The following is a 57,671-nucleotide window of genomic DNA, read 5'->3' as shown; positions in this document are numbered from 1 at the left end:
ACCCAACGACCGCAACGACAAGGTGAAGGGCAACCTCCCCAAGGACATCGCCAAGTCGCGCGAGGATTTTCGTGAACTTCGCTGGAAGTTGAAGGCTGAACAGGCCCGATACAGGCAGCAGGGCCTCGCAGTACCCGAGGGCACAGATGCACGGTTGAACCATCTTGCGGCCTCGCGTGAGCTGGACGCGATGAAATCCCACTTGGCGGACGCGCAGGCCGGCAAAGGCGAACTGCCCATGTCTCAGATACTCAACACCAAGATCTCGGACCTCAAAGGAGTCGGCAGCCTCTCAGAGAAACTGCCGGGCAAACTGAAATTCCTCAAAGACATTCCGGTGATCGATGTCGCGGCGACAGGTGCCGTGGCAGAACTGCAAGCGATCGACGACCACCAAAAGGGTTGGAGCAACACCACCGCGCATGTGAACGACTACGCCGCGGGAGCGGTCGGTTTGGCAGGTGGGGCGTTGGTGGTTGCCGCAGCACCCGTGGAGGCGCCAGTGCTTGCCGTGGGCGCAACCGCCGGTCTCGTGGGCGTCGCAGTGGGAGGAGTGGGGTACAACGCTTTCCACGAGCACTGGTCCGAGGATATTCACGATCACGGAGTTGTGGCCGGGGTCCTGCATGGCACGAGCAACACCTTCTCGAACACCGGGGACGACATGGCAGACATGGGTAAAGGTGCCTGGAACTCGACCAAATCCGTGTGGAAGTCGGTCTTCGGGTGACGCAAACAGCCGTGGACCCGATCCCCTCGATCAGGCTGCTCGGAAAGACGTGGCAGCGGCGCGGGTTTCACTACTGGTGGCTGCGGACCTGGTTGTTTCTCCTGTGGTTCGCTCTCTTCGGCTTGTCTGCATGGGTCGTCGGACTCCTCTTCGACATTGTGATCACCGACCCCGGGACACCGACATCACTCCGCGCGGTCGCCCTGACCGTCATGTCTGTAGCGGTGCTCTCGAGCTTCGTATGGGGCTTCTCACTGATGCGGCGTTCGGAGACCGAGAAGAGGCTCGGACTTCCGATGATCGTTCGGTCCGGAACCACGGCCGAGCAACAGCAGAAGGCCGGGTGGCGAGGGTACGGACTCGGATTGGTCGCGGGCCCGCTCGTCCTGCTGGGTCAGTTGTTCGTCGTAGGTGTCCTTGCCGCAATGGTGATTTCGCTGGTGCAGAAGTACATCTCTGTCGAAGAGTTCGAGGCTGCGACCGGGCAGAAGGCTCCACCTAGATTCAAACGATCGCGCCGTTGGAGAGGCCGACCAGAACCAGACCTCTCCACCGCAGCGGGAAGGACCCGCAACGCGGGGTAGCGGAACTCAGCCCGATGTTCCAACGCGATGTCCCGACCTCTGCACCCATTTCGGGCCCGAATGCAGCTCGCCTGACGTGCTTCGATAACCGACCAGTGGCCACAGACCAACAGTTGACGACAGGTCAGGTCAGGAGAACCTCGGGCGTCCACGCGGGCCACGTCGCCTCGCCGACCATGCGGCCTCGGTCGAATCGCGCGACGACACGAAACGGATTCTTCGCGGTGGTGTTGTCGTAGGCGTACGCGTGGTCGACGAGGCCGATCGCCTCACGAACAAGCATCCACAATCGTGCGTGGCGCTCTCGGATCTTGCTCTCGGGCACCGAGCGCCCTCCCTGCTCGACCCCGTTGAGCACTCGGGCCACGGTGAGCTCGACGGGAACGATCACGACATGCATCGTGATCAGGTAACCGGCCGACGCCGCCGATCGGATCAGCTCGAGCTTCGACGGGTGCGAGAACACCGTCTCGAGGACGAGCGATCGGCGCTCGGCGAGCGACTCGATGGGCTCGTCGGCCGCGGTCCCATCGGCGTTGACGAGCGGCAGGTGCGTGATCGGCTCGAGCACCAATTCGTAGAGCGTCGACGTGCCGGCCCCGTTCGGGCCGACGACAACATGAAGAACTGGGTCGGCGGCCACTCGTTCGGTCAGGGCCGCCGCTCGACCACGTCGCCCTGTTCATCGAGTTCCACGAACGGTCGACCCTCTGCGGTGAACCGCGCTTCGAGGTCGAGTTCGTCGATACGGCTACCGATGCGCTCGGACCATGCGGCCCGCACCACTGCCTGCTCGCGGACCGAAAGGGAGTCGTAGTCGGCGCGGCCGGTGAGAACGGCATCGACATCGCGCACACCGATATGACCGGACGCCTCAAGCTCTCGACCGATCAGCGCCCAGTGGGCGACCTGCTGCGCCGCGCTGCGACTCGCAACCTCGCCCACGAGCTTCGCCGACGCGTACAAGTCGTCGTCGATCCGAAGAGATGACGTGGTTCCCATGGCGCCCTCCTGTTCAGGCTGCCCAGTGTAGCAATCTGCCACACGACCGCTGGAGCTCCTGTACGCCCGATAGGATGGCCAACCACCAACACCAGCGGGAGGACATGCGATGCCTGACAATCTGGAGGTCGAACCCGCTTCGCTGCACCGTGTGGGGCGGGCGTTGAATCAGGGCGCAGCGGACGGCCGCGAGGAGTTCGGCAAGCGTCACGCACAGCTCACCGCGGTAGCGGCTGGCCTCTTCGACCGTTCGCGGTCCGCCCTCGGCGGTCCCGCCCGTCTTGCAGGGGTATCCGTGAACGGTGATCTCGCGTTCACTCCGACCGCGCAGGGAGCGCGGATTGATGGCAGTCGCACCGATTTTCCGTGGTTCGAGGCCTATCAGTCGTTCCCTGACGGCCGACAAGCTGTGTTGTCCCAAGACGCTCCCGAGGGAATCGGAAGAGGGTCCAGTCTAGGTCCGACGCTCAATCTCCTCGGGCATCACGATCTGGGCGACGGGGCAGACTCGCTCAAGGGCGGCAAGTGGGCGAATCCGGATCCGATCGTGCCGCAGCCCATCGACATGTTTCCCTCGCCCGGGCACGGGCCCCAATGATGAAGAAACTCACGACCGATCTCGTCGGCAGTGCCCTGCACCGATGCAACTGCGATAGCAATCGTCGCTTTGACGACGTTGCCCGGAGCGCTAGGGCATGACGGACCCCGAGCCCCGCGTGTACGGCGTCGCGTTTTGGTTGGTGTCAGCCGTGCGCGGTGTCGGCGCGCTGTTCTTCGGCACCGTGATCGCGCTGTGGTGCATCTTCAGCATCACGGTGATTCGCTCCGACGGGTTCTCAGTCCACGCGATCGTCGGCACCTTCCCGCCGGCACTGTTCTGGTCACTCGCCGGGATTGCCCTGACCTGCTTGGTCTCGGTCCCCACTGCGACTCTCGTGGCCGGCATCATTCGAATTGCCTATGGCAGAAGGACAAGACGTGCAGTTGTTGTCGAGGACGGTGAGGCAGTTGATTGAGTCAGTCGTCGGACGAGCTCGGCCCTCTGTTCTTCCGGCAGCATTAGATTTGGTCCGCAGCCGGAGCATGTCTGACGCAACTTTCTCCGGCCAGCCAATCCTCGTGAACCCAGGCGTGCTGGACCACCGGTGAGCGAGCCAATTCTCGACGGCTTGGTGCCGTCCCGCCGCTGATGTCGACCCGAACAGTGGATCGCGCGATTGCGCCGACTCTGCTGGGGGCCGTGGGACTGACGGCCCTCGTGGCGATCGGCGGGGCCGACGGAACCTTACTGGGCCGACTGCTGGGCCTGTCTCTGATCTGGACGCCGTTCGGCGTCACTCTGGCGACACGCGGTCTCCGCGATCGGGAAGTCGCAAGTCGAGGCAACCCATTCCAGCGAGCAGGCGCGGTGCTCGCCACGTGGTACGGCTGGGTCGGTCTGACCGTCTCAGCGGTGCTGGTGACCATCCTCGTCATCACAGCGCCGAACACCTGGATGACACACACCGTCTGCGTCGGCGTGGCTGCTGTCGCTCTGATCATGTTGTTCGTTCGCGGCCGGGTGCGACAGGTCGGGGCCGGCCTTCTGGTCGCCTGCTCTGCACCTGGATGGGTCTTCGTGCCCATCGTCATCGTGGCGCTCAGCGTCCCGATCCTCGTGACACTGTTGGCGGCAGCAGCAAGCACTCTCATCGAGCGGCGGCGCAAACGCGGCGGGCTGCAGACCAGCAGAACGGATCGTTCCCGTGCCGGATGATGCCGCGAACGACGCTCAGACCAATTCGCCATCACCACCACAAGGCGCCACGGAAGATCGGGCGGGTGGCCGAACGATGTTCTGGCTCAGCTCGATCGGCTGGGGGACTGTGCTGCTGATCGTCGGCGTCTTCGGAACGCTGTTCGTCACATTCCTCTATGGTGAGATTCAGGCTGGCGACCACTCGTTCGACACATTTTTCAGGTCCTTCCTCTCTGCGATTTTCTGGACGCTTCTCGGCGTCGTCGGGACATGCTACTTCTCGATCCCCCTGGCGACCCTCGCGGTCGCGCTCGTACGTTTCGCCGCCCGCGTCATCCGGCGAGCCATCGCGCGAAGGCGGTCACAGCTTCAGTCGTGACGCCAATTCGGGACCCCCGACCTGACGGACGAACTCGGGGTCACCGCAGACGACGAGCTGCTCGCGCGCTCGCGAGAGACCGACGTAGAGGCGTTCCCTTGATCGTTCACGTGGCGTCGATTCGTTCAGCGCGAGGATGATGACGCTGCGTTCGAGTCCTTTGAAGCCGAGGACGTGTCCGTAGAAGATGTCGTCGTTGTCCCAGAACGTCTTCCAGTAGGCCTGCGCGCCCTCCTCCTGTCGTTCGACCTGGATCGGGTGCCGACTCCCCGTCGACAGCAACGCGATGTCCTCGTACCGCCACCCCTCTTCGAGCAGACCGTCGACCTGATCGTCGGCGACGCTCAGCGCATCCTCGGCCGAGCAGGCGACGAGGTGACCTCGGGCCCCTCGCCGCCGCGCAGCTGCATCCGCTGGCCGACCAACGGGTGGAACGCTTTCGCGATCTGCCGGGTGTTGCGGAGGTTGTGGTCGAGCACCAGCGGCACCAACGGCACCGGCGGCGATCCCTCGCGGTCGAACACGCGCTGCGCCTCGTCGCTGAACACGTAGATGCCGCTGGTCTCGGGGTCGGTCAGGCAGGCCAGCATCGGCTTCCACCACTCGTCGGCGAAATCCTGGGCCTCGTCGATGACGATCGCGTCGAACCGTTTCCCGGGCGGCAGCGCTTCGGCGAGCTCGGTCATCTGCAGCGGTAGGTCGTGCTCCCAGAACTGCATAGGGGCAGGCAGCAAAAGTTTCGCGCCGGCGGCGGTGCAGCCAACAGGTCGACTGCCTGGTCAAGGGTCGGCGAGCGAGCGCATTCCGCCCCGCCGTGGCTCGCGAGCACGCGTATGACGTCCGGACGACCACTGAAACCGGAGACGATGACAATCACCAACCGCTGTCGGACGCCCCGCGCGTGAGGCGAGACGCTGACACGATCTCGGCGATCGATGGACTGCTCACAGACGGCGAGCCTCGCCTACGAGTCCCGCCATCGAGACGGCTGATCTTCGCGAACCGATGGCGCGCTCTAACTATCTGCGATACAACCGTGCTGATGAGCAACGGAACTCGGAACGGAACGCTGCTCGTTGAGCAGGCTGTGCAGTCCAACAGGCCCAGCAGCATGTCCGAGGTAGTTTCTTTCCGAACACGTTCAGTAAATCGCGACTGCGGATTTTTTCGTCGACTAGGGCTTCGTTAAACATGGCAAGAATTCATAATGCATCGCCCATCGATCTAATACGCACGCAAATAGCGCGCCCCTTATTGGGGATAGCGCAGTCTGATCCACACATTCATTCTCCAGAAAGGAACTAGATTTTGGTGTTGCGTGCCGGTAACATGGTCACTTTTCCCTCATCGCCAGGGATTGGTCGGATTGCAGAGGTAAACGGAGGCGAAGCGAAAATAGAGTACTTCGAGTCATCGGCTGAACCTGTCGCCGACTTTATCTGGCGCAATGTGGCAGACATAAGGCGCGTGCGACTCGGCAAGCAAACTCGCGTGTTCTTCGAAGACCACGACGGCCGATGGCGAGCAGGACGAGTGGTCGGCGACGACAACCTCGCGGTCTACTACGTGCGAGTGCCGAATCGGCAGTGGGACATAGACCTTCCCGAGAGCAAGCTAAGGGTGCGATGGGAGACAGTACCCCGCGATCCTCTTCAGGTTTTGTTGACTGGAGCAAATGAGACCCCACTGTTCAGAGACGCACGCGAACCAGTGCGCAGGATGCTGCTGGCGGAGCGTGCAGCAACCGACTCAGCGACCGGGATCATGTCATCGGGCGTGGAGATACATGCCCATCAGATCAGCGCCGCCCTACGAATCATTCGGGACCCTGTCCAGCGCTACCTTCTGGCCGACGAGGTTGGCATGGGTAAAACCATTCAGGCGGGTCTGGTGATGCGTCAATTGCTCATCGATAAACCTCAGCGACGGATCGGCATCATTGTGCCGGATGCGCTGGTTTCGCAATGGCGTACGGAGTTGCTCGAAAAGTTATACCTCGACGATTTCGTGAACGAAGTCGGGGAACTGCCGTTTGAGCTTCTACCTCACAGTGCACCGCACCAATGGAGACAATTCCAACGTGTAGACATGCTGGTCGTTGATGAGGCGCACCTACTTGCCCAAGCGAGGGTGCGAACTGATTCGCCATACGCCGAACTCGCTCACGTTGCCCATGCATCTTCTCGTGTCTTGATGCTGTCGGCGACACCATTTTCCCGAGGGGCCACCACGCAGCTCGCACTGCTACACTTGCTGGAGCCAAACTTGTTTCGGTGGGAGGATTCGGAAGGTTTCTCGAAACTGCTCAATACCCGGCATGAGTTAGCATTGGCGGTCTTCGGCCTTGACGAGGACCCGGACGCCGACAACCTGGAACTGCTGGAGTTGCAGTTTGCTGAACTTGCGCGACTTCTTCCGTCAGACGAGGTCATTCGCGGTGCCATGGAGGCCACCGCAAACGTGATTAGGGTGGGCGGCGGCGATCCCGACGCCGTCGACCTGGGGGCGTTGCGGGGGGCCATTGCCTCCGTCCGCACGCACGTCTCCGAGACGTACCGACTGCATCACCGCGTCATAAGGAACCGGAGACACGCCATCGAGATGCAGAGACTGGATGACGAGGGCATGCTGACTCCCTTTGAATTTACTGGGCGCACTCGTCCCAAGGTCTTACGCCTAAGTAGCGAGGAAGCGGATGCCGGCGCTTATGCAGTTGCTGATTGGGTAAATCGCTGCGCGGCAGCCATCCTCGATGATGGACTCGACCCAACGCCTTACGGCAGGGTGCTGAGCGTGTTGGCGTCCCGTCTCGGAGGTCCTGTGCAGGATCTTCAGAGCGCATTGAGATACCGAATTGACGGGACAGGTGTCGGTAGCCTCCTACCTGAGGAGAAAGCACTGCTTGATTCGGCCGAAATTCTGCAATTTGAGGCCCAGGTATTGGTCACGCTTGGGAGCGCATCCCCAGATGGAGTCGAAATACTCGCCCGTACTATCGAACAGCGCTGTCGAACGTACCAGCGAGCCATTGTTTTCTGCGGTCATGGGGCACTTGCGACTGAACTTATCGACCGATTCGGGCAGGGCAACCTAGGCGCGTTCGGGCACCTCGCAGAACAGACCGAGGCGGAGCGAGAGGAAGCGACAGTCTGCTGGCGTTCAACCGGAGGCGTGTTAGTCGTTGATCAGACGGGTGATGTCGGTCGCAATTTTCAAGAAGCCGACTGCGTCTTTCATGTCAGGTTACCCGCGAACCCCAACAGCCTCGAGCAACGCATAGGCCGCGTCGATCGGTACGGCCGAAACAAAACAGCTCACCAGTACATCATTGCCGATCGCGATCCCGAAGGTCTGCAGACCGCTTGGGCGAAAGTTCTCGCCTCCGGGTTCGAGATTTTCAGTTCTTCAATCTCCACATTGCAGGAGGTGATAGACAAACTGGCCGAGGATTTGTGGAGGGACTGTCTCGTGGAGGGATTTGAGGTCTTCGCGAGTCGGGAGAAAGTCATTCCCGAAATATTGCGCCGCGAAAAGCGACGGATCAACGAACTTGATGCGTTGGAGTCTGGTTACGGCACCCACACCGACGGGGAGAAGATGGCCATCAAGATAGGCGCTTATGAGTCGGATTCCAACACTATCGCTGCGGCATTCACGAGATTGATCGTGGGGGCGGACGGGTTCCGTCTCACACAAAGGCCCAATAAAGACGGCAGCACGACTTTCGAGCGTGATGTTCGGGGCACGCCTTTACTGAGCCCCCGCCTGCTAGGGAAAGTCGATACGCCGGCGGCAACTCGCACCGGCTTTTTCGACCGTAGGGATTCAGTAAAAACTCCGACTAGACGACTCTTCCGCCGGGGCAACCCGTTCATCGATGGGCTGGAACAACTGCTGGGTATTGACGACCGTGGCCAAGCAGTGGCGATGTGGCGACTGAACCAAGAATGGCCTAACGAGCCGACAATATTCTTCGGCTTCGACTTCCTAATTGAGGCAAACCTAGGCCCGCTACTAAAAATGCTCGACGGGCAGCACGAGGTCGAACCCATCGCTCGGCGCCGTGCTGATGCAGCATTCTCTCCTCAACGTCGACGCGTGTGGATCCCTGCACACACATTGATCCCGGTCGCCAATCCGAAGCTTGTCGAATATCTCTCGCGACCATACATCAAAGGCCCCGACCAGAACCTGAATCCAGACAAGATTCGGGCCCTGTATTCATTGCTGGGCGGCGAGCAACACTTAGATCCAGTTGCCCAGAGTTGCTTCGCAGTGGCGCGGGACAATTTAGCGGATGTGGCGGCAGTTTCCGAAGTTGCTGGCCGTCGAATTCGTCGGGAAACGGATGTAGTTCTAGCTCAGAGCAGGGCGCGTTCTCGGGCTGGGGGGCTCGTTGCCGATCCCACGAGTCTTGAAAGTGAGGTTGAGATAGGCCGTGCAATCGAAGCTGGCGTAATCGAACCCACGACGAACCTCAGCGGCGTAAGTTGCGTTGTCGTCTCCGCGACGTCGTGGGCTAAGTATGTCTAGAGACGATATGGCCTCCGCCCAGACTGCCCTAACGGTATGGCCCGAAAAGACTGCTCCGGAGCACCGTCGGGTGCTAAGCGACGCATGTCGCCGGTTGTTAGATGCTCTGGCCGGGCTGACTTACCAAACGGCCGGGTGGCGGGACGTCGCGTCTCTGACCCGCCAAGTACTGCTTACCAACAAAGTCACATACGGCGGAGACCCATCCCTCGCGGTCCCGGTCGGCCCCGACTGGCCGAGTCCAGAGCAGTGGGAACAGGTGGGTTGCACATCGACTCCGCTGGCGGACGGAAGGCGGTCAGTCCAGGTGCGAAATTGGGCCCCGCCATCGTCGTCGCAGGCCGCCGGCCATGAAGAGAGTCTGGCCGTGACACAGGTGCTCGACGTATACCGGGATACCGACCCTCACCGCACCGGAATGCTCGACGCTGACCCATTCTGGAAGACAGCACATAATTACAAAAAATACCGAGGTCAAACGCAGCGTCAAGCGGCGCGAGCCGCGGTTCTTAACGACGGAGGCTCAGTTCTTGTGTCCTTGCCGACTGGGCGTGGCAAGACCGCCATCGCCTGGTCGAAAGTCTTGCTGTCGAACTCAGGGGTAACTGTCGTGGTCGTACCCACGGTAGTGCTGGCCCTCGATATGGAGCGCCGCACCTCTGAGACTGCGAAGCACCTTGGCCGGCGGTTCAGTCCAAACGCGCGATACGCCTACATTGGTTCGCTGGACAACGACCCGAAGGAACAACTGCGCGAATCAGTCCGATCAGGCACCCAACGCCTCTTGTATGTCTCGCCCGAGGCGTTCGTTTCGAGCCTTGCTCCAGCCGTCTTGGAATGCGCGCGGAACGGCCACCTGCAGCAGGTCGTCATCGATGAGGCGCACCTCGTAGACCAGTGGGGGTCAGACTTCCGTTCCGAGTTTCAGACCATGCCCGGCCTAATCAGGGACGCATACTCCGCTGCCCCGGAAAACAAGAAACCATCCATCCTGCTGTTGAGCGCCACCCTTGCACAGCGAGCAGTAGACGTCACATCCAATCTATTTCGGGTGGGTGGCACCGACGTCGACCTCGTGTGGGGGTCCGAACTACGCACAGAACCTGCGTACTTCTTTGCCACGCACGCTGATGAGCAGTCACGCCAGGAAGCGGTCCTTGAAGCGGTTAGCCACTTGCCGCGGCCGCTAATTCTCTACACAAGCAAGGTAGCCGACGCTGACGACTGGGCCAATCACCTCCGTAGTCAGGGCAACCTTCGCGTGGCCAGCGTTACAGGCAAAACCGCGGAAGACGCTCGCCGTACCGTCATGGAACGATGGCGCGGCGTTAGTTCGTCAGGTCAGGAAGTAGGTACAAAGGTGGATGTCATTGTCGGAACGTCGGCATTCGGCCTGGGTTTGGACATGTCGAATGTGCGGACCGTAATACATGCTTGCCTGCCGGAGACGATCGACCGCTACTACCAGGAGGTTGGCCGCGGCGGGCGCGACGGGAGACCATCAATTGCGTACCTATGCAGTGGGCCAGGTGACCGTGATATCGCAAGGGCGCTGAACTCCGTAACACTCATAGGAAACGATTTTGGTTGGGCGCGTTGGCAGAGCCTGCTTAGTACGAGCGAGAACCTGAGTGGCTTTCGATACCGCGTTCGCAAGAAAACATTACCAAAGTACATGTTAGAAGGATACGGAAGGAGTGCACGTTGGAATATACGAACGCTTACGCTGATGGCACAAGCAGGGATTATCAGGTTTCAAGTGCCCCAGTGGCTTCCTGACGCCGGAGCTTCCGCAGAGGACGTCGAGCGATCGCGCAAAAACTTTTACGATGAGGTCGAGGATTTCATAGAGTTTGAACTCGTCAACGGAAAATACCTCTCGCATGACGCTTGGATAAGGGAACTAGCGAAAGTCCGGAGCAACGTGCAAGCGGCACAGCAACGCGCATTAAGGTCAGCAATCGACCTAGTCGATGGAAACCAGTGCGTAGGACGGATGATCGCACAGCATTACCAAATCTCCTATGGTGGCGGGGTGCTGCGAACCTTGGCCGCTTGTCGCGGTTGCCCGTCCTGTCGTCGAACTCCGGAGACATCCCCGGGTATTCAGCCGATCGAGATCAGTCCACTGCTGCCGTCGCCACGGTTCCTGGACGATCCGCTATCTGGGTGGCGGGGGGACTATAAGTCGCTATTTATCTGGTTCGAAGAAGGGTCGGACGTCGATTCGCTCCTCGTGCGCTTGGCTCAGAGGAAGGTTCGAGTGTTTGCTGGTTTGAGCACAGAGGCTGCTGATAGACTGCAAAAGGCAGTACCACAAAATCCAATTATTCTCGATGACCCTATAGCGGAGCCTAGTCTCGCCGAGAACTACGAGGGCCCAATTGCATTCTTGTTACTCGACGGAGCTCTTCATAATGCGATCCGCAATCGTATGGAATCCGCTCTGATTTCCTACATTATTGGGCCATCCTCGATCGAGACCCCTGGCAGACCAGGTCACCTGTTACGTGACGCGGGTGTCCCCAGTATCTCAGCGAATGCCCTACTAGGAAGTTTGTGACATGGACGTACTGAACCCTTCTCCGGCACTATGCCTGCCGCAGGCCATGTGGATCGTGTACAGGGTCGTAATGGCAAAACCAGACCTCACGCAGGACGGCATCCTCGATCTCGTGACGCCGATATCGATGCGCAGCAATTCGCCCGGCAATGGGGCGCACGCGAAGCGAGCACTGGCTGGGTTACGGGAATTCGAATTGGTCAACGAAGACATCAACGGCCTTTATCGTGTCGAGGCCGACGAAGTGAGTGATGCGTACGGGTTTTTACGGATATTGAGGCGCCGCCTCATTGTTCCACCAGAATCAATAAGTACGGGATTCCGCGGCGCGCCAGATTTACGGTCCGCGCTGGTGTGGTTAATGCGGCAACCACCTATGGTCCCTCTCCACTATGCAGTTAATGTGCAGACAGATATGCCGGAAGGACTATTCACCAACGACACTCGATGGAATGGCTTCCGATGGTGGAGTCGAGAACTCGGATTCGGACAGGAAATGCTCAGCAATCTATATCCCGGCAAAGAATCGAACAGCAGCATAATACCCGATCCAACAGTCGCCGTGATAGACGCGATCACGCATCCGTTTGGCGATCCACTTCCGCGCGGCGAGCATATTCCCATCGCTTCGCTTATGGAGTTTCTACGGTCGGAACTTCCTGTGCTTGCAGAGCACCCCAGCGCGCTACACCCAGGCCTCGAGCAGAGTGGTGAGCCCGCAATTGCGGCACTCGCACTGGCATTGTCGTCCGCGGAGCAGCAACAAGTCCTGACGATGGGGTATCAGTCCGACCCATCTGATGTGCTTGCACTCCCCGACGCACAGAATTTCCGAACGGACCGGTACGTCTCGCACGTAACTCTAAGGAGCAACGACAGGTGAGTATTCAAGTCAATTACACCTGCTGGACGTCGAAAAATGTAACGTCCACGATTCCTACTGAGGCTGCCACACCATCTGACGCTGTACTTTTAGCCACACACGCTCCTTTGACGATCCGACGGCAAGCCAATGCAGTCGGCGATAGAGAGACCAAATTTCTCACCGAGAGAGAAGTGCTTGATGAGTTCTTGAACGCGGACGCGACAAACGGCGTAGTGGTTGCACCTGTGCTAGGCGCATCCGGGGCAGGAAAATCGCATCTAATTCGCTGGGCGAACGCCCGGATCCCCGAAAAGTTCGGACGAAATGTCGTCTATCTATCTAAGACGCAAACAAGTCTCAAGGACGTTATTGAGGCCTTGCTGATTGGACATCACGATAGTGAACTGGACGAGATTCGGAGAAGGGTATCGACACTTGGTTCCGGCATAACCTTAGACGAGATGGAGCACAAGATTCTCGCCGAATTGGCCGAGGCACTCCGGACTGCAAAGTCCGACAATCCATACGGTAAAGCATTAGTTGGCGAAAATGGTTTGAGGCTGTTCTTCACCGATCCTCTGTTTGAGAAGCACTTGCTGCGCCCAGGTTCGTTCCTAAAGTTACGCACTAAACATGCGCTGCAAGGCCGAGAGGCAGACGAACCCGACGTTCCACTCGAATTCACTATCGACGAACTTCCACTCGATATCGTCGACGACGGCAATATCGCTGACGCAGCTGCGGCCACGCGCAAACTCTTCGGTCGTCTAGTTGCCAGTTCACAGATGCAGCGAGAAGCGGTACGCCTCTTAAATGAATACCTCGACGTAGCGGTCACAAAGGCCGCCACTCTAAATGTTGGCGATATCGGTCAGGCGTTCGGAAGAATCCGCGAGAAACTCGTGGGCCAGGAAATAGTCCTCTTAATTGAGGACGTCGCGCTCATCCAGGGCGTGAGACGGGACCTGCTCGACGCAATCATCGAGAGTGGGGTTGTTCAGGGCAAGGTCAAGTACGCGACCGTTCGCACCATGATGGCTGTCACAGAGGGTTATTACACAGATCTACCCGACACGTTTCGCACCCGGGCGGAGGCTTCTTCGCCAATCTACCAGGTGGACGTCGATCTCAATTACCAACGGGATGAATCTGATCAAGAAAAGCTGTTTATCGACTTCTTCGGACGCTATCTTAATGCTGCTCGAGTCGGAAAGATACCGCTAGAGGAAAGCACCCCTGAAGTGCCAAACGCTTGTCACGCGTGTAAATTCAGGGCGTCTTGCCACGCAACGTTCGGAACTTCGGGATCGGGTAACGCGGAGTACGGACTTTACCCCTACAATGAATCCGCAATTCTTCGGGCGATTAGGGCGTGTGCGACTCGCGACGGGGATCGCGTCTCCTTTAATCCGCGGAGGGTGCTATCTCGCGCTGTCCGAGACGTGCTGAATACAAACATTGACACAATACATAAAGGCCTGTTTCCTCCCGCGAACTTTCTTGCCGAGGAATCAATCTCGATGCGCCTGCCTGGACTCGAGAACCATGTTCTAGAGAAGATTTCGAGCGAATATTCAGAGGAGGATGCAGGACGCGTGCAGTCGACCCTCGAATACTGGGGAGATGCCGGTTCAAGCACGGTTAGCGACGACGTCGTCACCGCGTTCTCTCTACCCGTTCTTCCTAGTATCATTTATCAACCGCCCAAGAGAAAGCCCACAAACGGTAGCCGTGAAAGTGGGGGCGCGAGTGGCGGTCAACCGAACTCCAATCACTCGCGCTCACTCCAAAAGAGGCTCGACGAAATTGACGCATGGTCTCGGGGTCAGATTCTGCCGCAGAGTACGGCCGCCGCGTTCAGGAAAATCATTCAAGAGGCTCTCGTCTCACGCATTTACTGGTACGGAGACGTCATTAAGACACCTGCATCGAGTATCCTAAGCAAGGCAGTACCGGACAATTCTCGAGGTGTTTCTATCGAAGGTGCGAACGAGAATATTCCGTTGGCTTTACCGCCTATTGTCCGCATCGATCGTTCACCGCGAAACGCCATAACACTCAAGGGTCTTGCACTAATTCAGGAAGGACACGTCGCAGAAGCCAGCGACACACTCGCACGACTAGGCGCCCTCGTCGCCGCAAGTGTCGACGAGGCAAAACGCCGAATTACGGTCGAGCTGGCGGTCGGGGATGACGCACTTGTCCAGGCTGCCGCGTCGCTTATCAGAGGTGCAGCAGCATGCGGCGAACTGGCGGCTAACTCAAAAGACATCGCGTACGTCAACGCATGCCTGTGGCGGGACACGTCCGTTCGCCTGGACGCGGTATCCAGATCGCCCGAGTGGGTATCGGCTTACCAGACCTACGTGACGGCACGAGGCAAGGCTGTTGATCACCTGATGGCGGGTGTCGGTGCGGCACAGGGCACGGGCGGTGTCTACGCGATCGACTTTGTAAGGTTGCTCGCGATCGTGCGTAAAGCCAAGTCTTTCGCCGAGTTAGAAGATGATCTCGAGGTGCCTGAGTGGTGCTCCGATGCCCAGCATAAACTGAAAGTCTTGCTTCGGAACACAGGTCGCCAACTCGCATTCTGGAAGGATGTCGTTACACGCATTAGAGCTTTTTTGCCAGAGGACGTCACTTTCGCCGAGACCGTCAATAATATTATCGAGTGTGTCGAAATTGGGCAGGGTTTGGGACTGGTTCCGGTGAGCGACCTCCAGGCATTGCAGGTACAGAACGCAGATGCGCAGGGGTGGGATGCGCGTTGCGTAAAGGACGTCGAGAGAATTCTTGTGAGCGCAGAGCATTTAAGCGGGACGGCGCGGCTATGTTCTATTGGAACAGTAGTTGGCGTAGACCTCCTCAAGATTCTCCGCTACCTCGAATCGAGTTCGCTCTGGGTAGACGCAGGCATCCGAACGGCGCAGAGCGACGTTGGGACCGTCGCCGACGTCGACACTCAACTGGATGAGACAATGAGAACTTGGCTCAGAATCGTGAAGGATCCGGAATCATGAGCGACACCATACCGCAACGCAGCCTCGCCCTACGGGCGAAGAAACTTACCGCATTGGCACGTGTGAAGAGGGAAGGCCTTGGCGAGTCACAATTCCGCGGTCAGGTGCAGACCGCTTTGAATCGCCTCGATCAAGAATTACTTTTGCTCGAAGCTGTATTGAAAGTGTATCGAAAGTTGAAGGATATTGGTGCGCCCGTTGATGATCTGATCGACCTCCAGCAACCCGCCAGGAGACTGCAAGAGCAGGCCGAACTTGGACGACCGACAGCACAATTCTTGCAAGCTAGGTGCCGAGATCTCGACACTGCAAGATCGGCTATTGATCTAGCGAATATGCATTCCTGGCGGACTTGGGCGAGTGAAATGATAGCTAGTCTGCCAGTATCTTTGCTACCCAGGGTCAACTTTGTTCGTCGAGATGCGACAAAGATGCGGATCTCTGAATTGCAGAAGTTGGCCGCAAAGAAGCCAAGCATCCCGGATATTATTCAATTCTCAATACAGTGGGATCGCGTCAAAGATGAGTTTGATGAGGTCGGGGATGCGAGCATCGACTCGCTGCTCAAGCGGTTCAACGAAGGTCAGGTCCGACTGGCCGACTTGAGTGACGAGGAACTGGCGACACTTCGAGGCGATGCTTCGCTGAATGACCAACTCTACATCAGCATCCGCTCATGAAAGGTCGCGCATGGAAAGGAGATTCGAATCTTCTCAGCCGCCTGGAAGACTTGGAGCTGAAGCTGCTTTCATGGGGCGTAGTTGATGGCTTCCTCAGTCAGTCGGACGTCGAAAGCGCCATCGATATTCAACTGGACCTCGACGCCGAGGATCTTCAGGCGGATTTGGCGACCGGCGAGGAATACCTCGAGCATCTGCTGACGGACGGTCTGCTCCACCGACTTCCGGAGACGACGCCGAAATACCGCACGCGCCTCGGTGAAACAATTCGCCTCCTGCGCCATCTCCGACAACTATTCCCACAAAAAGACACTTCTTCACCTGCCTGGTGGCGCCATTCCAGCCCCCTCGTTGCGGATTACCGGATCAAGGTTGGGCCTCGGCGCTATCCGCGTCGCGCGATCACCCCTTCAGAGGCAATAGACGATCTCGTTGGACTACCCAGTTGGACCGACCTGCACGAAGACGTTTTCAAGCGCTTGGTGGTCGACAACTACCTCGCACGCTTTCAGGTTGACGCCACTAAGTCCATTTTGTCTGCGACAAAGGCCCCGCAGTTGACGGCCCGAATCGTTACGTCCGGTACGGGATCTGGCAAGACGCTGGCGTTCTACATTCCCGCCCTGCTGGACATCGCATCCACCGCTGGCCAAAAACGCACGGGACCCCACACCCTCGCACTCTATCCGCGCAACGAGTTGCTTCGAGACCAAGCGAGAGAGGCTCTTCGGGTAGTTACGAACCTTGGTCCCCTCAGCCTTGGGCCGGGTGGACGGTTGGCGCGAATCGGACTCCTTTACGGTCAGACACCAAGAGATCGCGACCTCGAAGGCAGTAGTGACTGGCGGGCCTGGAAGCGACGGAGTTCGGGATGGGCAACGCCATATTTTCCGTGTACGACCGAGGATTGCCAGGGCAGTCTGATCTGGTCGGACGTTGATCGGATAGCCCGGCACGAGCGACTCGTGTGCACCACGTGCCACTTCTCTACCCTGCCTGGGACTATCGCGCTCACCCGAGAGTCGATGGCGAAGAATCCGCCGGATATTCTTTTCAGTTCTACGGAGATGCTGAGCCAACAATCGACGAGCGCGATGCTGGCACGTCTGTTGGGATGGAAGGGGCCAAACGGCATACGAATGGTGTTGCTCGACGAGGTGCACACGTACACAGGTGTGAACGGCGCTCAGGTCGGTCTAATGCTACGGCGCTGGCGTCATGCCAATCGTCAGTGGGGCGTCGACAGTCCAGTGATGGTGGGCTTGTCTGCGACGCTGCGCGATGCCGGTGATTTCTTCGAGGCGTTGACGGGTGCGGAGCGCCCCTACGTCGAGGTGATCGCCCCGAAAGACGACGAACTGGTTCCCATCAGTCGGGAATACGGAATCGCGCTCCGTGGCGACCCCATTTCAGGTAGTCCACTGTTGTCGACGACGATTCAAACTGCGATGCTGCTGGGTCGAATGCTCGACAACGATCCAGGGATATACGGTTCGGTCTCGTTCGCGTTTACTGACGACCTCGACGTGATCAACCGTTTGTATGACAATTTGAGGGACGCCGAGGGAGCGCAGCCCCGGGGTCGGATGGCCGGCAATGTGCTGGCCGATCTCCGTAGCCCAGCAGAACCGCAAGCTGGAGCGCGATACGTGGACGGACAGTCATGGGATCTGCCGTATCGACTGCAGCGAATGGACCGGCCCCTCAACGTCGCGCGGACATCCTCCCAAGACGCCGGCGTCGACACTTCGGCCGACGTCATCGTTGCCACCTCCTCGCTGGAGGTCGGATTTAACGATCCGAGGGTCGGAACGATTATCCAGCACAAGGCACCAAGAGACCTCGCGTCGTTTCTACAGCGGCGAGGCCGTGCGGGGCGACGACTCGAGATGCGGCCTTTAACGGTTGTCGTGCTGTCCGACTACGGCCGAGACCGAATAGCGTACCAATCCTACGAGAAACTCCTCGACCCCGAAATTGACGCCCGTTCGTTGCCGATTAACAACCGATTCGTAGTAAAGATGCAGGCGACACATTCCCTTCTTGACTGGGTCGCACGCAAGACGAGCGCTGATGTCCGCTCGGTGCTGTCTCCGCCGTTGAACGACAAACCGCATGTCCGAACCCTTGACGTGATATCCGTCCTGCGGACGATCCTTTCAGAAAACCAGGTGCAACTGGAACTGGCTGAACACCTTCGACGCTCCCTAGCCTTGCCGCAGGATGAGGTCAGCGCCGCGTTGTGGGAGGAGCCACGATCTCTAATGCTGTCAGTTGTACCGACAGCATTACGCCGACTGGAGGCCGCTTGGACGCCGCTTCCTGGTGAAATCGACCCAGGACGGAAAGATCGTAAGCCTCTTCCTGAGTTCATGTCGGATACTCTCTTCGCCTCCCTCAACACGCCGGACGTTCGCTTCGAACTGCCGACCAACTTTGGCGAGGAACCACCGCGGATGCCGATTACGCAGGCGCTTCGTGAGGCGGTTCCGGGCCGCGTGAGTCGCCGATTCGGCCATGCGCACGCATCTCTGAGTACGTGGTTACCCGTTCCCTCAATTGGTAACGATCTCCCGCTGACCGATGTCATCGCGGCTGGCCATGGACTCGGTACGTGGAAGACATCGTTGGGCGAGAGTTACACGGTGGTGCGTCCGCTTGCCCTACGCCTCGTCAGCCCTCCGCCCCACATCGCGGACACATCCAAGGCGATGCCAGTCTGGAGATCCACATTCGAACTTGCCGCCGAGGCACTGCACCACGTGGATGTCCCGACACCGTCAATCTGGGCGACGCTAGTAAACACGTGCGCCTTTGCGCTGCATGTCGGCGGCGGCCCTCTCAGAGTGCGCCGAATGGCTATTGGCTCCGACGGCGAACTCACAGATCAGGCGGGAAACCGGACGCCGACCCACGTCCGCTACGTACACGAGGGGACGCCTGCCGCCATCGGCTTCGAACTCGAGGTGGATGGAATGATCGTTTCCGGTCAACTACCCGAGGGTGGCCAATCATTTCTTCAAAATTTTACTTCTTCACCGCCCTGGAGGACTCTCGCATTTCGTCGCCGAGTCCTTGAGGATGAAAGACTCGACGATGTAGTCAATGTCTTTCAGCGCGGGTGGCTTTCGGAGGTTTATCTCGACGCATTTATCTCCCGCGGTCTGAGTGGCGGCCCCGTCGGGTTGCTACCTGGCCAACTCGCGGACGGTGCGTGGGCCGACAATCTTCCGGATTTCCTCGCGGTCGCATATCGGGCAGAGGCTCAGCACGAGGACGAGAGTCGTATGCAGCGCACGCTAGCGCAGTTGGCTGCCGATCCAATGGTTCGGGCGGTGATCGAAGAGCATGGCAACTTGCTCGGCACCAACAACCTTCAGGCGGATACGACCGACTTGCTCGACCGTGTATTTCTCGACACTCTGGCCAACGCGGTCCTCGCTGCGGTGAGCGAATCACTCGCCGACGCAAATGAAGGTGATCTCGCTTGCGACGTTGAGTTCGACGAGGAGACACGCGACTATCGGATACTCCTGTCGGAGACTGCTATAGGTGGCCTCGGCCTGCTCGAATCCCTCCATCGGGAGTATGGTGAGGATCCCCGAAGATTCTGGGATGCAGTCGCCCGAGCTTGCTCTCCGACGGATGCTGAAAACGTTGATGAATCGATGCGGCACGCTCTCGCGGAGTTGGTCACTACAGGAACGGCCTTTTCGAAGTGTGTCGCTGACTTCCGGCGTGCCGAAGGTATCGCCGCGATGGACAGCGCACTCGAAAAATTGCGGGGCATCTGGACCGAATCCGACGGACCCCCCGATCATTTACTTGTGTCCACGTTCGCCGCCCGATTCATGCGACCGGGTTCGAGCACAACGATCGATCGTGTGGTTTCTGACCTCGTCACTGCTTGGGTGGACTCAGAGACGAGACTCGGGGTCGAGATCGATGCGCGCACAATCGCTTACCACGCTTCGCAGGGAAACCTGGGCTTCGACCTCAAGTCCCTGTCCGTCGACTCGGCCTTCTCGATGCTGTGGTTACGCGGGGCCCAAGCGCGTTCGCAACGTCTCGACCACTGGCATCCCTATCGCGAGAACGTAATTGTCGAACGCCTCGTGCTGGACGAGGCTGTTCACGATGGCGCCGTTAAGATCGACGTCACGGAACCTGGCTGGATCGACGCTTACACGCAAGCGATGGGAGCGGATGCGCGGGTTCTATTGACCGCGCCGTACACGCACCGCGCTGATCTAGCCCGTGCTCTGAGGGCAGCGACGGCTAAGCCGATCGAGCGCGGCGGACTCCGCGTATTCGGTCGTGTCAGAGCCATTTCGCAGCGACGCGGCAGCATGACTGCCATACTTTCGTTGGCGGAGGAGTTGCAATGACCGCGCGGAGAACGGTCAGAACAAAACCGCGTAATGGGCTCGCCATTCGCGATGTGCTGGCCGCCGCACTGCTATCTGAGTTGTGCTCGCCATGTGATGAGTTTTGGCTCGTCACCGGGTGGGTCTCCGACGTAGTGGTCATCGACAACGAGACACGGCAATTCGACGCGGTTCTGGGTAATAATCCATCGTCGAATATGACGCTTAGCGAGGTCCTCGGAGAACTCACCCGCCGCGGGACAGAGATTCATGTGGCTGTACGCCGGGTTGACCACAACGAAGCATTCGTCGAACGGTTAAGTCGATCTTCGATTCCCAATCTACTTCACCTGCACTCCGGTGAGCACCTCCACGAGAAACTAATGGTTGGCGGAGACTGGCTTCTCACCGGTTCTATGAACTTCACCTGGAACGGGACGCGGGTTAACGAGGAAAGTATGGAATTGCAACTGGACCAAGCGGAGGCGGCACGGCATCGCCTTGAGTTACGAACTCGGTGGATCGGAGAAAGATCGTGACGACAGCGATCACCCCAGAGGTATTTCTTCGACGATTTTTTGCACCGCCGAATTTTATTTGGCCGAACACTGACCCGGCCAGTCCTATGGCAACGACAATGCAACCATTTCTCGCCGCACTGCCGGACCGTGGCGAATGTCCAGCAGTTCTTCCACGACGCACTGATCAATCACATCCAACGATAATTTACGTTGTTTGCTGGGACATCGCACACGCTGGGCGTGTCAGGCCCCTACTCGAGGCGGCGGTAGCTCACCAGTGGTGTCGATTCGATGGACGGGTCGCGCGACTCGACTCCGCGGACCCGATCGATCTCGCGGTTCTGGACTTCGTAGGTCCTGACACGACATTTCTACTACGACCTACTGTACAGACGGCCAGAAATACTTTCACGGCGCTCAGTCGACTCATCGCGACGATCGGAGACGTGCCACTACGTGTCCCGAAGGCGCCTCGGCCGATTGGTCGCTTGCTGCGGGAATTCGACCTCGCTCTCGCCTCCGGTGCAGTCGCAACCTCCGAACGCCTCTTGCGAGAGATCAAGGCGTTCGGAGGGATTTCACACGAAAACGTCGCTTTTCTCGAAATTCGACGACTATTCCAATTGGGCAAGGACGAAGAAGTTCTTGCACATGCGTCGCTTCCGAGCCTGATTTACGTCGAGCCTCCGCGACTCGTTCGCGAAGGCGTTTTGGCCGCATGGGGGAGAGTTAATCTTGCTCGTCCTCTGCCAACAGGCGACATCGACGGTGCACTTGCCGCGATCACTACGGCAAAACCCGATGTCGCAATGCTCGTCGATAGTTCGGTGGCAAGCACGACAGATCCTGATGCGAGCACAGTTTGCGCGCTGGTTGCGCTTATCCGCAAGGAGGACTCGTTGACGGAAGTGCTAGCAGCGAATCTCGCAGTCGATCCAGACTTGCGCGCGCGCCTGGTCCCCTCCTCCCAAGGATCAGTCGACGAAGCAGATCCGGTAAGTGAGACGTCGATCCCCGAATCTGTAACGGGTCCGGACCGACCAGCAACGCAGGCACCCATCGACTCCTGGTTGGATTGGGTCGGTCGACTCAACAGCGCGCACGGGTTGCAACTCGATGGTGGCCAGACACTCATGTGGACGCCAGCGTGGCAGGTTGATTCTCAGTTGGCTGATGCGATCGACGCAGTGCCAGAGGTAGCCACGGACGATCTCCTGTCCGGTGTTGCAGCGCTTCTCGAGGCCGACGATCTCGGCCGCCCGGCTGCACGCACCGCGGAGGCCCTATTACGCCGATATCTGGTGGCTGAGCGGTTCAGCCCTTTCGATTTGGGTGCAATATGTGCGCTACTAGAGATCTTCTTACGTGGCGGTCCTCCGCCGGAGGCATACCGGGAAGTACTTGGCGATCTCAGTGATTTTGCGGATCGATGGGTAGCAATCCGGAGCGCTACTCGAGCAATTGACCTCGCGGACGCAGTCGTGTGCGGACCTGTAGTCGACTCCAGAACCCGCGCCAATTTCGTCACAACACTTCTGTCTCCCCTCAATCAGCAGAGGCACCGACTGCCTGAGTCGCTCCGCAAGCTGGCGAGTCTGGTAACCGACGATATCAAACTTGATTACGACTGGACTATTGCCGCGTCGGATCCTGTCGAGCAACCCAGTGACCGCAATACGGCAAGTGGGAGGATCCTGCTGTACAGCCTTGACACCGGGTCTCTTGCCCGAGTTAAGAAGACGATTGACTTTCAGTGGCCAAACGTCCAGGTGGAGGTCTCGTCAGCTTTGGATGGAAACGCCTCCCTCAAGCAGCACGCGCGAAACGCGGATTTGATCGTCCTCGCGACAAAGCGGGCGACCCATGCGGCCACTGGCTTCATCACAGCGAACGCGCAGGGAGCACTGATCCGCTATGCCGACGGATCAGGATCGGCATCGTTGCTGCGCTCGGTTGAACTCGGCTTTGCCGACTTGCACGCCTAATCCTGCACGATCGCTGTGGTGATCGTGATCAGTAAAGCCCTCGCCGTGAGGTCACGCTGAGGGTGACTCTTTACCGAAATATGCGCACATGCTCGAAGACCAGGCCAGCTAGTTCACTTTGTTCGCACAGCTAGAACCGGCAATGTCTGAATTAGGCCGCATTATTGGCTCTCTTCTTCTCAAGAAGCCACAGATATTCAATGGCGCCTCTGCTTTTTCCTAACTACACTAAGCAACACGTTGGTGAGCAATTTTACGTCGTTTGGTGTGTTTTGCAGGGCGTTCCATCGCCGCACGTCCTCCGGGCCCAGTGTCCATGCCCCGTCCATCCATGCTGCGACGTCGGCTATCTGGTCGAGATTCTTGTCAATACCGGTGTTAGGCAAATCTTCCGCGCGTTTACCATCCGTGAGCGCGTCCATCACATATCCAAGAGATTGAATACCCACACCGTGTGTGAGGCGAGACTTGCGCGGGATCTGCTTCCACTCAACTGGCCAAGTACTTTCGACTAAGGCCCAGAATATTTTCAGGTGAAGAGTCATCTGTTCAATATCGCCCGAACCATCATCTGCGTTGCGATACTGGTACAGAGCGCCATCGTACAAGCTATTCTCAATCATCTTCAAGACGCTGTTGTCTTTAATATAACCATCCGGCGAGGTGGGAGTCGAAATTGCACCACAGAACGGACTGTCATCGTCTAGGTTCAAACGGACCATTACCTGCGCGGGAAGTCTTCGTCGCGCGTACTTCGGAGGCAGATAACCGGGAGCGTCAGGGATAAGTTCGTGAATCAAGCCCTTAGGCAAAGGCTTCGTATTATTCACTAGGATAAATTGTGAGCGTTGCTCATCGTCGCCCTCGGCGATGAAGCCAACTGCGGCAATTGGGAATTCCGATACATCGGCATCTCTTATTGCCGCAGATCGTTGCTGGCCATCAACGAGTAGCGCAGGCTTGTCTGCGTCGACCAATGTCTCGTCAACCGGAATAATTAACTCACCCGGCGTCGAATACTCAACGCGATTGCCAGCCTTACTAGCAACAAATTTGACACGCGAATCAAAGGCCAGTACTACGGCGTTCGGCAACATCGCGTTCTCTGATTCAAGGTAGCGTCGGATTGCTCGTATATGCGAGATAACTTCTGGTCGTTGGTAGCCCCTTAGGTCGCCGGCCTCGCCCCTATTCACGCGCGACACGGTCGAAAAGTCCAGCAGTTTCTTCCCGTCAACCGCAAAGCAAAATATGTGGCGCGAACCCTGCCTAACTTTTAGCGCTGGAACCCGGAGTTCATATTGCTTCTTCATGACGCCTTTCAGTTCCGTATCTTTTGAGCGGCAACCCTGCTATCTTCGCAGCTAAAACGGATAGATTATGGAATCCGCGACGCTTGTTTCTTTCAGTGCCACGAAATATTGCGACGTCTATTCCATGCAACTCACAGAGGCCACATGGGCACTGCCGCCAGGCGCGGGCGTCCAACGTCCGCCGATACTCGGCTTCGTAGCTCTTCTTGACTCCAACTACAGCCTCGTATTGTAAGACAGCGTCGAGTGCCTCTCCCATCGGACACCTATCGTTGTCGTAGTCGCGCAAGGCTTGAAGCGCCTGCCGCTCGAGCCTTACGGCGTCCTTCTGTACGACTCGACCAGAAAGTATCGCCCGTTTGAGTGAGAGGTTGCCGTCCACTTGAGGAACCCGTATTGCAGTAAAATTGTCCTGAGACGTGTGATAGTTCCCTCGGTCGTCCATAAAAGCTTGACGGAACGCAGAGGTGCTGTCGAAACTACTCACCCCTAGGTCTGCGAACGCCTCGATCGAGGCGACCCTCGTGATACCAAGAAGATGCAACACGGTATCTGGACTCCTAATCGAGTCGATCTCCGTCAAACAGTCGATGATATCGGGAGTTCTCAGTGGAACCATCCCGCCGAGTGCAATACGTGTGTAGCCCATCGCCTGAAGTTCCAAGACGCTGTCGCGATAGCTCTCCGGATCCCATCCCTGAGCAGCACCAACAGGCTCAACGTCGCTGCCACGATCATTCACAACTGCCAAAAATTCCTCAGCACAGCGCAAAGAAGTTATCCGTCGTTCTCGCCACTCGTCGGGGGGGGCGGGATTGATGAGTCCCGGGCGTTGGTAGCCGAGAATTACGTGATCCGGACTGACGCCTGCTTCAAAGCCACAAGTCTCGTAGAAGTCCAGCACCTCGGTTGCGGAATATGGTGGTGCCGGTTCGTCAATATACGAGAACGATCCACAATCACCCAAAGTCGAGACGTTAGAAGGAAGTCTAAAGAAATCGCGGACACCCATCCGATGTAGGCGTTGACGCTGAGGCATCGAGTACTTGCCAACACCGCGAACGGTACCGTCCACAATAGCCTTTGAGACGAGTATCCCGTCGTACGCAGGTAGGGACAGCACCTCATGCGCGTAGCGATCGTCTCGCTGGCGAACGCGCATCGGTGAGTACTCGTCGTGCACGAAGTCGTAGGTCGGGCTAACAAGATCCTGGCTATCTGGAAAGTAGAATCTCATCGATCACTCGCCCGTGAGTCCACATAGGCTCTTGCCAAGAAATTTGACAAAGCCGATATGTGTCGCGGAGTGTTTTGTAATTCGTTCCAAGGAAGGCCTAACTCTTCCCATGTTCCGTGAGTCCATCGACACACCGGTTCGATTCTCCGCAATTCTCTAGCGGTAGCCTCACCTGCATCGGACGAATCGATATCGACTTGCGCCATTACTCTGTCCATCAATCGACTCATGGCACGAATACCGACGCCACCCATAAGTCGAGATTTCGTTGACGGCTTCCCCCACGCGTCCGGAAACAACTCGCGGACTGCGTTCCAATAAATCACTAGTAGTTTGCGAATTCCTTCAGTGTCCGTCGAGCCAGTCGCGATGTTTCGATAAGGGAAGAGCACGCCAGACGGAGACTCGAGCGATTCCTTCAATGCCTCCACGAGGCTCGTATCCGTAACGAAACTCTGCTTCTTGGTTGCTACATCGGTAGACGCCCGCTTGATCATTCCAACGAACGGTGATCCGGGGTCTTGATTCAGCATGTCAACCAAAGCGGATGGAAGGCGACGGGCTGACAAGCGGGGCGAGGGCGCGGTGAAGACTTCGGGTAGCAATTCGGTTACCAAGTTTGAAGGCAGTGGCGAAACAGTATTGACTCTGAGAAATTGTTCACGCTGCAACGCAAGGGTAGGTGCGACGAAGCCAGCAATCGGAACCGGGAATCTACGATTTTTGGCCTGCGAGAGCGCAAGACTCCTCTGCTGTCCATCGACGATCCAGGCGGGTCGTGGTTCGTCGTCGTGGAGAGGTAGGGGGATCTCCAGAACACCACTGGTTGCCAGTCCGTCGGTTGTGCCGGGGCCGCGACTCGACTTAAATCGAACATTTTCTGGTAGGGCCAGGATCAAACCGTTCGGAAAAACCACGTCCTCTGAGTCCAGGTAGTCGAGGATCTGTTTGACATGGCTTCGTCGTTCCGGACGTTGGTAGCCAATCAACTTACCTGCGTCGTCTCGTGAGATCCGGGCGACATCTGCGACCATGTCAACCTCTTCGGCAGCCAAGGCGAAGAGGTAGACGGGCATTGCTTCACTTTGGTGGATTCTCAACGCTCGGCGTTCGAGCGTCCGAGGCACGCCTTCGTTCATGTCGTCTCCCGTACCAATTGCGCATAGATCCGATGGAAGCGCTTCTGCTCACACGCGAAGCCTGACGTTCGAAGTTCCCGCAACGCCTGGGTTGCCGAACCACCGGGGCTTGAGTGGATTAACTTCATTGCGAACGCCCGCACCTGGGCGTCGTCCAACTGTTGTCGATCGTAGGTCTCAACCTGTCGTACACCGTGAGCCCATGTCTGCCACTTTGCATAGTCCGCGTCACTGAAGAGGGACGGTGATGTTCGAGTGGACATCCACCGCCGTGCCGTTCGCAGGTTCAGACTCGACACCGTTCCACCCATCGCGGTTCGGAGGGCACGGTCTGCAGGCACCCTTGGGCATCCAACGTCCAGTCTCGCGCCACCCACGATCAGCATTTCACCAGCAGAACCCGACAATGCCCGCAACTCGTCGTGCAGGACGCGGGCGTAAGACTCGGACATCACCGCAAGCACTGCGCTGTCGCGAAAGTTGTCGGCTGCAGCGGTCTCATCAGTCTCCTGCATCAGCCCCCACCATTCCTTCGAATCATCCAAAGACGTTGCAACGCTGTCTAATTGATTGGGCGAGAAGGTAGCCGCGTACGACGGTGCTTTGGTATTGACAGATCGCAGACCAAGTCCCGCCGACGCAACGAACAGTTGCGCAGCGAAGCCGGCCTGGAGGGCGTCGTTTAGCAACAGCTTGGCCTGTGCCCAGGCCTCACCGTTGTACAGGTCGATTAAACTGCGCTCGCTATCAGCGCCCTGAACCCGGGATATCCACTCGGCCGCGCGTGCAGCGACGGTGCCCTGCGGTAGCGTGCCCGCCGAGAGGTGGGGTGTCGCGCGAACAGACTTTCGCTGCGTGCAATTCACCAGTATTGCGAGTTTCCGCACCGGCACGCCTCCTTGTCAGACTTGGAAACTACACTAACGTCGTGTCAGCGGTTGGGTGTAGTTTCTGACTCAAGACTTGCAAGCTACAGGAGGACGTCATGGTGAAGCCACCGGCAGTGGTGCTGCTCAGCGGCGGATTGGACAGCACCACCGTGCTGGCAATGGCGAACGATCAGGGGTTCATTTCCTATGCCCTGTCGTTCAGTTACGGACAACGGCACAGCGTGGAATTGGAGGCAGCGAAACTGGTCGCAGCGTCCCTGGGCGTAGAACGCCACGTCATCGCTGACATCGATCTCAGAACCTTCGGTGGTTCCGCGTTGACCGCGGACATTGAGGTGCCCAAACACGACGACGCAACAGAAGTAAGCGCCGACATACCGTCTACGTACGTGCCTGCGCGGAATACGATCTTCCTGTCATTCGCACTCGCCTACGCCGAGACAGTTGGGGCGAAGGACATCTTCATCGGAGTCAATGCGCTTGATTACTCGGGATACCCGGATTGCCGTCCCGAGTACATCGCAGCGTTCGAGGCGATGGCCAACCTTGCGACGCGTGTAGGTGTGGAAGGCGAGAACCTAACCATTCACACTCCACTGATCTCGATGACCAAGGCTCAGATCGTCGAAACGGGCATAGGCCTTGGGGTGGACTACTCAATCACCTCCTCGTGTTACGACCCGGACGGCACAGGACGCCCCTGCGGACATTGCGACTCTTGCCTTCTGCGCCTTCGCGGTTTCTCCGAGGCGGGACTGGATGATCCGCTGCAATACCAGGTCGCGTCCGCGTGAAGTACAACGTGAAGGAAATTTTCTACACGCTTCAAGGTGAAGGGATGCATGCGGGCCGGCCCGCGATCTTCTGTCGATTCGCGTCATGCAACCTCTGGACCGGGCAGGAGAAGGATCGGCACCGGGCGATCTGTCAGTTCTGCGATACCGACTTCGTCGGTACTGATGGTCCCGGCGGAGGAAAATTCCAAACTGCTGCCGAGTTGGCTGCGGCGGTCGACGCCGAGTGGCCTAGCGGAGCACGGGGCGAAAAGATGGTCGTATGTACCGGCGGTGAACCGCTGCTCCAACTCGACGCCGAGGCGACTGCTGCTCTTCACGACCGCGGGTTCTTTGTTGCCGTCGAAACGAACGGAACGCAACGAGTTCCCGACGGTATCGACTGGCTATGCGTGAGTCCGAAGCTGGGCGCACCCCTCGTCGTTGACGGAGGTGACGAATTGAAACTCGTCTACCCACAGCGTGGTGACGATCCAGCAAGGTACGCAGACCTGTCGTTCGGTTCGTTTCGGCTGCAGCCGATGGATGGGGACGAAATCGCGGCCAACACGCAAGCGTCGGTTGAATATTGCCTAAGCCACCCCCAGTGGCGTCTCAGCGTCCAGACACACAAATGGTTAGGAATCCCATGACAGACCGGATGGAAGTCTTCCGCGAGTTCAATTTCGAGGCAGCACACCGGCTTCCGAACGTCCCCGAGGGCCATAAGTGCTCACGTCTCCACGGCCACTCTTACAAGTTTGTAGTTCAGGTCGCAGGTCCGGTAGATGAAAACCTCGGATGGGTGATGGACTTCGGCGAGATCAAAGCCGTCGTTCAACCGGTGGTTCGTGAATTGGACCACTACTACCTTAATGAGATCTCCGGCCTCGAAAACCCGACTAGCGAAGTGCTGGCGAGGTGGCTTTGGGGGAAAATCTTTCCTGGGCTCCGGGGGCTTCAGTCGATCGAGGTCCGCGAGACGTGCAGCTCAGGTTGTCGATATGTTGGCGACACCGGTCCCTGACGCTCACACTCGCTGTAGCGACGTATGTGCGACGCGAGCGCGTCACCGACTTGCACAAGATCGGTGTACCAGTCATCGCGCACGGCCTTGATCCGTGCTACTTCCTTCCCCCATCCCATCTGCTCTGCATCAGATGTCTCGTTGGTGAGCGAGGCAATTCGACTGAGGACGTCTTCGACAGCGGTCAGCAAGTGGACGGGATGGCTGCCGTTAGTGTTTTTCGGACCTGATTAGCCATGCTTTGGTTCCGCCTCCTGAAAGTGCTCCGACAGTAGGAGCGAGTTCACGTTTGTTCGAATACCACGTTAGTAGCCGGGTCTCTCGCCCTGCTCATTTTTCGGAACTCACGTCGGATTCGCCATGGCGGTCCGCACCCTACACTCGATGACTGCCATCACCGGATATGCTGCTCAGGCGGCCTGACGGACTTCCTCTCGGACATGTCCCCCACCGCACGAATCCTTTCGTGCTGCCTTGGGGACATTTACGTGACTTTGGTGCGGAACACCGCCAACCGTGTGGCACTCGCCGATCCGGACTCTTTGGTGGAGCAGCTCTTGGAACGCATGCTCAACCAGCGCGGATACCGGCCTGCTAAAGCTGAACAGCAATCGTGGCGCCGGTCGCTGCCAGTTTTGGCCGCCGATCTCAACGATGCCGGTCTCGGCGAGGTAGAGATGCTGGTCGAGTACCACCTCCCGTTAACCTCGCAGCGGGCTGACGTGGTTCTCGCTGGCACCCACCCCAGGACGGGCGAGGCGTCATTCGTCGTGGTCGAGCTCAAGCAGTGGACGGCTGCCACTTCGTATGAGGGCAACCCCGAACTCGTGAACGTTCCCGGGATGCCCGGTGGGCCGAAACTACATCCGGTCCTGCAGGTGCGCGGTTACTGCGACTACATCGCGGACTTCGCGAGGGCCGTTCATGACCAGCCCGATTCCCTCGCCGGCATGGCCTACCTGCACAACGCCACCGACATTGCGGCCGTCGCAGATCTCACCGCAGTGCCCGTCTCGACGACAGGCCGGCTCTACACCGCCGCAACACGCAGCGCCATGATCGACTTCCTCCGCTCGCGACTAGCCCCGCAACCCGGGCGCGCATCAGCCGACATCCTTCTCAACTCAGCGGTCGCTCCCTCGAAGCAGTTGCTGAAGGTGGCAGCCGACGAGGTGCGAGACCGCGAGCAGTTCCGGCTCGTCGGAAACCAGCACCTCGCTGTCGAACTGGTGCAGCACGAGGTCGAGCAGGCGAGACGCTCGAATTCGAAACGAGTCGTCGTTGTCACTGGTGGTCCCGGAAGCGGCAAGAGCGTCATCGCGCTCTCGCTTCTCGGTGAGCTGTCACGCAACGGCCGGACGGTCCTTCACGCCACAGGCTCGCGGTCCTTTACGCAGACCCTCCGGAAGGTGGCCGGCCATCGCGACAAGCGTGTCCAGTCCATGTTCAAGTACTTCAACCAGTTCATGGACGCCGACGCCAACGATCTCGACGTCTTGATCCTCGATGAAGCGCACCGAATTCGCGAGACGTCCGTCGATCGCTACACCCGCGCCGCCCTCCGCACAGGTCGTCGTCAGCTCGATGAACTCATCTCTGCAGCGCGAGTCCCGGTGTTTCTGCTCGATCAACATCAGGTAGTCCGTCCGGGCGAGATGGGCACCCTTGAACAGATCGAGGCCTATGCGTCCGGCCTCGGTATCGATGTGCACCACGTCCCACTTGGGGAGCAGTTCCGGTGCGGCGGGAGTGAGGAGTACGTCCTGTGGGTTACGCGTCTGCTCGGGCTCCGAGCAGAGACCCCGACCGCCTGGACTGGCGATCCGCAGTTCGAGGTTCTCGTGGCCGACTCTCCCGCTGAACTCGAGGCCATCCTCCGGTCGAAAGCCGACAGCGGCTACTCGGCCCGTATGACTGCCGGCTACTGCTGGCCGTGGAGCAATGCGCGTGACGATGGGGCTCTGGTCGACGACGTCGTTATCGACGAGTGGGCGCGGCCATGGAACAGCAAGAGCGACCGGCGAATCGGCGACGCGCCACCCGCACCGCTGTGGGCAAACGAAGCCGGAGGTTTCGGACAGGTCGGCTGCGTATATACGGCCCAGGGATTCGAATACGACTGGAATGGTGTCATTTTCGGTCCCGACCTCGTATGGCGCGATGGGCGCTTCATATCGGTGCGTCGCGCTAACCGCGATCCCGACTTCAAGAACAGCGTCAAGGTGCCGGACGATCGTTTTGACCACTTGGTCCGCAATGTTTACAAGGTGCTGCTGACCCGCGGCATGGTCGGCACTGTCATCTACTCGACGGACCGCGAAACGCGAGAAGCGCTGCACAGGCTCATAACTGAATAACTAACCGATTTCTGCATCGGCCCGACAGGCTTCCGCTCGGACATGCCTCCACCCGCTGCGACCTCTGAGAGGCGCGCGTAGTGACTGCATGGATTGTGACCGTTGGCGAGGACTTCCCCGACCACGTTCAATACGGACTGGCCGACGGGTTCTGGGACACCCGTCGGCGACGAGACATTCGAGCCGGCGACGAGGTCTTCTTCTGGTTGTCAGGCACCGGCCTCGTCGCGTGGGTCGACGTGACCTCAGACCTGCGCGAGCTTCGTGCCGGCGATACGGCCGCCCACTGGCGCGACGCCACCACCGGGGGGTACCTATACCGGTTCGAATTGCGCGAACGGCAAACCGCGACCATTGATAGCTCCTGGAAAACAATCAGCGAGGCAACGGGGATCACGCAGCTTCTGAGCAACGGAATTGTGGAGGTACCAAATCTCGCAGAGGAGTACTTCAGATCCCTCTTCGGCGACACGCCCCCGCTCGCGCCGACATCGACGCGTACCGACTTCCAGTTCGATCCCGACGTCTACACGCCCGGAGAAGACACTCGAGAACGCGCGGAGCGTCTCATCAGACTCCGTCGAGGGCAGGGGGCGTTTCGTGATTCACTGCTCGACGCTTACGGATCCCGTTGTGCAGTCTCAGGCTCGACCGTGCTGCCCATTCTCGAAGCCGCGCACATCGACAGGTACTTCGGAGACCACAGCCACCACGTCACCAACGGCCTGCTCCTACGATGCGACGTCCACACGTTGTTCGATCTGCGGCGCCTCACGGTCGATGACGAGTACAAGGTGAGAGTCTCACCCAACCTGGCCCGAACCGAGTACGCCTCCCTCGACGGCAAGGCCCTTCGACTCCCGTCCGACACTGGGCAATATCCTGACCAAGAAGCGCTCAAGCGTCACGCGCAGAGTTGTTCGTGGTTAAGCTTCACGTGAACCCTGCTCACCGAAACAATCCCCCACACTCACCCCAAGTCTGGATTTACACTCTTGGTCGTCTCGGCCACATCAAGCTGTCCCTGCACTGATAGCTGTTCCTGAAGAAAGGTATTCATACGCAACGGATCTGACTGAAGGCGTTCTGCGGGAAGTTTCTCGTCCCACGTTTCAAAGTTGAGGGGGTCATCGAACGTAATTACTCCAATACCGTGCTCCGCCGCTGCCGACATCACAGCAGTGATTTCATCCTCTTTGGTAAGAGCCAAAACATCGGGAACGTGGAAAATCGCGTACGCATGGGTTGCTGATCGGCTGTGCGACAAAGCTTCATATACAGCTAGGACGTTAATGTGATCGACAGTTTTGACCTCGAAGGTCACTAGCTCGAAGTGAGCCGGCACCAGTTCGAATCGCCGAAGACCAACGGCAACCAGATCGGGGCGACTCCAGCGCCCCCCGGTCAACCGGCCGCCGCCAAACGCGGTCTCTTCAGTTGCAAGAACGTGCAGTCCGCGGTTCTCGCTCCAGTCGGCTCGAAGGGTCGTGAGGAGCGGCGCGTAGAGGCTTGCCTCGCTGACCGGCCCAGGGATCGTAACCTTCTTCGTTTTCTGATCTGGATGGAGATCGGGAACTGTGGCCCGCCTCAGCGTTCCACCACGGCCGACACCGCGAAGCGCAAGATGCTTGTCAACGAGGCCGACTTGAGCGCGGCTGTATCGCGTCTTGCTCCACCCGACTGACGAGCGAAGCGATCCATTGCCGGCGGCACAGCCGTTATCGGGGAGCAGGCAGAACAGCCGATACTCGTCCTCGTTCAACTGCAGTTCGGTCACATCGCTCGTCCTATCGCTCATTTGGCAAGTACATCGATCGTGCCAAAGCCGCCCGGGAGATGGGCACAATTCACAATCGGACGCCAAACCGGGCCGAGCAAGCGCACGAGTCTCAGTGATACAGATCTGCCGGACCCCGCCGGTTCCGCTGACTGGTCTTGTGCCATCGCCGCGTTTCGGAGACATCGGCTAAGTCTGCTGGTTTCACCCCCGACGAACCCTGCGACGGGACTCCATCGGCCCAGGACACCGTCACCTGGCACTCGACCATCGAACTCAGGGCTTCCTCGACGAAGCTTTCCGCACGCATGTCCGAGCTATCTGCAATCATCGGCTACATGGAGAACTTGCCCGAAACGTCCGGCCCTGCTTCCGAACTGTCGATCGACGTGGAGGGCGACGGCGTCCTCGTCATGGGAACCCCCGAACTGATCGATGGTTACATCGCACGACTTCGCGAGGTCACCAACAACGAGGTCGCCGACTCGGCGATTTCGAAGAGCGATCTCGGGGCTATCGCCGGGGTCGCCGCCGGTGTGGCAAGTGCGACTGCTCAGCACGGTCGATACGTCAAGATTTCGAAGCACAGCATGGACCTGGCCCGAGCCGGCAAATTGGTACCCGCGGGTGGAAACTACTTCCGCGCAACGACGGTCGGTGCTGGCAACAAGTTCACAGGTCAGATCGTGTGGAAGCCGATCGTCGGCAGTCCTGCACGTCTAGCGTCAATCCAGATGGTGGCCATCCAGATGGCGCTCACAACTGCGTTGGCGGATGTCCAGAAGGCCGTAGCGAAGGTAGAGGACAAGGTCGACGATCTGCTCGCGCTGTCAAAGGCGCAGATGGTGGGAGACATCATAGGCAACCACAGCTACCTGAAGCGGCTCACGAAAGAGGTCCGAAACAATGGCAGTCTCCCCAACTCCGATTGGGAGGCCGTCGCATCCCTGGGGCCATCGCTCGAGCAGGGACTGGAGCGGATTCGCTCGTACGCCGTGACAACCGTTGGGAGACTCGACCCGGCAGTCTCAGCCAGCAAGCGCGCCGCGCAGATCGATAAGGTTGTCGCTGACGACCGACTGGGTGAGGCGCTGCAGCTTCTCATCGTTGCAGAACAAACCCTGTTCTACTGGCAACACCTCCGCCTGCGACGCGTCATGGACACGGAACCGCGTCACCGCGAATCAGTACACACATCAGTGCAAGATATCCTCGCGACCCAAGGGCAGTTGGATGCCGAACTGTGGTCGCAGTTGCACTCACGACTTAATGGATTCGAGCGGGTCAAGCCGCTCGAGATCGGCCGTTTCTGGGATGTCAGCGCGCTTAAATCCAACACCGACAGACTACAGAACGCTCTCGAGGACTTCCGGCAGGCTCGTGCCGGACAGATCCAAGATTGGGATCGGTACGAAACGCCTGGCATCGCCGATGCAATCAACGAGATCGGCTCGATCGCCAGCAATGCGTGGGATCGTGGTTCGGCGCTCACCGCCGATGGACTGCGCGGTCTTGCCGGGTTGATCGACAGTCCCAAAAACGAGCGCGACAAGCATGCGGATGACGCCGAATCGGACTCGGTATCTGCCCCCTCGGCCAGCCAGAAGACCGAGTGACAGGCCCACCTCCCACGGACCCACTGGAGATCGGGCAGAAGTTAGTCGCCGTTCTCGAGGGCGGTCGACGGACGTCAACGTACAAGCTAGCCGTGGTTCTTGCGTTACTGGACCTTTCCGTCGAGACAGTGTCCAGCCAACCCGACGATGCAGTGGCGATTAGTCTCGATGTGCTCGCCGAGCGAGTCCTCGCGATCTACTGGCGCCAGATTCGGCCTGTCGAGGGTCGACGCATTAGGCAGTCGTCCGATGGCCGGAGTTCGATTCTCTCCCTCGTCGAGTCTCTCCGCGACGTCACCGGAGTTCGCGACCGGGTCGGATCGCCCGAAGGCACGCAGGCGACGAATCCGCTCGAATATCGAGAGGCTGTGGACGCCGTACGAGTCACCCTCGTCCGCTACCCGCTCCAACTTCTCCAGCGGATCGGCACCGCCAAGCACGAGTGCTTCCTCTACGACGATTCATGGATGAACACCACCTCGTCTCGCAAAGTTCGCGAACGTGGGAACACCGTTGACCTCTTCCCGGGGGTCGGACATACGCTCGCGCGTTTAGCGCCGATCTTGCGTCCCGCCTTTCAGTTGGCCTGGATAGCTGACATCCGAAGGATGAACATGTGGCTCAACGACGACGGTCCCGATCTCGCAGCGCACCTCTTCGGCAGCGACCGCGTCTCGATGACACGCGTTCGCGCCATCCTCCGCGAGGGCTTTGGATCTCGCTGCTTTTACTGCGACGCCCGCCTTACAGAGACGCCCCACGTCGACCATGTTCTGCCTTGGTCACGGACGTCCATCGACGGCCTCGCAAACCTCGTTCTAGCCTGTCAACGGTGCAACAGCGACAAATCCGATCTGCTCCCAGCGCCGAGTCACGTCAAGCGAGCGCTCGAACGTGGAGAGAAAACCCTCCAAGAACTTTCACAGTCGATCAACTGGTCAAGCCAGTACCAGCGAGTTGAGGCCTCCGCTCGCGGGATCTACGCCACCTCACCTGCCGGGACGCCACTATGGCGGGCCCGGAAAGAGATCGATCTTGGCTCACGCATTGACTTTGCCTGGTGATCCCTTTTGAGGCGTATCTGTAACTAGGTCAGCTCATCCGTCGATCGGCACCATTACCGTCTCAGGTGGTTCGACCCTTCCAATACTCGCGAAGATCAACGCGCTCGGTTTCTGGGTCGCCTGTGAAGGCGGCGCCGACCTCGCCGGTCGCTCGCGCTACCACCACGGCAGCCAGGGATGGCTCGTTTCGACGTATACAGTCGGCCGAGAGCAGGTCCAGGAGGCGACCAAGCCCGTTGGATGGATGCGGAAGGTCCAGATCCGCTTTCATCTCGCCGTAAAAAACGGTCTGCGCGCGTTGCGCCACTCCTATCAGGTACTTACGCATTCGCGGTAACACCTCGAGGTCAAGTTCGCTCACTTTGAGCCATCGCCCCTTGCTTTCAACGAGCTGCCCCAATTGGAATGTCATCCGACGATCGTCCCACCACGGCACGACCACGTCTCACCGTTGCCGTGACGCCTCGAACTCGCACGCAACGTTGCGCTCGCTGCAATTAGGGTCGACCAGCCTTCGCCGGTCTACCAACATGTTCGGGACTTGAACAATCGCTCAACACACCGAAGACAGCTCTTCGGTTTCTCTATCTGAAGTTCCAGCGAAACCTCACTCGTTGATCGGGACGACCACCTCGTTGCGACGGCGGAACGGGACCGTCCAGGGCGGGTCGTAGAACCAGCTGACCGGTTCGTCGGCCGTCGCGACGCCGTTCGCGGAGAGCACGTCGAGCAGCTCTTTGGTCTTCGCGGCTACTGACTCCGGACTGCGCGAACCGCTGAATCGCACCGCGGCGACGGACTCTGCGGGCACCTCGACCAGTCGGACGCGATCGTCGTTCGGACTGGGCAGGGTCGCCATCGTCCACTTCGACGGCATGAAGAACCTGATGACCCAGCCGCTGGCGTCGGCGGACGTCGACACCGGCGCGGTCATCGCGATCTTCTCGCCCTTCGCCGCTCCCTGGCTGACCGGAGCGGTCATCGCGACCTTCTCACTGCCCTGGTTCCCGCCGAAGATGTAGCCGGCCAACCGGCGGAATCCGTCCGACCGCGCCTTCTCCTCATCGGAACCCTGCACGGTGGTCTCGGCCGCGATCCGTGGCTCGTAACGGCGGACCTCGACGGTGTCGGTCAGTTTCTTCGTGGTGTGCGACGGCTCCTCGGTCAGCACGCGAACACCCACGATCCCCAGCGCGGCATCAGCCACCTGCTCGACAACATTCACAACTCTCGACAGCACTTCGCCTCATCCTCTCGGTTCTGTCCCACATGTCTCTCACTTTCTGAACGACAGCGGGCCGGCGTTCGTTCCCCTGGCTATCGACTGACCACGTAGGGCGCATTGGACGTTCCCCTTGACCTGCGGGTGACATGGAGAAGCACTGAAAATCGTTGCGCTCCCCGACCTCAGCGTCAGCCGCTCCCCCAATCCGCCCAGGGATTGGCCCCGGGAAGCGGTCCCGGCGGCGAAGACGGTCATGCGGGACCCGGCTGGCTACGGTGAGTCCCCGGCAGCCGCCGAAGCACGCTCGGATGTCCGAATCGAATGATTCACTGACCGCATGAACGAGCGGGGCAGACGGCGGTGGGCAGGTGTGCGACGGTCCACCGGGGCGCGGCGACCCACCGCGCCGCTCACGTCACCGCTGGTCCGACTCGCCAGCGACCTCAAGGCATCGAATGCTGAACGGACAACCTGGTGTGCAACCACGCGGAACGCGGCTCGGCTGTCGTTCCCGAAGGACCGCCGACCCGATGAAGGTCAGCTCCTCGGCTACGAAGCAATGGCTCTCGACGTCTGGCATGGTCGAGAGTTTGCCGACCGCAACAGGTCTCGCGCATGGAGCTGGGTGCCTTTCTACACCGGCGACCTTGATGCGACGCCGGACACCGACACGACAGTCGCCGCCCGAATAGCCCGCACCTACCCACTCGGTGGCGGCGAGAAGGCCGAGCACGCGACCATGCTCGCCGACCCGGTCGGGACCATGGCCGCGACCGTGGGGACGCTCGCCGCCCGCATCACCACCTACGGGGTCTGGCGACTCGACTTCTTCGACGATCATTCCGTCCGCGTTGATCTGACCGATGAGGTCACCCGCGTCACGCAGCGCGCTCGACGTCTCCGCCACCAACAGAAGGTGCTCGGACCGCAACCGCAGGGCGAGCTGCGGAACGATGACGAGGTCGTCCGGCTCTACATCGAGAAGGCCACCGCGATCGAGCGGGCCGTCGGCGCGCTCTACGAACGCCTGGTCGCCCTCGACAGCTACTGCGACGTCGTCGCCGGAATCCAGCGCCGCAAGAACAAATACGACTACCTGGCCCGCCTCCAAGGCGTCGACGACCTCGAACTGCTCATCGACGACAGCATGGACCGTCACGAGACAACCCAGATCCGGGAGGCAGCGTCGATCTCAGACGCGCTCGCCACCGTGTTCCTCGACTCGCTGGCCCCGTTGAGCACGACACTCGCGTCACCACGCTGATCGCCGTCGGTCAGTCGGTCTTGCTCCGAGCCCGCATCCCTGGCTTCTTCCTCACCATGGCCGCGCCGAGTTCATCGGCCTTCTTCGCGGTGTCGGCGGCGGCACGGTTGGCGGTGGCGAAGGCGCGTATGATCGAGTCGACCGCAGCACGCTGCTCGTTGGTCATCAGGTCAGCCACGGCGGGCGGCGTGTACGGCTCGAGCTGTGCCCATGCCGCGTCGATCCACCCACCGACCTCCCGCGCCGGCTTCCCCAGCGCCTCGGCGAGCTGCGTGACGACATCCTTCGTCGGCCCCTTGACGTTTTGTCCCTTCACGATCCGCGAGATCGTCGACACGTGAATCCCGGTCGCCTCCGACAACCGATTCATACTCGGCGTGTCCCAGGGGCTCACGAAACCCGCCTCGGTCAACGCTGTCGCCCACGGCTCGGGGATTCCATGCTTCAAGTTCATGGTTTTAGCTTGTCTCATGTTATGCGCAAAATCAAAGGCAGAGTGGGGAGACACCGATTGAACCGGGTAGCCACGACCTTTACCGCACAGGAGACGGCAGCACTCTCCGCCATGAGAAGCGAATGCACCCCGTGGCCTCGCGACGATCAAGCAGACTTCGAGTCAGCGCCGGCGCATGGCGTCCAAGTCACTTCGGATACTGCGAACAAGGTCAAGGCGATCCTGCTCCGGCATGGTCGCCGACCAACCGTTCTCCTCGTGCCAGAGGCTCATCTCTTCTTCGAGGCGCGCCTTCAGCTCGCGGTCGTTGTCCGCGGCCGACTCGCTGTCAGATCGCGGTTCTGGCTCTTCACCTTCAGCCAGGTCATCCCACGAAGACATCGCAGTCCGCAGCGCTTCGTCGGATCGGACACTCCGCGCCTCGAGTTCGTACATCTTGTCGCTGAGCGCGTCGTAGGCACGGGTGAGGTTCGACTGGGCATCACTCGCCCCTCGGCTCACCATCCGAGTTCGCCGAGAACTTTCTGCACCTGCGGAAAGCCGGGCTCGCACCCTTTGAGGCGATCGTCGTAACTCCGGAGCGAGTAGCGCAGGAACATCCCCTCCGGGGCGGAGGAGGTCCGCACCAACGCCATGCACGAACCCAGCAAACCCGGAACCGTGACGTAGCCCGTGGCGTCGGGACCGATCTGGAACGTCGACGTTGCCGCCTTCTCCAACGCTTCGGGTTCCGGAGCCATGAACAACGACAAAACGAGGTGTGCATCGGTGTCACCGAGCGACCAGTCACAGCCTGGCTGACCGTTCTCCTCTGATGGTTCGGGCCCATCTCCCAATGGCGGCTTGATGAGCGGGCTCAAGTCGGCATTGCTCAAAAAACCACAGAACTGTGCGGGAGTGACCGACGCACCCCCGTTGTCAGCTGACGGAGAGGCAACGGCGCCGTTCGTCGAGGGGTTCACAGAAGTCTCGGTGCTCGACCCGCCGCCATTGTCGCCGCACGCTGTGACGAGCAATGCCATCGCCGCGAGAAGTCCGAGTACTGCCAGAAGCTGTCCCTTGCGAATCACGGTGCATCCTCCCATGGGTCATTGCCGAAACCAGCCTCATAGCGCTGGTGGGGCATGTCCCGGCTACTGTCCACGTCTGCGACGGTCAGGAAGTCCCGGGTGTTCTGCGCAGATTGTCGCGCATCGTCGATGTTCTTCTTGAAGGGGGCGAGCTTCTCATCAACGGCCGAACTCGACTTGTCTCCGACGTAGCCGACGGGGTCCTCCACGAATCGCAGAAACTCCTCGACGGACTCGACGGCCCTCTTCACATCGGTGAGCATGAAATCAACGGTCTTGTAGATGTCTTGGATGATCAGCGTCACTTGTTCGATCGTCTTCTTCGTGCCGAGGCCGGGTATGAGCTTGAGTACCGTGTGGATCGTCCCCGAGACGTCGTGGAAGTCCACAAACTTCGCAAGCGAATCCTTGAGCAGGACGAGTACTCGTTTGACGGCCTCCTCTATCTTGTCGGCGGCGAGTTCCAGTCCCTGCTGAACAAGACGTCCGGTCGCGGCCTCCCACTCCAAACCGCGCGCGAGATCAGTGGCATAGTCGCCGAAAGCAACAGCGGCACGGCCGTCCCAATGCGGATCCAGCCGTCCCCGCACGTCCGACAATCCATCGCCCACGGTGCCGAGAGCAGTCCCCGCCTTCCCATATGTCTGCCCAATCGTGCGGAGAGCCGCCCAGTTCCCGGCGATGGGCTCGAGGGCCGACTGCACAGGACTCCAGCCGATGAGTGACTGGATCTTTCCGTCGACTTCGCCGACGAAGCCCATGGTTTCGTCGATGAGGCCGCGGAAATCGACATCGCTGTGCGGCGGTGCCGCCACATCGACCGGCGTCGGCGCACCGTAGGACTCTGATCCTGGGAAGGACTCCACTGCCATCCCGGTCGGTCCGCCGAAGGTCGTGTGGCCGAGCGAGACGGCGTTGCTTCGATCCTGCGACTGGTAATCCCAGGCATTCTGCTTCAATTCGTTACCGGTGCCGACCAACGCGTCGACCACGGGACGTTGGCGACGCTGTGTCGCCGACGCCAAGGAGTCGACCGGTCCACGCAGCAGTGCCATCAAACCCTTGAAATCACCAGAATCAGCCTTTGTATGGGCCGACGCCAACTCGACTGCCGAGCGAGCATTGTCACCTAGTCGCAGGACGTACTCGCCCGCACCTCCAAGCTGCGCGGGTTCGACTTTCAGTTTCTCGGACACGCCCTTACCCACCTCCTGGACCTCAACGAAGAATGGCGACAACTGAAATCAACCCTATCTGTACCGATGAACGCTTGACCATCGGGCGTCGTGACATCGCTGCGGAACAACTCCCCCGCGCGTCTCCGGCAGCGATGCCGATCCCTCAACCTCGACCACAGCGCGTGGCGGTCGCGCACAATCGATCCATGAGAGTGGTTCGAGCATCCGGTGGTCTCACCGTCGCAGCACTGCTGGCGATGAGTCTGACGTCGTGTTCCAGTACCGACGGCACCGCGACCCCGGCACAGTCGACGCGGGTTGTCACGGTCACGGCGTCGCCCAGCGCGTCAGCCAGCTCGGCGACGCCGTCTACTACGACGGCCTCCAGCAGTGCGTATACCGCGACCACCGCTCGCATCACCGGAGCGAACCAGCGCGCCACCTGGGACGTCACCATTCCGCAGCTTTCCGGCGGCACGCCCGCAGTCACCGCCGAGTTCAACCAGTCGATGCGGGCGGCGCTCCAGGACCAGATCGACGCGCAATACGACCCGCACTTCGGCTTCACGCTCAGCAACGGGTACTCGAAGGGGCCGTTCCACATCGGCCAGCGCGTGATCAGTGCCGAGCAGATCACCGGCTGGATCGCCAATCCACCCGGGGCTCATGGCGACTCGCTGATCTCGACGGTCACCATCGACGCCGACAACGCCAAGCCCATCACGCTGCAAGACGCATTCGGCAACCTCGACTCCGGCCTGCAACGACTGTCGGCGGAGGCCGCAAAGATCCTGCCCACCACCAATGCCGGCCCTGAGTACCAGCGTGAGGGGATGGCACCCACGCTCACCAACTACGCCAACTGGACCGCATCGCCCGAGGGCATGCGCATCCACTTCGGCGACTACCAGGTGGGCGCCTACGCCGCAGGCCTCATCACCATCACCGTCCCGTGGTCAGCGCTGTCGGATGTGCTCGCCCCCGGCATGCAGGACGTGCTGAGCAGCTGACACCTAGCGCTAGTCGAGCCGGTCGGCGACGAGCTTCGCCAGTCGGCAGAAGTCGTCGGGTAGCGGCTGCTCGGGCTGGGTGAGCGACGCGGTCAGGATGCCCACCGTGGCGCGACCCTGAACGTAGGCGCGCACCGACGTGGAGTCGGAATTACCTGTCGGCGAGCCGAACCGGGTCCGCACCCGAATGACCACGGCGTCCCGCGGACAGCCGGCTGGTGTCGGAAGGATCGACGACACCGAGTCGAGCGTCTCGGTGTCGGTCTGCTGCCGGTAGGAGGAGCACCTTCGGACCACTTCGACGGTGTCGGACACCGACTCGCCGCCGGTCACGATCGACTGCGCGAACGTGGGCATCGCGGCGTCCTTCGGTACGGCGAGCACACCGACTGTCGTGGAACGCAATTCACGCGCAGCCTGATCAGCGACGACGGGACCGCACTCCGCAGGCGTGGTCGCACCGCCGATACCGGACGGCGCCGTGTTCGACAGGCGCGACACCTGGTAGCCGGAGGGAAAGTCGTCGGCGGTGAGAAAGGGACCGTCCGATACCGACCCATTGTCGCCGCGACCCCAGATCGCCGTCGCCACCGCCGCGGCGGCGATGATCACGGTGACGATCAACGCGAATCGCATGCGACGCGGCGTCATGATGTGTCCCTCCCGTGCACCGTGCCCATCTCGGCACGCCGTCCACGGTAGTCGTCAGCGCGCGACGGCCTCGACGATCGCCGGCAGTGCGACAGCAGCGGTGGAGCGAAGGCGGATTTCGCACGCGTCGGAGAGGTCGGTCTCGTGCGGGTTGATCTCGACGATCGTCGCACCGGCCGCGCGGGCGATGTGGGGCAGTCCCGCCGCGGGGTAGACCACACCCGAGGTCCCGACGAGAAGGAAGACATCGGCGGCCTCGGCACGAGCGGTGGCCTCGGCGAACGCGTTCTGCGGCAATGATTCCCCGAACCACACGACACCGGGCCGCACGAGTCCGCCGCACTCGCACTCGGGTGGGTCGAGAGAGTCGGTGTCGATGTCGACCACCTCGGCTTCGTGCGCCCGTCCACAGGTATCGCACCGGCAGGCGAACAGACTGCCGTGAACGTGGACCACATCGGTGCTGCCCGCCCGCTCGTGGAGGTCATCGACGTTCTGGGTCACGACCCTGACATCGGCATCACGAGCCCACGCGGCCAGCGCATGATGCCCGGCGTTGGGCTCGACGGCGGTGACCATCGCGCGGCGCCGCTGGTACCAGGCCCACACCAGCGCCGGATCGTCCTCCCACGCCTCCGGGGTCGCGAGCGTCATCGGGTCGTAGCGCGCCCACAGTCCGGTCTGGACATCACGAAACGTGGGCACCCCGCTCTCGGCTGACATCCCGGCACCGGTCAGCACGGTGACGGTGCGCGCCTCGGCGAGTGCGTCGACAACGGGCTGCACGTCGGGCGAATCACTCATGGGGCTGCTCAACAACTCCCGCCGGAATCGCCGCCACCCGAACCACTGTCGCCGAAGCCGCACGAACCACCGTGGTGCCCGCCGAATCCGCCGTCCGACCACCCGCCGCCGTCGCCACCGATGAAGCCCACCCCGCCACCGATGCCCGTTCCCGAGGAACGCTTGTAGATCGGCGTGATGCCCGCTCGGCCGGGTCGCCCCAAGGATTGCTCACCCTTGGTGTGCTTCACCATCAAGGCCACCGCGAGCACGAACGCGCCGAGCACCAGAATCGCCACCACCATGATCGATCCTCCTCGTTCGGGGTTCCTCGATTGTCTCGCGTTCAGACGCCGCAGGCCAGCGGCCGTCCCCGCCGGCGAGAAGCCCTGTGCGGGCGATGCATCACCAACCGCCCCGGTCGGCGCGCGACTTCGTGCGTTCCTCCGAATCGGGATCGGTCGTCGAGGCCGTCACCGGCGTGGTGAGATCGGCGAGCCCGGGTACCTGTGCCAGCTCGGCTGTCACCTTCGAGATGCCGGTCACCTCGCGGATCTGCGCGGTCATCACCGCGACCTCGCGCTGCGCGATGGCGGCGGCCTCCTGCGTGGTGTCGGTGATCGTCGCGGCGAGACCGCGGGCACCGAGCTCGGCGTGCGCCTCGGGGTCGATCTCGATCTTGATCACCACACCGGTCGCGTTGACCCACACCTCGACGAGGCGGTCGTGCGACAACGCGCTGGCGGTGATGGCCAACGCCTCATTCTGCAGGACACCGACGCGCTCGATCATCTCGCCGAGATGCGCGTAGGGGTCGACGTTCTCGGGGTTCGTCATGCTCAGCCCGTCACGCGCTTCGCCGCGGCGTCAACGACGCCGGCGAACAGCGACTTGTCGGGTGCGCTGCCACCGAGGACGTTGCCGACCTGGACGGTCATGGTGCCGCCGGGCACCGGGATGAGGGCGATCAACACCACCGAGGTACGCGGGCCCACACCTTGGATCTGCGTCTGGGTGGTCTGCTGCACGGTCACGGAGTTGTCGACACCGGGCACCTCGACGCCGGCGTCCTCGGTCTGCACGGTCGCGGTGAACGACTGCCCGCTCACCGACGACGTCAGCTGGTAGCTCGAGCAGTCGCCCAGGTTGTACTTCCTGAAGCTGCTCACCGACGCGTTCGAGTTCGACGCCGGGTTGACCGCCGAGATGATCGACGTGCCCGCAGAAGCATTGGTGAACAACGCCTTCGGGGCGTTCTCGGCGTCATCGGTCGACAGGCCCGAGAGATCGGGCTGGCACGACGCCGGGGTGATCGTGGCGTTCTTCGTCGCGTTGATCACCGACCCGCTCAGATCACCCGCACCCGACGGCACCTGCAACTCGGTGAACCCGGCGGGCACGTCGGACTGCTGCAACAGGTAGCTCGACAGCGGTTTGCCGTTGCTCTGCGCGCTCGCGCCGGCGGCGGTAGCGCCACCCTCGCCGGCGCCGGACGGCAGGGCCGTGGTGCCGTCGGACGAACATCCCGCCAACACCCCCACACAGGCCGCGACACCGACGATCGCGCCGATGGTCTTCGTGTTCATCGTGACTCCTGATGCTGCCGGTCGAAAGTACGGGACGAATTCGAGGTGACGTTACCCGAGCGCACGATCTCGTCGACGGTTGCGGAGTTCTCAGCCCACAGGAGCGGTGGTCGGCGCTGCGGCCGTCGTGCTCCACACACCGGCGGCGCGTTTCACCGTGGTCACCGTTCCGTCGCGTGCGGTGACACGCAGGGTGGTGTCGTCGACCCAGCTCACCGACGCCGCCGACAGATCGCCGCGGTACTGCTCCGCGCCCGACGCGGTGTCGCGGATGACGACGACACCGTCGGTGACCGACGCGATGCTCGCACCGTTCGGCGAAGTGATGCCCGGCGCCGCCGGCGTGGTGGAGGTGGGCGTGGGTGTCGACGAGGTGGGGGCCGACGTCGCAGGGGCAGACGACGACGAGGGCGCTGCGGTCGACGAGGACGAGCTCGACGCCGCGTCCGGCGCTGTCGACTCCGCCGAGGGCGATGTGGGCGTCGAGGTGGTCGGAGCGGTCGATGGTGCCGACGATGACGTGGTGGCGGGCGCGGCCAGACGAGCGGCGGCGGTGTTCTGCGACGGCGTCCCGGTGGCCGAACCGCATGACACGGCGAGAACGACGAGGTTCACGGTGATGGTGACGCGACCGGTCGACACGAAGTTGCCGACCTTGCTCCGCAATTCGACCGAGTAGGTCCCCAGCACCCCGAGTCCGAGAAGCCCGTTGACGTAGCTGCGGGTGACGAGCAGGCCCGCGGGATCGGTGGTCGACGCGGTCACGATGGCGGTGGACGCCGACCCGCCGAGCAGCGTGGGGGTGAACACCAGTTGGTAGTCGTAGCCCTGACTGGCGGCGGGATTCGGCCACGACAGCCGCGCCGCGCCGGACTGATTGACACACGACATCGACGTGGGCGCGTCGGGTCGGATCGCCGACACCGCTCCCGCCGCGGTCGCCGAATCGGTGAGGGCCGCGAGTGTTCCGCTGGTGCGCGCGTACCCGGTGACCGCCGCCGCGACCACCAACACCACGGCCACGGCCTGCATGGCGATGGTGCTGCGGCGCAGCGATGTCCGCTCGGGAGCCGCGTGGCGGGCGTGGCGCCCCGACACCGGGGCAACGGGCGTTCGACGGTCGGGGCCGAAGGCGATCCACAGCAGTCCGAGGGTCGCCATCGTCGCCAACACCCAGGCGTACGGACTGGCGAACACGCCCATCACGTAACCCAGTTTCGGGATGTCGAACACCACGCGATCGACCGAGGTCACCGTGTAGGGCGCGGCGTCGGCGACGGTGTTCGCGTCGCCACGCAGGGTCAGGGTGGTCGAGTTGCCGACGCGCGCGTCGATCGTCGCCACGCGGTGGGTGACGCGCTCGCCGTCGGGTCGGGTCACGCTGACGATGTCGCCCACCGCGACACTCGACGCGGAGACCGACCGGGCGATCGCGACGTCCCCGACACCGATGGTGGGCGCCATCGAATCGGTGCGGAACACCAACGGCGACAGGCCGAATGCGACGCCGGCCACCGCGGCGAGCACACACAACACCCCCGCGATCGCGCCCACGGTGAGGGCGATCTCGGTGAGGTACCGGCGTGCGCGCGGCGTCATCTCAGGCGCCCGCCGTACCGGTGAAGGTGAGGGTGATGGTGCCGCTCGTGCCGGCCACGGTCGCAGGCGCACCGATCGGCAGGGTGACCTGCACGCAGAGGTTCTCGGCGCCGGTGGCGGCGGCGAGCGGGCCACGTCCGGTGACGAAGGTGACCGGTGACGCGGTGATCGCCGCGCCGGTGGTGAGGGCGGTACCCGCAGAGCAGACACCGTTGGTGGCGGTGGCGTTCGGCACCACGGTGAGGGTCATGCCCTGACCGAGGGCGTCGCTGCTCGCCACGGCTGCGGAGTACTGCAGTGCGGTGGTGCCGGCGTTCGACACCGTGATGACCTTTGCGGCTGACTTGCCGGGCAGCAACCCGTTCGGGGCGAACGCGATCGTCGCGCTCTTCGAGTTGTCGGCGAGGATCGAGATGGTGGCGGTGGTGAAGGTGCCCGAGTTCGTGGTCACCGTCGACGACCACAGCGCCAGCGTCCCGACGACCCCGATGCCGAGCACCATCCCCACCGACAGGACGGCCCGGAACCGGCGACTGATCAGTGCGAGACCCAGTGCCCGCAGACGCCCGGTCACGACGCCTTCGTCGCGCGGCGCTCGCGCATCGAGCGCACGAACTGCCATGCCGCGTAGAGGAACAGCGCACCGGCGATCCCGTAGACGAGTATCTGGCGGGCCGATCCGGTGATCCAGTTGTTGACGTAGCCGAGGTACGGGATCGAGTACCAGAGTTCGCCGCGGATCTGCGCTCGCTGCACCGGCCGGGCATCGGGCTTGCCCACGGCGTCGCCCTGGGTGGTGAAGATGCGGTTGCCCTGCTGATCGAAGGTCACGCCCACGATGCGGTGGGTGATGACATCGGGCTCGCCCGAACGGATCTGGTAGGTCACGACGTCACCGATCCCCAGGTCGGCCGTGTCGGTGGGACGCACCACGATGAGGGTGCCCGGCGGGTACTTCGGCGTCATCGACGAGGTGAGCACCGTGTACGGCTGCCCGCCGGCGATCTTCGGCACCACGATCGCGGCGAGCAGGATGCCGACCAGGAACAGCAGGACGAGCCAGGTGACGGTCTGCCACAGCCACCACAGCGGCCCGGTGCGCCGCTGATCGCGTGCGGCGTCGGTCTCGTCGTGCAGGGCTGTCATGGCCTGATCTGTTCTGTTCCGAAGGTGAATGCGACTTTGTAGGTGGACGATCCGGTGCCCGTCGCGACCGACTGGAGAACGCTGCGGACGCACCAGGTCTCCGACGCACCGCGAGCCAGCGTCCGCCAGACACCCGTCGCCGGTGCCGGTGTCGAGGTGGTGATCGGAGTGAAGGCCGCGGTACCGGTGAGCGTCCCGGCGCCGCAGGTGCCACCGACCGCCCCCGACAGCACCACCGTGGCCGCGGGCCCCGAGGTGAGCACCGGTCCGGCGGCAGTGAGCCGATACCGCAGCGGCGTGGAGCCGCCGTTGCTGATCAACAGGGGTGCCTGGATCTGCTGGCCGGTCAGGATGTTCGAGCCCGACAGGCCCGGGAACTGGTACGGCGAACCCGACCCGCTACCCGCGACGAGGGTGAGCGCGCCGGTGGTGGCGGTGGCCGATGCGGCGTTGGCGCGGTCGGACCACAGGGCGCCAGTGGATCGCACCGTCGCGAGCGACAGTGCGACCACCAGGCCTGCGACTGCGACGACGACCAGCCGGGTGAGACCCGACCGACTCATCGTCAGGGACGGATCTGGTTCAGGCTCACCGTCATCCCGGACACGTTGACCGCGGAGTTCTGACTGGTGGTGCCGGTGACATCGGCGAAGGCAACGGTGACCTTCACCTCGACGGTGCGCGGGGCTCCGGGGGTGATGGTCACGGCGGTGCCGGGGGTGCCCGGGGTACCGGCGACTGTGGCGGTCGGGGTGAGGGTGACCCCGGTGGGCAGGGTGCCCGCCGTGCCCGGGCTGACCGTGACCTGGGCCTTCATGTTCTTACCGGTCGCCAGCGCGGTGTAGGTGGTCGTGTACTCCCAGGTGTCCTGCGGCACGAGAAAATCGGTGACCGGGTTGACGACGGTGCCGCCGATGATGCCGTTGGTCGACACGTCCTTCCACGTGGGCGTGCCCACGGCGGTGAGTTTGAGCTCGCCGGTGGTCACGGTGCCGTTGGCGCCCGTCGCGGTGTCACTCCACAGCGCGTACGAACCGGCACCGCCGAGAAGGACGACGACGGCGGCACCGGCAGCGAGTGCACCCTTGGCATTGCGATTCATTTCGACCTCTGAGCAGTCATGGCTCCCCCGCGAGGGAGACCTGGTGATGGGGTGGCGAGCGCATGGGAGTCGGAAACCTCTGCCGCTGGGTCAGCACCAGGTGCATGCCACTCGCCCGGGTTCACCAGAGTGAACTCGCAATGGCCTCACATGAATCTCACGAGGATTGTCGCAAATGTCGGGCCGCCCGTTACAACTTTTCGACAAACGTAATTCCCGCACGCAAAACAGCCGTCTGAGCTGCAACGGTGCCCATCCATGTCGTCGCGACCAGCCCGGGATTGGGCCCAGTGCTGCGCGAAACCCTCCGCCGACCGCGGTGGCGCCATCAACGCACCTATCGTCGACATCATGCTGCCGGTGATCTCTCTTCCCGACCTCGACACCGCCGCCGGACGCAGACGTCTGGCCCAGGTGAGCAGCGAGGTCGGGTTCTTTCGTCTCGTCGACCACGGAGTCCCGGACTCGTCGATCGACCGCATCCGCGACGCCGCGCGCGCCTTCTTCGCCCTGCCCGATGCCGACAAGCAGGCCGTCGCGATGATCAACAGCCCGCACTTCCGGGGCTACAACCAGCTGGGCGGCGAGCTGACGAACGGTTCGGTCGACCGACGCGAACAGATCGACATCGGGCCCGAACGGCAACCGCTGCCCGAGGCCCGCGGCCCGATGCGCCTGCAGGGCCCCAACCAGTGGCCGACCGCTCTACCCGAGCTGCGGGAGGCGGTCGCCGCCTACGACACCGAGTTGGCGCGGGTGTCGCGTGACCTGTTGTCGCGGTGGGCGGTGGCGCTGGGTGCATCGGCCGACACCTTCACCGAGGCGTTCGCGCTGCCCGCGACGCTGATCAAACTCATCCGCTACCCGGCGCGCACCGACGATCGCGCGGTGGACGACCAGGGCGTCGGCGCGCACAAGGACTCCGGGGTGCTCACCATCCTGTTGCTGGAGAACGACTCCCGCGGGTTGCAGGTCGAGCGCGCCGACGGCACGTGGATCGAGGCTCCCGCGGTCGAGGGCGCATTCATCGTCAACATCGGCGAGATGCTGGAGGTCGCCACCGACGGCTACCTCAAGGCCACGCGGCATCGGGTGCTGACCGCGCCGCACGCCCCCGAACGTCTGTCGATCCCCTACTTCTTCGCCCCCTCGCTCGACGCGGTGATCCCCACCATCGGCGCCCCGGACGGCGCGCAGGCCCCCGGCATCACGGCCGACCCCGCGAATCCCCTGTTCGCGACCTACGGCGAGAACACGTGGAAGAGCCGTACCCGCGCGCACCCCGACGTGTACCGCCGCTGGTATCCCGACGAGGCGTTCACCGCGCACTGACCGGCTTCTCCCCAGTTACCTCTGGCCACAGTGGGTCTGTGCACGGAGGGCATCGAGCTCGCCGCCTCGGACATACCGGACAGATAGTGTGGCCACACCACCATCGGCCCGACCGTCAGCGAGGAGTGTGCACGTGTCCGACGTGATGAAGGCCGATCTCGACGCCATCCGCGCACTGGCGGGCAAGCAACACACCAGCGCAACGACGATCCGCGGTCTCGACGTCGGAAAGGCCTTCCGCGCAACGATCTCCGGGTTGGCCGGGTCGGACGTCGCGGCGGTGTGTGCTCGCGCCGAAGCGTCCGTGGAGTCCGCGCTGGCCGAGGTGGCGGCACGGGTGGACGCTCTCGCCGCCGCGAACCGGGCCGCGGCCGACACCGTCGGCCTCGCCGACGACACGTACGCAGCCGGTATCCGCGCGACGCTGAACATGGAGCCGTAGCCACCGATGAGCAGTCCGACGGTGTCGCAGGTGCGCGCGTGGAGCACGCAGGGTTCGGCACTCACCGACACGGCCGCGCAGATCGACTCGACGGTCGACGCCTTCGACGCGGTGATGAACGATCTCCTGCGCGACGTCGACGCGGTGTCGCAGAGCTGGCAGGGCGACGCGGCGCGAGCATCATCGGCGCAGACCGATGCGGAGAAGCAGTTCAGCAACCGACTCGGGATCGCGATCCTCGACATCGCCGACGACATCAATCGCCTCGGCCCCACGTTCCTCCGCTCGTGTGAGGTGGCCCGTTCGCTCGCCGACTCGCTCACCGGTGGCGGTTACCTGGTCGCCGACAACGGGACGGTGACCCCACCCGCCGACGCGCGTCCGGGGCATCCCGTTGACGTGCCGGCCGGCGCCGAGGGGACCGTGGCGGCGACCATCGCGTCGACGAACGCCGCTGTGCACCAGCAGGATCTGATGGCGGCGCTCGCGACCGCCGGGCAGGCCGACGCCGATCTCGCCCGACAGGTCGAGGCCGCTCTCGCCGCGCTCGGTCAGGCCGCCGACCGGGCGACGACGTCGGTACCGGTACGTCCGGAGGTGTCGGCGATCGTCGACGGTCGTGCGTCGCTGCCGTCGGACCCGAAGGCGCTCAACGCGTTCTGGGACACGTTGACCGCAAACGAGAAGGCAGCGCTGTGGAACGCCGATCGATCGGTGGGCAATCGGGACGGGATACCGGCGGCCGATCGCGACCACTTCAACCGCCGCCACCTCGCCGAGATGGAGATCGCCGAGCGCGCGAAGGTCAACGACTACATCGCGGCGCACCCCTACATCAAGGGCGGGAAGGTGACCGCCGCACCCGGTCCCGGCGGCTACGTCACCGACGGTCGACGTGGGGACGAGTACGCAAAGGTCACCGAGAGGTACCGGGCCCTCACCGGGCTGGGGAAGGCACTCGACGACCCGACCGGCTCGAACCCGCGGTTCCTGCTGCAGGTCGACGATCGCGGACGCGGCGCGGTGGCGGTCAACAACCCCGACACCGCCGCGAACGTGACCACCTACGTTCCGGGCACCGGCTCGAACCTGGGCAACATCGGCGGCGGCATCGACCGCGCCCAGACCATGGTCGGTGCGGCCGAACGCGCCGATCCGCGCGCGGCGACGTCGGTGGTCGCCTGGTACGGCTACGACGCACCGCAGGGACTCGGCGCGGCAGCGGGTCCCGCGTCGGCCGCCGGCGCGGCCGGCCCCCTCGACTCCTTCCAGGACGGGCTGCGCGCCACCCACGAGGGCGCCACCGCCTCCCACAACACGGTGCTGGGCCACAGCTACGGCACCGTGGTGGTGGGCGAGGCCTCGTCGGAGGGACACACCCTCGACGCTGACGACCTGGTGTTCCTCGCCAGTCCCGGCATCGGCGGCCCGAACTCGCCCGACGACCTGTCGCTGACCGGTGTCGCGCGATCGGACATGGCGCAGCACGTGTACGCGAGCACCGCGACCACCGACCCGATCGGGCTCACCGAGGGCATCCACGGCATCAGCCCGAACAACCCCGAGTTCGGTGCCCAGCGATTCACCTCCGACCACAGCAACCACCCGCGCCTGAGCGACCACAGCGCCTACTGGGACACCCACCCCGACGGCACCCAGAACCAGGCCCTGACGAACATGGCGCTCATCATGACCGGGCGAGGAGACGAGACCGAATGACGCCGCGGCGCAGCATCGCCTCGCTGGTCGTGTGTCTCGGCACGCTCACCGCATGCACCGACGAAGGGAACTCCCCGATGGTCAGCAACGACGAGGCACATCAGCAGATCATCACGCGATTCCAGGAGCTCGCCGACGGGCTGTCGTGGCCGGGCGCCACGCTCACCGTGGAGCTGCCCGGTCTCCCCAACTCCGAGCAGACTCCGAATCCGGCGCCCTGCAACGGAAACGACGACGATCCCGACCAGCCCTACCGCTGGCAGTTCGCGATGTGGGTGCTGCTGCCCGCCGACACCGACGCCGCACGCGCCCGCACCGCCACCGCCGACACGCTGACCGCCGCGGGATGGACGGTCACCACCAGCGGCCGCGGCGTCATCGACGGCACCGGATTCGACGGCTACACCGTGAACGTCCTCGCCAACCCCGACACGGTCCCGGTGTCGATCAGCTCGCCCTGCTTCCCCAAGACGCAGCTCAATCGCGCAATGCAGTGGCCGCGGACGATCACCGGTCAGCCCTGAGGCCCTGCCTCAGGTGAGGTCGCGGCGCATGACGAGTCGCGGCATCTTCGACGCCACCGCATCGGTCTCGCCGATCACCTCGAAACCGGAGGCCGCGAACATCCTCCGCGTGCCCACGAAGGCCATCGTCGTGTCCATCCGACCGGGAGGATCGACCGGATACGCCTCCACCGCAGGCGCTCCCGACCGCCGCGCGTAGTCGACCGCACCGTCGATCACCTGGCCCGACACCCCCTGCTTGCGGTGACCACCCCGCACCACGACGCACACGATGCTCCACACCGCGACGTCGTCGACCGGCCGGATGAGCTTGCTGTTCACCAACCGCGTGATCTGCGACCGGGGCCCGATGTTGCACCACCCCACCGGGACCCCGTCGCGGTAGGCGACCACGCCGGGTGGGTGTTCGCATTCGGTGAGCCGCCGCATCGCCTGTTCACGACTGCCCTCGCCGAGCTCCTCGATCTCGCGCAACCGGATCCGATGCGACAGACACCAACAGTGATTCGCGCGCCGATTCGGGTTGATCACGTCGGCGAAATCCTCGAACCGATCGGGCGTGACCGGATGCGTCTCCCATGTCATACATCCAGGATCGGCGATCCCGGCATTCCGGGCGAGTGGTTTCCGCGCATCCGGTCGGCGGGTTCCTCCTCGCCCCGCCGGTCGTCGTGCTGGTGACCGGACTAGTGGGCGGCGCGCTCTGACACGGCCGGTTCGTCGTGCCCGGTGACCGTTCCACGCCAGCCGCCGATGATGCGCATGGCGTGGAAGATGACCAATGCGGCGACGGCACCGAGGGCGATGCCACCGAAGCTGAGATCACCGATGGTCCAGCTGAAGTCGGCGATACCGATCACCAGCGGGATGGCCGCGGTGAACTGGTTGATCGGCTTGGAGAAGTCGACGCGATTGCTGACCCAGATGTTGACACCGAGGATCCCGACGAGGCCGTAGAGCGCGGTGGTGACGCCACCGAGCACGCCAGGTGGGATCGACGCGATGACCGCGCCCACCTTCGGCGACAGTCCGAGCAGCACCGCGGCGATGCCGGCGATCCAGTAGGCGGCCGTCGAATAGACCTTCGTCGCGGCCATCACGCCGATGTTCTCGGCGTAGGTGGTGGTCGCCGAGCCGCCGCCGCTGCCGGCGAGGACGGTGGCGATGCCGTCGGCGGCGAGCGCGCGACCGATCTGCTTGTCGTAGTCGATCCCGGTCATCGTCTGGATCGACTTCACGTGACCGATGTTCTCCACCACGAGCACCAGCACGACCGGGATGAACAACGGCAGCACCGACAGATGCAGTGTGGGGGTGGTGAAGTCGGGGAAACCGACCCAGCTCGCCGCGCCGATCGCATCGGTCTCGACCTTACCGCGCGCCAGCGCCAACAGGTAGCCGAGCACCACGCACGCGAAGATGGCGAGACGACCCACGAGGCCCTTGAACAGCACGAGCACCGCGATCAGGAGGACCAGCACCACGGTCGCGGTGAGCGCGTCCTTCTCGTAGTTCGTCTTCGCGGTGGGCGCGAGGTTGAGACCGATGACCGCGACGATGGTGCCGGTGATGATCGGCGGCATCAGCAACTCGATCCAGCGGATACCCGCCACGTGCACGATGACGCCGATCACGACCAGCAGGATGCCGACCATCACCAGGCCGCCGAGTGCCGATCCCTTGCCGTCCGACGCCGTCGCCGCGGTGACCGGCGCGATGATCGCGAAGCTCGACCCGAGGTAACTCGGCAGGCGGTTGCGGGTGATCAGCAGGAACAGGATCGTGCCGATGCCGGAGAACAGCAGCGTGGTGGCCGGCGGGAACCCGGTGAGGACGGGCACGAGGAACGTGGCACCGAACATCGCGACCACGTGCTGCAGGCCGATGCTGACCGTGCGCGGCCAGGTCAGCCGGTCACCGGGGGCGACGACGGCGTCGGTGCCCGCGACCTTCGTCCAGCGGAAGGACGACGCGAACGAGGGATCTGAGTCTGACATGACGAACAGTCTGGGCCATCGGCCGGTCATCCGCGCGTAAAGCGAACGCCCACCCGCGGGCACCCGCAGTTGTCATGATGAGTTCATGACCGACTTCAACGAGATGATCATCAACGAATTCCGCGAGAACAACGGGCACGTCGAGACCGCCGGGTTCGGCGACAACCTCGTGGTGCTGCACTCCATCGGCGCCAAGAGCGGCGACATCCGCCTCAACCCGCTGTTCGCGCTGAGCGAGAACGACAGCTGGCTCATCGTCGGTTCGGCCGCCGGCGCGGTGAAGCACCCGGCGTGGGTGCACAACCTGCGGGCCAACCCGCGGATCGAGATGGAGATCCCGGCCGACGGGAAGGTCGCCACCATCACCGTCGACGTCACCGAGGTCGGAGACGACGAATGGGACGCCGACTGGAAGAAGTTCACCGACGCCTCGTCGGGCTTCGCCGACTACACCAAGACCGCCGAGGGCCGGAAGTTCCCGATCTTCCGCATCACCCGCGCCTGAGGAGCATCGAGCTCGCCTCGGCTACTCCGCGGACTTGCGGGCGTAGGCCAGCGCCTCGAGGGTGTCCTTCGCCGAGAACTGCGGGGTCCAGCCGAGGACGTCGCGGGCCTTGCTGGTGTCCATGACGACCGACGTGCGACCGATGTGGATCCACTCGAAGAACGACGGCATGAACGGCAGGCGTTTGACCGCCTCGGCCGCGATCTTCACCGCCGACGACGGCACCGGGACCGGACGGCCGCCGAGCGCGTCGACGATCTCGGTGAGGCTGACCGTGCCGTCACCGGCGATGTTGTAGGCGCCGGCCGGGGCGTCGGTGGTGGCGCTCAACGCGATCGCCGCGGCCACGTCGTCGTGGTGGACCAGCTGCACGGGCACACCGTGATCGGGGAACGGGACCTTCAGTCCGGGAACGGCGTTGATCGCCGACGTCGCGATGCCGGGCAACATGTTCCACGGCATCGCGTTTGCGAGCGCCGGAGCCTTCGGCCCCGCCACGATGCAGGGCCGCAGCATGAACAGCTCGAGGTCGGTGCCCGCGACGAGATCGGCGATCGCCTCCTCGCACTGCGCCTTCTGCGCGGAGTAGTAGTGCTCCTTGGTCCCCCGGATCGGGGTGTCCTCGGTGAGCGGCAACGGGTTGTCGGCGTGATAGCCGTACGCGGCAACCGACGAGGTGTACACCATCCGCGTCGGGCGCTTCGCGTCGATGGTCGCCGAGAACACGGTGCGCGTGCCCGCGAGGTTGATGCGCTCGGCCTCCTCGCGCGAACCGATGACGATGAACGCCAGATGGATCACGACGTCGGCGTCGGCGACGAGCGCGTCGACGGCGTCGCGATCGAGGATGTCGCCCTGGCGGTATTCGGTTTTCGTCCATCCGTGCTCGGCCGGGTCGAACGGTCGTCGCGCCATCCCGAGGATCCGGTCGACCTTCGGATCGGCCTCGAGAGCCGTCACCGCCGAGATACCGATCTCACCTGTCGGACCTGTCACCGCCACCGTCAATCCCATTCGCCCATCGTGGCACGGATGACCCGGGGGCCCGGGGCACTTCGGTCGAACGCCCGCCTCGGGCACACTCGAACCATGAGCACCGACGTCACCCACCGCACCGTCACCTACGGCGATCACGCCGACCAGCACATCGCGGTCCGCACACCCCCGGCCGATCCCCGCTGGACCGCGGTGTTGATCCACGGCGGCTACTGGCGTTCGAAGTACCGGCTCGACCTCATGGATCCCCTGGCCGATGCGCTCGCCGACACGGGGGTGGCGGTGTGGAACATCGAATACCGCCGGCCCGATGAGAACGGGTGGGCGGCGACCACCGCTGACGTCGCGGCCGCGCTCGATGCCGTCGAGGCCACCGGTCCGGTCGCGGTGATCGGACATTCCGCCGGCGGCCAGCTGGCCCTGCGGGTCGCCGCCGACACCGATCGCCCGGTGCTCGGGGTGTCATTGGCCGGTGTGATCGACCTGGAGACAGCCGACGAGCGGCGGATGGGTGACGGCGCGGTGCAGAACGCGCTGGGGCATCGCTTCGATCCGAAGGCCGCCGATGATGTGGCGTCGTCGCCGCGGCACCGACTCCCGCTCGGGGTGACACAGGTGATCGCGTGCGGCACCGACGACGACCCGAACCTGATCGACATCAGCGCCGACTACGTGCAGGCGGCGACCGCCGCCGGCGACGAGGTGACGGCCGTGACCGCGCCCGGTGACCACTTCGCGATCATCGACCCGACCACGCGCCTCTGGGCGATGACCCTGGCCGCGATCGAGCGGGCGTTACCGCACTAGATGTGATGTCCAGGGAGGTTGGTCAGTCGGGTGACTGGTGGCTGACCTCCGGTGGCGGAGTGGGCTCGGTGGTGATTGTAGAAGTGCAGCCAGCCCGGGAGCGCATGGTCGCGTTGTCCGG

Annotated in this window: 55 protein-coding genes and 2 pseudogenes (1 of these 57 running past the window's edge); 29 read left to right on the top strand and 28 right to left on the bottom strand. The window is 62.0% G+C overall.

Features of this window, described 5'->3' with window-relative positions:
• On the top strand, positions 1-730 hold the 3' portion of the coding sequence (locus TU34_RS00265) for a hypothetical protein (protein WP_160298488.1). 572 nt of this gene lie to the left of the window's left edge; the window shows 730 of its 1,302 coding nt (coding positions 573-1,302); the start codon falls outside the window, past its left edge; its stop codon occupies positions 728-730.
• 11 nt (positions 731-741) lie between these two features.
• A complete protein-coding gene (locus TU34_RS00260; protein WP_150116306.1) occupies positions 742-1,314 on the top strand; it encodes a hypothetical protein in 573 nt (190 codons plus the stop codon).
• Positions 1,315-1,438: 124 nt separating this feature from the next.
• Here TU34_RS00260 and TU34_RS00255 read toward each other — a convergent pair whose 3' ends face one another.
• Both TU34_RS00255 and TU34_RS00250 read right to left on the bottom strand, forming a co-directional pair.
• On the bottom strand, positions 1,439-1,957 hold the full coding sequence (locus tag TU34_RS00255; RefSeq protein WP_045820834.1) for an ATPase: 519 nt from the start codon (positions 1,955-1,957) through the stop codon (positions 1,439-1,441).
• Positions 1,958-1,965: 8 nt separating this feature from the next.
• Positions 1,966-2,316, bottom strand: coding sequence for a TA system antitoxin ParD family protein (locus TU34_RS00250; protein WP_082079695.1), 351 nt, complete (start codon positions 2,314-2,316; stop codon positions 1,966-1,968).
• Positions 2,317-2,425: 109 nt separating this feature from the next.
• Between TU34_RS00250 and TU34_RS23370 the strand changes: the two genes are divergently transcribed.
• The 4 genes from TU34_RS23370 to TU34_RS00235 all read left to right on the top strand — a co-directional run bounded on the left by TU34_RS23370 (position 2,426) and on the right by TU34_RS00235 (position 4,433).
• Positions 2,426-2,914, top strand: a complete 489-nt coding sequence (locus tag TU34_RS23370) for a hypothetical protein (protein ID WP_150116305.1) — start codon at positions 2,426-2,428, stop codon at positions 2,912-2,914.
• Between the two features lie 97 nt (positions 2,915-3,011).
• Positions 3,012-3,332 (top strand): hypothetical protein, encoded by a 321-nt coding sequence (locus TU34_RS00245; RefSeq protein WP_045820833.1) that lies wholly within the window; start codon positions 3,012-3,014, stop codon positions 3,330-3,332.
• 188 nt (positions 3,333-3,520) lie between these two features.
• Positions 3,521-4,072: a hypothetical protein gene (locus tag TU34_RS00240; protein ID WP_045820832.1), complete on the top strand. Its 552-nt coding sequence runs from the start codon at positions 3,521-3,523 to the stop codon at positions 4,070-4,072.
• Positions 4,062-4,433, top strand: a complete 372-nt coding sequence (locus TU34_RS00235) for a hypothetical protein (RefSeq protein ID WP_150116303.1) — start codon at positions 4,062-4,064, stop codon at positions 4,431-4,433. The genes TU34_RS00240 and TU34_RS00235 overlap by 11 nt, the downstream gene beginning before the upstream one ends.
• Here TU34_RS00235 and TU34_RS00230 read toward each other — a convergent pair.
• Positions 4,416-5,152, bottom strand: a pseudogene (locus TU34_RS00230) (ATP-binding domain-containing protein); the annotation flags it as partial. The gene TU34_RS00235 and the pseudogene TU34_RS00230 overlap by 18 nt on opposite strands.
• 610 nt (positions 5,153-5,762) lie before the next feature.
• Here TU34_RS00230 and dpdE point away from each other — a divergent pair.
• The 8 genes from dpdE to TU34_RS00190 all read left to right on the top strand — a co-directional run bounded on the left by dpdE (position 5,763) and on the right by TU34_RS00190 (position 22,967).
• Positions 5,763-8,966: a protein DpdE gene (gene dpdE / locus TU34_RS00225; RefSeq protein ID WP_045820830.1), complete on the top strand. Its 3,204-nt coding sequence runs from the start codon at positions 5,763-5,765 to the stop codon at positions 8,964-8,966.
• Positions 8,959-11,529 carry a protein DpdF gene (dpdF, locus tag TU34_RS00220; RefSeq protein ID WP_045820829.1) on the top strand — a complete coding sequence of 857 codons (2,571 nt, stop codon included), beginning with the start codon at positions 8,959-8,961 and terminating at the stop codon, positions 11,527-11,529. The genes dpdE and dpdF overlap by 8 nt, the downstream gene beginning before the upstream one ends.
• A 1-nt stretch (position 11,530) precedes the next feature.
• The gene (locus tag TU34_RS00215) at positions 11,531-12,412 is read left to right on the top strand and encodes a hypothetical protein (RefSeq protein WP_045820828.1); all 882 of its coding nucleotides are present in this window, start codon (positions 11,531-11,533) and stop codon (positions 12,410-12,412) included.
• The gene (gene dpdH, locus TU34_RS00210; protein ID WP_045820827.1) at positions 12,409-15,414 is read left to right on the top strand and encodes a protein DpdH; all 3,006 of its coding nucleotides are present in this window, start codon (positions 12,409-12,411) and stop codon (positions 15,412-15,414) included. Before TU34_RS00215 ends, dpdH begins: the two co-directional genes overlap by 4 nt.
• Entirely contained in the window at positions 15,411-16,094 is a 684-nt protein-coding gene (locus tag TU34_RS23365; protein ID WP_150116302.1) for a hypothetical protein, read from the top strand. The genes dpdH and TU34_RS23365 overlap by 4 nt, the downstream gene beginning before the upstream one ends.
• On the top strand, positions 16,091-20,482 hold the full coding sequence (dpdJ, locus tag TU34_RS00200; RefSeq protein ID WP_045820825.1) for a protein DpdJ: 4,392 nt from the start codon (positions 16,091-16,093) through the stop codon (positions 20,480-20,482). The genes TU34_RS23365 and dpdJ overlap by 4 nt, the downstream gene beginning before the upstream one ends.
• Positions 20,479-21,000 carry a phospholipase D-like domain-containing protein DpdK gene (gene dpdK / locus TU34_RS00195; protein ID WP_045820824.1) on the top strand — a complete coding sequence of 174 codons (522 nt, stop codon included), beginning with the start codon at positions 20,479-20,481 and terminating at the stop codon, positions 20,998-21,000. The genes dpdJ and dpdK overlap by 4 nt, the downstream gene beginning before the upstream one ends.
• 428 nt (positions 21,001-21,428) lie before the next feature.
• Positions 21,429-22,967 carry a hypothetical protein gene (locus TU34_RS00190; RefSeq protein ID WP_203225382.1) on the top strand — a complete coding sequence of 513 codons (1,539 nt, stop codon included), beginning with the start codon at positions 21,429-21,431 and terminating at the stop codon, positions 22,965-22,967.
• Between the two features lie 197 nt (positions 22,968-23,164).
• Here TU34_RS00190 and dbpB (TU34_RS00185) read toward each other — a convergent pair whose 3' ends face one another.
• The 4 genes from dbpB (TU34_RS00185) to TU34_RS23360 are packed head-to-tail and all read right to left on the bottom strand — an operon-like array spanning position 23,165 to position 27,543.
• The gene (dbpB, locus tag TU34_RS00185; RefSeq protein ID WP_045820823.1) at positions 23,165-24,280 is read right to left on the bottom strand and encodes a DGQHR domain-containing protein DpdB; all 1,116 of its coding nucleotides are present in this window, start codon (positions 24,278-24,280) and stop codon (positions 23,165-23,167) included.
• Positions 24,264-25,517: a tRNA-guanine transglycosylase DpdA gene (dpdA, locus tag TU34_RS00180; RefSeq protein WP_045820822.1), complete on the bottom strand. Its 1,254-nt coding sequence runs from the start codon at positions 25,515-25,517 to the stop codon at positions 24,264-24,266. Before dpdA ends, dbpB (TU34_RS00185) begins: the two co-directional genes overlap by 17 nt.
• Positions 25,514-26,656, bottom strand: a complete 1,143-nt coding sequence (gene dbpB, locus TU34_RS00175) for a DGQHR domain-containing protein DpdB (protein ID WP_045820821.1) — start codon at positions 26,654-26,656, stop codon at positions 25,514-25,516. The genes dpdA and dbpB (TU34_RS00175) overlap by 4 nt, the downstream gene beginning before the upstream one ends.
• Positions 26,653-27,543: a hypothetical protein gene (locus tag TU34_RS23360; protein WP_045820886.1), complete on the bottom strand. Its 891-nt coding sequence runs from the start codon at positions 27,541-27,543 to the stop codon at positions 26,653-26,655. Before TU34_RS23360 ends, dbpB (TU34_RS00175) begins: the two co-directional genes overlap by 4 nt.
• A gap of 98 nt (positions 27,544-27,641) precedes the next feature.
• Between TU34_RS23360 and queC the strand changes: the two genes are divergently transcribed.
• The 5 genes from queC (at position 27,642) to TU34_RS22110 (ending at position 32,644) form a co-directional block, all read left to right on the top strand.
• The gene (gene queC, locus TU34_RS00165) at positions 27,642-28,340 is read left to right on the top strand and encodes a 7-cyano-7-deazaguanine synthase QueC (protein WP_045820820.1); all 699 of its coding nucleotides are present in this window, start codon (positions 27,642-27,644) and stop codon (positions 28,338-28,340) included.
• Positions 28,337-28,972 carry a 7-carboxy-7-deazaguanine synthase gene (queE, locus tag TU34_RS22760; RefSeq protein WP_082079691.1) on the top strand — a complete coding sequence of 212 codons (636 nt, stop codon included), beginning with the start codon at positions 28,337-28,339 and terminating at the stop codon, positions 28,970-28,972. Before queC ends, queE begins: the two co-directional genes overlap by 4 nt.
• Complete coding sequence (gene queD, locus TU34_RS22755; RefSeq protein ID WP_238981103.1) at positions 28,969-29,346, top strand: 6-carboxytetrahydropterin synthase QueD; 378 nt, start codon at positions 28,969-28,971, stop codon at positions 29,344-29,346. The genes queE and queD overlap by 4 nt, the downstream gene beginning before the upstream one ends.
• Before the next feature lie 488 nt (positions 29,347-29,834).
• Positions 29,835-31,703: a DUF2075 domain-containing protein gene (locus tag TU34_RS00155; RefSeq protein WP_045820818.1), complete on the top strand. Its 1,869-nt coding sequence runs from the start codon at positions 29,835-29,837 to the stop codon at positions 31,701-31,703.
• Between the two features lie 80 nt (positions 31,704-31,783).
• Entirely contained in the window at positions 31,784-32,644 is an 861-nt protein-coding gene (locus tag TU34_RS22110; RefSeq protein WP_065973442.1) for an HNH endonuclease, read from the top strand.
• Between the two features lie 29 nt (positions 32,645-32,673).
• Here the strand turns inward: TU34_RS22110 and TU34_RS23355 are convergent, their stop codons facing one another.
• The gene (locus TU34_RS23355) at positions 32,674-33,480 is read right to left on the bottom strand and encodes a hypothetical protein (protein ID WP_150116301.1); all 807 of its coding nucleotides are present in this window, start codon (positions 33,478-33,480) and stop codon (positions 32,674-32,676) included.
• A gap of 308 nt (positions 33,481-33,788) precedes the next feature.
• Between TU34_RS23355 and TU34_RS00145 the strand changes: the two genes are divergently transcribed.
• Both TU34_RS00145 and TU34_RS00140 read left to right on the top strand, forming a co-directional pair.
• On the top strand, positions 33,789-35,096 hold the full coding sequence (locus TU34_RS00145) for a hypothetical protein (protein ID WP_045820817.1): 1,308 nt from the start codon (positions 33,789-33,791) through the stop codon (positions 35,094-35,096).
• Positions 35,093-36,160, top strand: coding sequence for an HNH endonuclease (locus TU34_RS00140; RefSeq protein WP_045820816.1), 1,068 nt, complete (start codon positions 35,093-35,095; stop codon positions 36,158-36,160). Before TU34_RS00145 ends, TU34_RS00140 begins: the two co-directional genes overlap by 4 nt.
• A gap of 61 nt (positions 36,161-36,221) precedes the next feature.
• Here TU34_RS00140 and TU34_RS00135 read toward each other — a convergent pair whose 3' ends face one another.
• Positions 36,222-36,572: a hypothetical protein gene (locus TU34_RS00135; RefSeq protein ID WP_045820815.1), complete on the bottom strand. Its 351-nt coding sequence runs from the start codon at positions 36,570-36,572 to the stop codon at positions 36,222-36,224.
• Positions 36,573-36,767: 195 nt separating this feature from the next.
• Positions 36,768-37,367, bottom strand: coding sequence for an SOUL family heme-binding protein (locus TU34_RS00130; RefSeq protein WP_238981102.1), 600 nt, complete (start codon positions 37,365-37,367; stop codon positions 36,768-36,770).
• Between the two features lie 643 nt (positions 37,368-38,010).
• Between TU34_RS00130 and TU34_RS00125 the strand changes: the two genes are divergently transcribed.
• Complete coding sequence (locus tag TU34_RS00125; protein WP_052688539.1) at positions 38,011-38,649, top strand: hypothetical protein; 639 nt, start codon at positions 38,011-38,013, stop codon at positions 38,647-38,649.
• Positions 38,650-38,659: 10 nt separating this feature from the next.
• On the opposite strand, the gene TU34_RS00120 is transcribed toward TU34_RS00125, so the two are convergent.
• The 4 genes from TU34_RS00120 to TU34_RS00105 all read right to left on the bottom strand — a co-directional run bounded on the left by TU34_RS00120 (position 38,660) and on the right by TU34_RS00105 (position 41,369).
• Positions 38,660-39,010: a helix-turn-helix domain-containing protein gene (locus TU34_RS00120; protein ID WP_160298487.1), complete on the bottom strand. Its 351-nt coding sequence runs from the start codon at positions 39,008-39,010 to the stop codon at positions 38,660-38,662.
• A gap of 255 nt (positions 39,011-39,265) precedes the next feature.
• Positions 39,266-39,607 carry a hypothetical protein gene (locus tag TU34_RS00115; protein WP_045820812.1) on the bottom strand — a complete coding sequence of 114 codons (342 nt, stop codon included), beginning with the start codon at positions 39,605-39,607 and terminating at the stop codon, positions 39,266-39,268.
• The gene (locus TU34_RS23350; protein WP_162486038.1) at positions 39,601-40,173 is read right to left on the bottom strand and encodes a hypothetical protein; all 573 of its coding nucleotides are present in this window, start codon (positions 40,171-40,173) and stop codon (positions 39,601-39,603) included. The genes TU34_RS00115 and TU34_RS23350 overlap by 7 nt, the downstream gene beginning before the upstream one ends.
• Positions 40,170-41,369: a hypothetical protein gene (locus tag TU34_RS00105; RefSeq protein ID WP_150116297.1), complete on the bottom strand. Its 1,200-nt coding sequence runs from the start codon at positions 41,367-41,369 to the stop codon at positions 40,170-40,172. The genes TU34_RS23350 and TU34_RS00105 overlap by 4 nt, the downstream gene beginning before the upstream one ends.
• A gap of 188 nt (positions 41,370-41,557) precedes the next feature.
• On the opposite strand from TU34_RS00105, the gene TU34_RS00100 reads away from it, so the two are divergent.
• Positions 41,558-42,361 carry an RsiV family protein gene (locus tag TU34_RS00100; protein ID WP_045820809.1) on the top strand — a complete coding sequence of 268 codons (804 nt, stop codon included), beginning with the start codon at positions 41,558-41,560 and terminating at the stop codon, positions 42,359-42,361.
• 9 nt (positions 42,362-42,370) lie between these two features.
• Here TU34_RS00100 and TU34_RS00095 read toward each other — a convergent pair whose 3' ends face one another.
• The 10 genes from TU34_RS00095 to TU34_RS00050 all read right to left on the bottom strand — a co-directional run bounded on the left by TU34_RS00095 (position 42,371) and on the right by TU34_RS00050 (position 49,228).
• Positions 42,371-43,012 carry a hypothetical protein gene (locus tag TU34_RS00095; protein WP_045820808.1) on the bottom strand — a complete coding sequence of 214 codons (642 nt, stop codon included), beginning with the start codon at positions 43,010-43,012 and terminating at the stop codon, positions 42,371-42,373.
• Between the two features lie 54 nt (positions 43,013-43,066).
• Positions 43,067-43,816, bottom strand: coding sequence for an SIR2 family NAD-dependent protein deacylase (locus TU34_RS00090; protein ID WP_045820807.1), 750 nt, complete (start codon positions 43,814-43,816; stop codon positions 43,067-43,069).
• 8 nt (positions 43,817-43,824) lie between these two features.
• Positions 43,825-44,100 (bottom strand): hypothetical protein, encoded by a 276-nt coding sequence (locus TU34_RS00085; RefSeq protein ID WP_045820806.1) that lies wholly within the window; start codon positions 44,098-44,100, stop codon positions 43,825-43,827.
• Between the two features lie 100 nt (positions 44,101-44,200).
• The gene (locus TU34_RS00080) at positions 44,201-44,632 is read right to left on the bottom strand and encodes a YbaB/EbfC family nucleoid-associated protein (RefSeq protein WP_045820805.1); all 432 of its coding nucleotides are present in this window, start codon (positions 44,630-44,632) and stop codon (positions 44,201-44,203) included.
• Between the two features lie 2 nt (positions 44,633-44,634).
• Positions 44,635-45,381, bottom strand: a complete 747-nt coding sequence (locus TU34_RS00075; RefSeq protein WP_045820804.1) for a hypothetical protein — start codon at positions 45,379-45,381, stop codon at positions 44,635-44,637.
• A 90-nt stretch (positions 45,382-45,471) separates the two neighbouring features.
• Complete coding sequence (locus TU34_RS22105; RefSeq protein WP_052688538.1) at positions 45,472-46,980, bottom strand: signal peptidase I; 1,509 nt, start codon at positions 46,978-46,980, stop codon at positions 45,472-45,474.
• Position 46,981: 1 nt separating this feature from the next.
• Positions 46,982-47,602, bottom strand: a complete 621-nt coding sequence (locus tag TU34_RS00065; protein ID WP_082079689.1) for a SipW-dependent-type signal peptide-containing protein — start codon at positions 47,600-47,602, stop codon at positions 46,982-46,984.
• The gene (locus TU34_RS00060) at positions 47,551-48,126 is read right to left on the bottom strand and encodes a signal peptidase I (protein ID WP_045820803.1); all 576 of its coding nucleotides are present in this window, start codon (positions 48,124-48,126) and stop codon (positions 47,551-47,553) included. The genes TU34_RS00065 and TU34_RS00060 overlap by 52 nt, the downstream gene beginning before the upstream one ends.
• Complete coding sequence (locus TU34_RS00055) at positions 48,123-48,689, bottom strand: hypothetical protein (RefSeq protein ID WP_045820802.1); 567 nt, start codon at positions 48,687-48,689, stop codon at positions 48,123-48,125. Before TU34_RS00055 ends, TU34_RS00060 begins: the two co-directional genes overlap by 4 nt.
• Before the next feature lie 2 nt (positions 48,690-48,691).
• Entirely contained in the window at positions 48,692-49,228 is a 537-nt protein-coding gene (locus tag TU34_RS00050; protein ID WP_045820801.1) for an alternate-type signal peptide domain-containing protein, read from the bottom strand.
• A gap of 351 nt (positions 49,229-49,579) precedes the next feature.
• Here TU34_RS00050 and TU34_RS00045 point away from each other — a divergent pair, with 351 nt between their 5' ends.
• The 4 genes from TU34_RS00045 (at position 49,580) to TU34_RS00030 (ending at position 53,245) form a co-directional block, all read left to right on the top strand.
• Positions 49,580-50,560, top strand: coding sequence for an isopenicillin N synthase family dioxygenase (locus TU34_RS00045; RefSeq protein ID WP_045820800.1), 981 nt, complete (start codon positions 49,580-49,582; stop codon positions 50,558-50,560).
• Between the two features lie 133 nt (positions 50,561-50,693).
• Entirely contained in the window at positions 50,694-51,002 is a 309-nt protein-coding gene (locus TU34_RS00040) for a hypothetical protein (protein ID WP_150116296.1), read from the top strand.
• Positions 51,003-51,008: 6 nt separating this feature from the next.
• Positions 51,009-52,721: an alpha/beta hydrolase gene (locus tag TU34_RS22100; protein WP_150116295.1), complete on the top strand. Its 1,713-nt coding sequence runs from the start codon at positions 51,009-51,011 to the stop codon at positions 52,719-52,721.
• Positions 52,718-53,245 carry a hypothetical protein gene (locus tag TU34_RS00030; protein WP_045820798.1) on the top strand — a complete coding sequence of 176 codons (528 nt, stop codon included), beginning with the start codon at positions 52,718-52,720 and terminating at the stop codon, positions 53,243-53,245. Before TU34_RS22100 ends, TU34_RS00030 begins: the two co-directional genes overlap by 4 nt.
• A 9-nt stretch (positions 53,246-53,254) precedes the next feature.
• On the opposite strand, the gene TU34_RS00025 is transcribed toward TU34_RS00030, so the two are convergent.
• The gene (locus TU34_RS00025; protein WP_045820797.1) at positions 53,255-53,830 is read right to left on the bottom strand and encodes a GNAT family N-acetyltransferase; all 576 of its coding nucleotides are present in this window, start codon (positions 53,828-53,830) and stop codon (positions 53,255-53,257) included.
• A 101-nt stretch (positions 53,831-53,931) separates the two neighbouring features.
• Entirely contained in the window at positions 53,932-55,242 is a 1,311-nt protein-coding gene (locus tag TU34_RS00020) for a uracil-xanthine permease family protein (RefSeq protein WP_045820796.1), read from the bottom strand.
• An 85-nt stretch (positions 55,243-55,327) separates the two neighbouring features.
• Between TU34_RS00020 and TU34_RS00015 the strand changes: the two genes are divergently transcribed.
• Complete coding sequence (locus tag TU34_RS00015) at positions 55,328-55,747, top strand: nitroreductase/quinone reductase family protein (RefSeq protein ID WP_045820795.1); 420 nt, start codon at positions 55,328-55,330, stop codon at positions 55,745-55,747.
• 21 nt (positions 55,748-55,768) lie between these two features.
• Here the strand turns inward: TU34_RS00015 and TU34_RS00010 are convergent, their stop codons facing one another.
• A complete protein-coding gene (locus TU34_RS00010) occupies positions 55,769-56,761 on the bottom strand; it encodes an NAD-dependent epimerase/dehydratase family protein (protein WP_045820794.1) in 993 nt (330 codons plus the stop codon).
• 75 nt (positions 56,762-56,836) lie between these two features.
• Here TU34_RS00010 and TU34_RS00005 point away from each other — a divergent pair, with 75 nt between their 5' ends.
• A complete protein-coding gene (locus tag TU34_RS00005; protein ID WP_045820793.1) occupies positions 56,837-57,550 on the top strand; it encodes an alpha/beta hydrolase in 714 nt (237 codons plus the stop codon).
• On the opposite strand, the pseudogene TU34_RS23345 reads toward TU34_RS00005, so the two are convergent.
• Positions 57,547-57,671: pseudogene (locus TU34_RS23345) on the bottom strand (IS481 family transposase); the annotation flags it as partial. The gene TU34_RS00005 and the pseudogene TU34_RS23345 sit on opposite strands and share 4 nt — an antisense overlap.

It is taken from the genome of Williamsia herbipolensis, assembly GCF_000964005.1.
GTDB lineage: Bacteria > Actinomycetota > Actinomycetes > Mycobacteriales > Mycobacteriaceae > Williamsia_A > Williamsia_A herbipolensis.
This window is presented reverse-complemented; position numbering and strand designations above follow the sequence as displayed.

Coding starts and splice junctions, on each gene's coding strand:
- TU34_RS00250 (WP_082079695.1), bottom strand. CDS start 2,316: ATGGGAACCACGTCATCTCTTCGGATCGACGACGACTTGTACGCGTCG.
- TU34_RS23370 (WP_150116305.1), top strand. CDS start 2,426: ATGCCTGACAATCTGGAGGTCGAACCCGCTTCGCTGCACCGTGTGGGG.
- TU34_RS00245 (WP_045820833.1), top strand. CDS start 3,012: ATGACGGACCCCGAGCCCCGCGTGTACGGCGTCGCGTTTTGGTTGGTG.
- dpdE (WP_045820830.1), top strand. CDS start 5,763: ATGGTCACTTTTCCCTCATCGCCAGGGATTGGTCGGATTGCAGAGGTA.
- dpdF (WP_045820829.1), top strand. CDS start 8,959: ATGTCTAGAGACGATATGGCCTCCGCCCAGACTGCCCTAACGGTATGG.
- TU34_RS00215 (WP_045820828.1), top strand. CDS start 11,531: ATGGACGTACTGAACCCTTCTCCGGCACTATGCCTGCCGCAGGCCATG.
- TU34_RS23365 (WP_150116302.1), top strand. CDS start 15,411: ATGAGCGACACCATACCGCAACGCAGCCTCGCCCTACGGGCGAAGAAA.
- dpdJ (WP_045820825.1), top strand. CDS start 16,091: ATGAAAGGTCGCGCATGGAAAGGAGATTCGAATCTTCTCAGCCGCCTG.
- dpdK (WP_045820824.1), top strand. CDS start 20,479: ATGACCGCGCGGAGAACGGTCAGAACAAAACCGCGTAATGGGCTCGCC.
- dbpB (WP_045820823.1), bottom strand. CDS start 24,280: ATGAAGAAGCAATATGAACTCCGGGTTCCAGCGCTAAAAGTTAGGCAG.
- dpdA (WP_045820822.1), bottom strand. CDS start 25,517: ATGAGATTCTACTTTCCAGATAGCCAGGATCTTGTTAGCCCGACCTAC.
- dbpB (WP_045820821.1), bottom strand. CDS start 26,656: ATGAACGAAGGCGTGCCTCGGACGCTCGAACGCCGAGCGTTGAGAATC.
- queC (WP_045820820.1), top strand. CDS start 27,642: ATGGTGAAGCCACCGGCAGTGGTGCTGCTCAGCGGCGGATTGGACAGC.
- queD (WP_238981103.1), top strand. CDS start 28,969: ATGACAGACCGGATGGAAGTCTTCCGCGAGTTCAATTTCGAGGCAGCA.
- TU34_RS00145 (WP_045820817.1), top strand. CDS start 33,789: ATGTCCGAGCTATCTGCAATCATCGGCTACATGGAGAACTTGCCCGAA.
- TU34_RS00135 (WP_045820815.1), bottom strand. CDS start 36,572: ATGACATTCCAATTGGGGCAGCTCGTTGAAAGCAAGGGGCGATGGCTC.
- TU34_RS00115 (WP_045820812.1), bottom strand. CDS start 39,607: ATGGTGAGCCGAGGGGCGAGTGATGCCCAGTCGAACCTCACCCGTGCC.
- TU34_RS00100 (WP_045820809.1), top strand. CDS start 41,558: ATGAGAGTGGTTCGAGCATCCGGTGGTCTCACCGTCGCAGCACTGCTG.
- TU34_RS00095 (WP_045820808.1), bottom strand. CDS start 43,012: ATGACGCCGCGTCGCATGCGATTCGCGTTGATCGTCACCGTGATCATC.
- TU34_RS00090 (WP_045820807.1), bottom strand. CDS start 43,816: ATGAGTGATTCGCCCGACGTGCAGCCCGTTGTCGACGCACTCGCCGAG.
- TU34_RS00085 (WP_045820806.1), bottom strand. CDS start 44,100: ATGGTGGTGGCGATTCTGGTGCTCGGCGCGTTCGTGCTCGCGGTGGCC.
- TU34_RS00080 (WP_045820805.1), bottom strand. CDS start 44,632: ATGACGAACCCCGAGAACGTCGACCCCTACGCGCATCTCGGCGAGATG.
- TU34_RS00075 (WP_045820804.1), bottom strand. CDS start 45,381: ATGAACACGAAGACCATCGGCGCGATCGTCGGTGTCGCGGCCTGTGTG.
- TU34_RS22105 (WP_052688538.1), bottom strand. CDS start 46,980: ATGACGCCGCGCGCACGCCGGTACCTCACCGAGATCGCCCTCACCGTG.
- TU34_RS00065 (WP_082079689.1), bottom strand. CDS start 47,602: ATGGCAGTTCGTGCGCTCGATGCGCGAGCGCCGCGCGACGAAGGCGTC.
- TU34_RS00060 (WP_045820803.1), bottom strand. CDS start 48,126: ATGACAGCCCTGCACGACGAGACCGACGCCGCACGCGATCAGCGGCGC.
- TU34_RS00055 (WP_045820802.1), bottom strand. CDS start 48,689: ATGAGTCGGTCGGGTCTCACCCGGCTGGTCGTCGTCGCAGTCGCAGGC.
- TU34_RS00050 (WP_045820801.1), bottom strand. CDS start 49,228: ATGAATCGCAATGCCAAGGGTGCACTCGCTGCCGGTGCCGCCGTCGTC.
- TU34_RS00045 (WP_045820800.1), top strand. CDS start 49,580: ATGCTGCCGGTGATCTCTCTTCCCGACCTCGACACCGCCGCCGGACGC.
- TU34_RS22100 (WP_150116295.1), top strand. CDS start 51,009: ATGAGCAGTCCGACGGTGTCGCAGGTGCGCGCGTGGAGCACGCAGGGT.
- TU34_RS00030 (WP_045820798.1), top strand. CDS start 52,718: ATGACGCCGCGGCGCAGCATCGCCTCGCTGGTCGTGTGTCTCGGCACG.
- TU34_RS00025 (WP_045820797.1), bottom strand. CDS start 53,830: ATGACATGGGAGACGCATCCGGTCACGCCCGATCGGTTCGAGGATTTC.
- TU34_RS00020 (WP_045820796.1), bottom strand. CDS start 55,242: ATGTCAGACTCAGATCCCTCGTTCGCGTCGTCCTTCCGCTGGACGAAG.
- TU34_RS00015 (WP_045820795.1), top strand. CDS start 55,328: ATGACCGACTTCAACGAGATGATCATCAACGAATTCCGCGAGAACAAC.
- TU34_RS00010 (WP_045820794.1), bottom strand. CDS start 56,761: ATGGGATTGACGGTGGCGGTGACAGGTCCGACAGGTGAGATCGGTATC.
- TU34_RS00005 (WP_045820793.1), top strand. CDS start 56,837: ATGAGCACCGACGTCACCCACCGCACCGTCACCTACGGCGATCACGCC.